The sequence below is a fragment of the Geofilum sp. OHC36d9 genome (assembly GCF_052400685.1).
Taxonomy (GTDB): domain Bacteria; phylum Bacteroidota; class Bacteroidia; order Bacteroidales; family Marinilabiliaceae; genus CAZHHH01.
The window spans coordinates 115,344-173,014 of sequence record NZ_JBQTGJ010000006.1 but is presented as its reverse complement, the minus strand read 5'-3'; the positions used below and the strand labels follow the sequence as shown (position 1 = coordinate 173,014).

Here is a 57,671-nt window from a genome sequence, read left to right as displayed (position 1 = left end):
GCTTCTGCCTTTACTTCGTTCGTAAGTCCCTTGATTTTTATGACTTCGCAAGCCTTGAATTTGAACTTTATATTTCAAACACTTAGTTTATGGACAGACTCTAATTAGTGTATGTGTTTATGAAGTCATAAGTTTGAGCGGTAACGTCATTAAATGATTCAGTAGTTCTAAAAACACGAGATTACTGACGTAAATGTCCATTTTGAGAGCGTGTCGCAGAAGGAGAATTGTGTTACCAGACTCTAGTTAATGATGTAGAATATTGAAACATAAAAAAACGGGGAACTCTAAAAAGTTCCCCGTTTTGCCTATTTTAATTATGCCATTACGATTAATTGTTTATTAGGCAAACTCTTTAACTTGCTTTTTCCCTGATAAAATATCCTGAGCCATTTCCAAAATTGTGGTGTCGTCAAGTTCAACTATACCACCATCGGGGCCTTGTTCCAAATGGATACCTATACTCTTTCCCCGATCGTAGTTGGCCCCTCCAAAATAATTTCGCACAGTTTCTACGTCGAGGTTTAAATTTTCGGCAATGGTACGTGTTGCGCCCTTGGGAAGACTGTCTTTAATCTTCCTCAGCTGATTAAATGTTATAGTAGTACTCATAATCGAAAGGTTTTATAAAAGTTAATGACTGTTTTAAAGATAGGCATTAAACTCCCTTTTTAATAATTATTTAACGCTAAATCGCCTTTGTTTAACAAATATTAATATATGGAATTTGTATATATGGCTAATTAATTTTGGTGTTTAGCCGTGCGTATATAATAGCGAGTCATTCAACCGAGTCTTGAAGTGACTTAATAATTTTACCCGGATGGGGTACTTATTTTTTTGTTGTTAATGCGGTATGCAAAAAATACCAAATTACAGTTGGGTCTGTCCATAAAGTCAGGCGTTAGAGCTATAAAGTTCAAATTCTTGGCTTGCAGAGCTTTCAAAATGTGCGTTTACTGACGTAAATGACCATTTTGAGAGTACGCGTAACGAAAAAGATAACGGTGATTATTTTTTTACAACATCTTAATTAATTGCATACTCGATAATAGTATCATTATGATAGAAAGAATTCCGGTTATTAGAATAATGCCAATCGGGGCATTTTGGGTCATGCTGTTGCTCCCTTTGGCAAAGACGAAGTGATAGGTAAAACGACTGTATATCTTATAAACGAGCCAGGCGAGCAATATTCCGACTAACATCCCTCCAATAATATCTCCCGGATAGTGAACCCCTAGGTAGATGCGGGAATAGGCATTGATAACAGCCCAGCCAAACATGAAAAGACTGAGTGCTTTTCGTTTAAACAATAAGGATATAAACATTGCCAGACCAAAGGAATTTGCGGCATGAGAGGAGATAAATCCATATTTTCCGCCCGTGTAGTTTCCAACCAGTTGAACTAGTCCGCGGAGCGATGGATCGCGGGAGGGACGGAAACGTTCAAAGAATGGCTTGAAAAAGGCACTCGAAATTTGATCGCACAAAACAATGGTTAGAATGAGAGCTAAAATGATCCAAAAACTTCGTATGCCTCCTTGTTTAACTATAATGTATATAATGGCGGCATAAAGGGGAATCCAGACTATTATGCCGGAGTATATCCAAAAAAAATGATCCCACAGTGGAGTGTGGCAGTGGTTCAGGAATAGTAGTAATTCTTTGTCGAGGTTTAATAAAGCATCCACAGGTTATTGTATTTTAGTCGTTAGTTGTTTCGTCCGACGTTATGTTAATTTTAATGTCATCCATTGTCGCATTGAGTATTTCTGCTACCACAGGCAGAAGGTTCGAAACCGATTCTGTTGAGTTTTTAATCAGCAGATTTAATTCCTTACTGAAGGTATTCATCTCTTTTTTTAGAGCTTTGGAATTGGTTGCTTCAACATTTTGTTTTAATTCTGTCTCAGCATCTTTTATTTGTTTTCTGATTTCGTCTGTGTTGATGTCTAATGCAGATATAATATCTTCAACCAGACTGTTTAGGTCATCCTCAATGTCATCAAGGGCCTTTTTGGTGTCCTTATTTTTTAAGGCTGTTTCAATACTTTTATTGGCTTTTTTAAGGGCTGAATTAGCTTTTTTAAAATCATCAATTATTTCTTTCTGCTCTTTATTCGAAAGATCTTGCCACTTTTTAGTAGTGTCACTGCTAAAAGAAAAGGACGACGAATCTAATGGCGCTCTGTTGTAGGCCTTTACCGTTGTTGTTCCTGCAACAAATAGTACCAGAACAAAAATTTTTAGAATATTCATAGTGACAGCTTTGTGGTGTTATAAATACTTGTTAGTAATATGTTTGCATTCCATTCCTGTTTTTGATGACAATAAATATACAATTTAAACTCCGGATGCATAGTAGAATAGCTCTTTTTTTACTGTTTTAAAAGTCTTGCTTTAACTTTCGTTTGTTTGGTTATTGTTTCTGCTTTCTTCGTTTTGAAACGGTTGATTGATTACCTTTGTAGTGATTAAAATATGTAATATATCGGTTTTCGAAAAAAAAGTAATTCAATAATTATGCAGCTAAATCTCAAAAATCCCATTGTTTTTTTTGACCTTGAAACAACGGGAGTAAATGTTGCCACTGACCGTATTGTCGAAATTGCCATTTTGAAGGTTCATATTAATGGCTCAGAAGAAGTGAAAACATATCGGGTTAATCCTGAAATGCCAATTCCCAGGAGTTCTTCGCTTATTCACGGTATTTATGATGAAGATGTGAAAGATGCACCTGTTTTTAAGACTATCGCCAAAGAGTTGGCTCGTTTTATGGAAGGTTGTGATATTGGTGGATATAATTCCAATAAATTTGATATCCCGCTTATTGCCGAAGAGTTTATTCGTGCTGATGTGGATTTTGAAATGCGAAAGCGACATTTTATCGATGTGCAGACTATTTTTCATAAAATGGAAAAGAGAACGCTCGAAGCTGCTTATAAATTTTATTGTGGTAAGGAACTTAAAGATGCACACAGTGCTGAAGCCGATACTCGTGCTACCTTTGAAGTGCTTAAAGCACAACTGGATCATTATGAAGAGTTGAAGAATGATGTGGCTTTCCTTTCCGAGTTTTCTTCTTTTAACCGCAATGTAGATTTGGCAGGCCGAATTGTTTTTAACGATAAAGATGAGGAGGTCTTTAATTTTGGAAAATATAGAGGGGTGAAAGTGACGGACGTTTTGGAAAAAGATCCTGGTTATTACGGATGGATGATGAATGGTGATTTTCCGCTGTATACCAAAAAAGTCCTTACCAATATCAAACTACGCCAGTTTAATCAGAAGTAGTGTTGTTTTGTATTTTGCAGATGATTACGACAGATGATCTTTTTTTTTGATGAATTATTTTTTGCTTAAGTCGATATTTTTGTAGCTATGAAAATATTATGTATTGGTCGGAATTACGGGGAGCATGCCAAAGAATTGAAAAATCCTCTGCCCCCGGAGCCGGTGGTCTTTTTGAAACCCGATTCTGCTTTGCTCAGAAATAATGATCCGTTTTATTTGCCTGATTTTGCCAATTTGTTTCATCATGAAGTGGAACTAGTTATCAAAATAAACCGGTTGGGTAAAAATATTGAACCTCAATTTGCGCCTCGCTATTATAATGAACTGGCATTAGGGGTGGATTTTACGGCTCGCGATTTACAGGATGAGTTACGGGGAAAAGGACTCCCGTGGGAGAAATGTAAAGCTTTTGACGGATCTGCTGTTATTTCCAGCTTTGTTTCGATAGACGATTTGCCGGATTTAAATAACATAAATTTTAAGTTATTGGTGAACGGAGAGCTTCGTCAAAAAGGGAATAGTAAGGATATGCTTTTTGATGTCAATCAAATTATTGCGCATGTCTCTAAATATTTTACACTGAAAATCGGAGATTTAATTTATACCGGAACGCCTGCCGGAGTCGGGGCTGTGTCCATAGGCGACCGTCTTCAGGGGTTTATTGAAGATCAGTGTTTTTTTGATTTTTTGGTGAAATAGAGATTTCTGTTGCTCGGGCGATCAGTTTGATAAAGAGCTTGTGTGTTCCCTTAGCGCTATTATATTGAAAGCTGTGCTTATTTCTGAAAGTAATGTTGATTTATTAATTGGCTTGCCCTGCACCCTCTTTATGGTTAAGACTTTTTTATTTCTTAATTGATTTTAAAGACTGTCTTGTATGTGGATGAGAGAATTGATGAGAGAATTCCTAATGCGAGAGAGGCTAGAACTATCTCCTGAACTATTTTTCAAGGGGTTGTCTCCTTTTGATATATGCTAATGCTGGGGGAGTTGCACTGTGTTTTGATACACGCAATTATACACAATAGCCACCGCTTCTTCCGGACAGCCATTCCTGTTTCTGTGTCATTATTTGATGTGCGACGTTCATCAATTGGCTAGCGTTTTACGTTACCGGCCATATCTGTTCCGTCAAAATAGATTACACGAAAAACAAATGTACTGCTCAGAAGAAGCGAAGCTTCTTGCGTCTTAGAACTTATAGATTATTATATTTTTGTTTAGCTGAGACGCTTCATCGTTTTTTTTGCAATAATTAATTAGTGATTGCCAAAAAAACGCTTGCTGACACTAATTAATATAAATCATCATCGTCGTCTTCTGCATAGAAATCAAAATCGTCGTCGATTTTGTATTTCTCTATTTCGTCGATATCATCCACATCATAGATTGAAAGTTTCTTCGACCTTTTCTCTTTAGATAGCTTTACCCCCGGTTTTTTGATAGCTTCTTCGTCTTGATACATCCCGGAATTTTTCTTGGGAAGCTTTTTTCCTTTCATTTTTATGTTCCTCCTATAATTTAAAAATGGGTATTTATTTCGGGTGAAAAATACGAAATTTTATATTTCAGCAACAAATAGATTGAAAAAATATTCAATTTTTTTTTGAATTTTTCTTTGATGACTATGTGTTTGAATTTTATTCTTTTAGGATTGTTTGAAGCTTCTGTTTCTGAATTTATTTTTTTATTTTCTGCTGGTGCTATAATTTTTGCACGTATTGTCGCACATTTAGCTGGCCCGAACTATAACTTATTACTTTAATCGGTTCGTTTTTTTCTATGAAATGGTCTGTGGCTCTGGCATCGTAATATTCCCCTTCAATTAAGACTTTCCCTGATGGGCGTAAGACCGTGGATGCGATACCCGTTTTCCCGATTAGAGCACTTAGGGTGTTGTCTACGGCAATATAGCCAAGATTTACATCCTGCGATGTTTTGAGCGCAATTTTTGAGAAAACGCCTTTTTCCGCGGTAATTAGTTTGTTACTTAAATAAATGGTTAATATAATTCCGCCTGACATGCCCAGAAAGACGGTAAGTAATGCCTCCACAAAATCAGAATTATCTACATTTTCAAAGTTAAACGCCACGTTTTTAACAAGAGCCAGAGTCAGTCCTGTTATTGTAAGGATGATACCGCTCACCCCCGCGACACCAAAACCTGGTATCACAAATACCTCAAGTGCTATTAGGGCTATCCCAATGACGAAGATTATTATTTCCCAATTGGCCGCCAGTCCGTCAATGTAAAGCGGTGCAAAATACAGAATCGCACCTAAGACGGCTATTGCAAGCGGAAATCCAATGCCTGGTGATTGCATCTCAAAATAGATGCCGCCAATAATGATAAGTATCAGAAGCCCTCTGAGCATCGGGCTGTTAAGAAATCCCTTAAGATTGTCGTATAAAGAGGGTTCGAAACTTTTAATGGTGTAATTTTGGTATCCCAGCTGTTTAATTACGTCATCCATGTTGTCGGCTAACCCATCACAATAGTTGTATTCAATTGCTTCTAATGCTGTAAAGGTTAGAACCTGACTGGAGTCAACCAATCCGGGGATTACAAGCCGTTGGTCTACCATTGCTTCAGCGATGCGAGGATCCCGTATCCATTTTATTATGGTGTCGTTTTTCGTGATTAAGGTGTCTTTACCATGTGCTTCGGCGGTGGCCCTTATGGTTGAGCGCATATAGCTCTGGTATTTATCGGGCATTTGTTCGCCCGTTTGGTTTACAACGGTTGCTGCACCAATATTAGCCCCCGGTCGCATAAATATTTTATCGCAGGCAATGGATATGAGGGCGCCGGCACTGGCGGCATTGTTATCAATAAAAACGTGAACAGGAGTGGAAGTGTTCAATATCTTGGTGCGTATACTATCAGCAAATATAACTTCACCACCGTACGTATTTAAATGTACTATAATAACATCGGCATTTAATTTTGCTGCCTCTTCAAATCCATGCTTTACGTGTACCCATGTGGTGCTGTTGATGTTGTCGAATATTGGCAGTCGGTAGACTTGCGTGGTATCAGAATCGGCCTTGAGGGCATGGGGCATTAACAGTTGAATGAAAAAGAAAAGAAAGAGATATCGGGTTTTCATAGTATCGTGTTTATATTATTCAAAAATAGTTTTTTTAATGATAGGGTTCTGTTTTATTAAGAGACAATTTGTTATTATTGGCTGCTTTTTTGAAATATTTAGTGTGTGTGTGTTTATGCATGGATGTTTACTTTATGATGAAAAATCACGGTATCACCATCTAATCATTGTATTTTACATGTCAAATTTTACTACCTTTGCGGCAAAACTAACCATTTGTTATGCTCGATATTCAGTTACTAACAGCTATTTCTCCTATCGACGGTCGTTATCGTAAAAAAGTTGACGCTTTAGCTTCCTATTTTTCCGAATATGCCTTAATAAGGTATCGTGTGATGGTGGAGGTGGAGTATTTTATCGCTTTGTGCGAAATCCCTTTGAAGCAACTTTCTGCTTTTGATGCTTCGTATTTTGATAAGTTGAGAGCCATTTATAAGGAGTTTAAGATTGAAGATGCCGAAAGGATTAAAAGCATTGAATCGGTGACCAATCATGATGTTAAGGCTGTTGAGTATTTTCTGAAAGAATGTTTTGACACATTAGGGCTACAGGCTTTTAAAGAGTTTATTCATTTTGGACTGACTTCTCAGGATATCAACAATACTTCGGTTCCCGCATCGTTGCGTGACGGTATTAAAGACGTTTATTATCCTTTGCTGGAGGATATGATTGGTCAGCTAACGAAGATGGCGCAGGAGTGGAAAGATGTCCCTATGTTGGCTAAGACACATGGTCAGCCAGCTTCTCCTACTCATTTAGGAAAGGAATTGATGGTTTTTGTGGATCGGTTGAATAAACAACTGAACATGCTGAAAGCGGTTCCTTGTTCTGCAAAGTTCGGCGGGGCAACGGGTAATTTTAACGCCCATCATGTTGCTTATCCTGATATTGATTGGGTGGCTTTTGCTAATCGTTTTCTTAACGATAAATTGGGGCTTGAGCGCGAGCCGTTTACGACCCAAATAAGTAACTATGATAATTTGGCGGCGATTTTTGATAATCTTAAGCGTATTAATACCATTATGCTTGATTTGTCACGTGACATATGGATGTATGTCATGATGGAATATTTTAAGCAGAGTATAAAAAAGGGAGAGGTGGGATCCAGTGCTATGCCTCATAAAGTTAATCCCATCGACTTCGAAAATGCTGAAGGTAATCTGGGACTTGCCAATGCTGTTTTTGAGCATTTGTCTGCTAAATTGCCGGTTTCGCGTTTACAGAGAGATCTTACCGACAGTACTGTTTTACGTAATATTGGCGTTCCTTTGGGGCATTCTATCATTGCAATTCAGTCAATTCAAAAAGGACTGAGTAAATTATTACTTAACGAAGCAGCGGTGAAAGCGGATTTGGAAGATAATTGGGCTGTGGTGGCCGAAGGTATTCAAACAATTTTGCGACGGGAAGGTTATCCTAATCCCTATGAGGCGCTTAAGGCACTGACAAGAACTAATTCTGCTATCACGGCCGGGTCTATTGCTGCTTTTATTGATGAATTGCAGATTTCAGATGAAGTGAAGTCGGAGCTTCGTAAGTTGACACCTTCTGCTTATACTGGCGTTAATATGTTTTAAGCTGAAATAATGTCATTTGAAGAGGCGTTTCTTTAGCTACAGAAGGAGCTCCTCTTTGTTTTTTGGCTTCTTTTCCTACCTTTGCCGGTGTGCCTGTTTGGCGTATATTATTAACTGTTGAATTGGATAGATGAAGGAATTTTTCAAGATTGCCTGGAAGTTTCTGAAGCCTTATAAACATATTTTGGCTTTAAACTTTACTTTTAATTTGTTATCGGCTTTATTTGCGGTTTTTTCCATAGCCATGATGATCCCGATGCTGGAAATTATTTTGCTGCAGGATAGTGAGGTGCATGAGTTAGTCCCTTTTGCTTTTGATCTGGACACGGTTATAAATAATTTGTATTACTACATTACTTATTTTAAAACCCAATATGGACCTGGTTGGTCACTGCTTTTTGTTGGTGTATTTCTCATTGTAGGAACTTTATTAAAGGTTGGGACATCTTTTTTGGCCTCATATACCAGTGTTGGATTGCGCAATGGTGTTGTGCGGGATATTCGCAAGATGTTGTACGATAAAATATTAAGACTTCCTCTAAGTTTTTTTAGCGAGGAGCGAAAAGGAGACATCATTTCCCGTTCGACAGGTGATGTTCAGGAAGTTGAAAATTCAATTATGTCATCGCTGGATATGGCTTTGAAAAATCCGGTGATGATTGTAGTATATCTGGTCACCATGCTGATATTTAGCGTTGAATTAACCGCTTTTGTTTTGGTGATGCTTCCTTTAGCGGGACTAATAATTGGTCGTATTGGTCGTAGTTTGAAGAAAAGTTCGATGAAAGGACAGACCAAAATGGGCGTTATTTTGGGTGTTCTTGAAGAAACATTATCAGGACTGAGAATCATAAAGGCTTTTAATGCTGAGAAAAAGATGGACGCTCGTTATAATAACGAGATTGAAGATTATCGGCACATTATGAATAAGTTGATGCGTCGTCGCGAATTGGCGCATCCTGTCAGTGAATTTTTAGGAACCATTGTGATTGTGCTGGTGGTTTGGTTTGGTGGAACCTTGATTTTAAGTCAGGAAAGTGGATTGGCTCCTGCGGCCTTTTTATCATACATAGGGATTTTTTATTTAATCATCAATCCGTCGAAAGCGTTTTCACAAGCTTTTTTTAGTATACAAAAAGGACTGGCCGCATACGAACGAATAGATATGGTTTTGCAGGCTGATGTTTCAATAATGGAGGCTGCTGATGCTAAAACCATTGTTGATCTTAATTCTGCAATTGAATATAGAAATGTGACCTTTTCGTATGCCGAGAAACCGGTGCTTAAAAATGTCAGTTTATCTATTCCTAAAGGAAAAACAATTGCCCTGGTGGGGCAGTCGGGGAGTGGTAAATCTACTTTTGTTGATCTGCTGCCACGTTTTTACGATGTTAAGTCCGGTGCTATTTTAATTGATGGCATCGATATTCGTGATTTAAAGTTGCAGGATTTGCGTCATATCATGGGGAATGTTAATCAGGATGCCATTCTTTTTAACGATACCATTTTTAACAATATTACCTTTGGCGTTGAATCGGCAACAATGGACGATGTGATAAATGCTGCCAAGGTAGCCAATGCGCATGATTTTATTATGGAAACGAGTCATGGTTATGAAACAATGGTCGGCGATCGGGGCGGTAAACTCTCCGGCGGCCAAAGGCAGCGTTTAAGTATTGCCCGCGCTGTGTTGAAGAATCCCCCTATCATGATTCTTGATGAGGCCACTTCGGCTCTTGATACTGAATCCGAATTGTTGGTGCAGGATGCGCTTGATAACCTTATGGCTAATCGTACCTCTATTGTTATTGCTCACCGTTTATCTACGGTACGTAATGCCGATCTTATATGTGTTTTTCATGAGGGTGAAATTGTGGAAGTAGGAACCCATGAGGATCTTATTACTAAGAATGGTATCTACAAGAAACTTCATGGTTTGCAAATGAGAGATTAGTACCATTTGAAACTTATTTGAATCCCTTTCGTAATCCAGTAATGTTTGGAGTATGAAGGGGTTCTTTGTTTTCTGGATTTTTTTTTTGTCGATATCTTTTGCTTTAGCGGCAGTCAGATAAGTGAGTTTTATTTTGGGGGCTTCTATAGATTGAGAAAATGGGGTTACTGCGGTCAGTAACCATTTTGAGGACAATCATAACGCAAACGTTGAATTTTTATCGAGAGCAATAACGTGGAAAATTGATTGATTATGCAGGGAGTTAATCAGGAATTATTATTTTTATGTCCAAAATGCTGACATTTAAAATTATAGTATTTGGGTATTAAAGAGTTGATGGCTTTTGACCTATTTCCAGAATACCATCATTTATTATAAATGAGTTGATTATGAAAAGAAGATTTATTTGTGTCTTGATGGCTTCGTTTATTTGGCTGTTAATGGGTGTTGCTTTAAATGCGCAGTCTTCTTTTATTTCTGCTGCACCAGTTGATTCTGTGTCTGTTAATTATGATAGTGGCACAGGGAATATTGTTGTTTCTTCGGATCACTTAAAAACAGCTATTATACGGGTTTACGACTTGACAGGTAAAGAGGTTTACAAAAGTAGGGTGGATTCTTTCTATGGTACGGCAATTGTGCCCGCCTATTATTTGAGAAAAGGGGTATTTTTGGTGCATGTAACCTCTGATCAGTGGATTAAACCATTGACTTATAAGATCCTGGTTCGGTAGTTATTCCGGTTTGTCAGGGGTAAATTGGAGTGAAATGCTATTCACGCAGTGACGCGTATCTTTTGGTGTAAATCCTTCTCCAATAAAAACATGTCCAAGATGGGCCCCACAATTGTTGCACACTATTTCAGTTCTTCTTCCGTCTGCATCCGGTACTCTTTTCACAGCATTCTTAATTTCATCATCAAATGAGGGCCATCCGCATTGTGCGTCAAATTTGTCTTTTGAGCGATATAGCGGAGCTCCACACTGTTTGCAAGTGTATGTCCCGGTTTCATTATGCATGTAATAAATACCGCTAAATGGACGTTCTGTCCCCTTGTACTTAATGACCGCCATTTCTTCGGGGGTCAATTGTCTGAATTTTAATGGTTCCATTTTAATTGTATCAACAGGTTCCTGTGCCTCACATAAAAATGTTGAAGCTGCAATTATGATATAGGTTATTATTAGTCTCTTTGTTCGCATTTTTGTTTTTTAATAGCATTATCAAAAGAATTAGGTGCTTGATAAAGGCTGGTGAAGTCCTGGAAAGTGAATTTACTATGGTAAATGACTATTTTCAGGACATGCATAGCGCAGAAGTCCGCCTCTTATGCAAGTATTAAATTCCAGCGTCATGCAGGTATATAACGTTTTATAGACGGAAGTTGTTTTGGCATAGGACTATATTTTTACAAATGAATTATTGGTCCTTCTTTGTTGTTTTTTACGCTTTTGTTTAAATGATCGATCTGAATTTAGTCTAAGTATAAATTGTGGTTTTATAAAGCTTCTTATTTTTTAATTGTGGTCTGAAATATTGGAAAATGTCATTTTATAACTGATTGTTGGGTTGAATTTTAGGATTTGTCATTTTGCTGTTGATGGATTTTTTTTCTTAAATGATTGTCTTCCAGTATGGTTTTTTACTTGTGGGGAAACCCCCTTTTCTTATATTTGTGAGTTTTCATAACGATTTGTAATAAAATTTAAGATAATTATGGGATTAAAGATTATTGTTCTTGCCAAACAGGTACCGGACACTCGTAATGTTGGCAAAGATGCGATGAAAGCCGACGGCACGGTGAATCGGGCCGCGTTGCCAGCCATTTTCAATCCGGAAGATCTCAATGCCCTGGAGCAAGCTCTTAGGCTAAAGGACAAGTACAAAGGAAGTACTGTTACGATATTAACAATGGGGCCCGGACGTGCAGCTGACATTATAAGAGAAGGAATGTTTCGCGGAGCAGATGGCGGTTTTTTGTTAACAGATCGTGCTTTTGCCGGTTCTGATACTTTGGCCACTTCTTATGCTTTGTCATGCGCGATGCGTAAGATTAAATCATATGATGTTATCCTGGCAGGGCGTCAGGCTATTGACGGGGATACCGCACAGGTAGGACCGCAAGTGGCTGAGAAGCTTGGATTGCCTCAAATTACATATGCCGAAGAAGTTTTGGGTGTAGAGAAAGGCAAAATTACTATCCGCCGCAGGCTGGAGAGAGGGGTGGAAGTTGTTGAGTCCCCGCTGCCATGTCTTGTTACTGTTAATGGATCGGCGGCTGCCTGTAGGCCACGTAATGCCAAATTGGTGATGAAATTTAAACATGCACGCACTTTGACTGAGCGCCAAACGCAATCAGACGATTACATTAGTTTGTCAAATGATCGTGCTTATCTGAATATTCAGGAATGGGGAATTAACGATGTCGAAACGGATGCACAATGGCTTGGTTTAAAGGGATCGCCGACGAAAGTCAAAACCATTGAAAATGTGGTGTTTCAGGCCAAAGAATCGAAGACTCTGACTTCTTCTGATAAGGATGTTGAAGATTTGATTAAAGAACTCATTCTGAATCATACAATTGGATAATTTTTAAGTATTTTATTTCAAGCATTAGCACACAGTGCTTCTCAAATTAATTACACGACATCATGAATAATGTTTTCGTTATATGTGAAATGGATGAGGGGAAAATTGCCGACGTTAGCCTTGAACTGCTGACTAAAGGGCGCACCTTAGCCGACACACTTAAATGTAAGCTCGAAGCCCTCGTGTTGGGGCACAAGCTTAAAGGTATTGAAAGTCATATTTTTCCTTATGGAGCCGATGTAGTTCACATTGGTGATGATCCACATCTGGCGCCTTATACAACTTTACCTCATGCTGCCATTATTAATGGTCTTTTTCGTGAGTTGAAACCACAGGTGGCACTCCTTGGCGCCACGACAATGGGGCGTGATTTGGGCCCACGTGTTTCTTCAGCTCTTTTCAGCGGTTTGACAGCCGACTGTACGGCTCTGGAAATTGGGGATCATGAAGATAAAAAAGCTGGTAAAGTTTATAAAAATTTGTTGTATCAGATACGACCTGCTTTTGGGGGTAATATTGTAGCGACTATTATAAATCCTGATTGTAGGCCGCAAATGGCCACTGTGCGCGAAGGCGTGATGAAAAAGGCAATTTTGGATGCTAATTATAAGGGTGAGGTAAAGACCGTTGAAGTTAGCAAATATTTGAAGCCTGAGGATTTAATTGTTAAGGTGATTGAACGCCACATGGAAAACAGTCGTGTTAACATTAAAAATTCATCAATAATTGTGGCCGGTGGCTACGGAATGGGTTCTAAGGAAAACTTCAACCTGTTATATGATTTGGCCGATGTGTTGGGTGCTGAAGTTGGCGCCTCTCGTGCAGCTGTTGATGCAGGCTATGCCGATCATGACCGTCAGATTGGACAAACCGGCGTGACGGTACGACCTAAGCTATATATCGCATGTGGTATATCGGGGCAGATTCAGCATACTGCAGGTATGGGCGAATCAGCCATGGTTATTGCCATCAATACCGATAGCAATGCTCCTATTAACCGAATTGCAGACTATGTAATTACCGGTGAAGTAATGGATATCATCCCTAAGATGATAAAGTACTATAAAAAGAACAGTAAGTAATTGTTCAGTAAGTTTTATTAACGTTGTACTAAAGGCTGTTAAGCCTCTAACCATAAATAAAATGGCTAATTTTTTTACAGATAACCCGGATCTTCTTTTTCATCTTCAACATCCGTTGATGAAAAAGATTGTGGCGCTCAAAGAGCGTAATTTTGCCGATAAGGATAAGTTTGATTATGCGCCTGTGGATTTCGAAGATGCTATGGATAGCTATGAAAAAGTGCTTGAAATAGTTGGTGAAATTAGTGGCGATATTGTAGCCCCAAATGCCGAAGGGGTTGATGCTGAAGGACCAAGCATCGTAAATAACGAAGTGGTTTACGCCAAGGGGACACAGGAAAATTTGGATGCGCTGGTTAAAGCAGGTCTGATGGGCATTACGTTGCCCCGTAAATATGAAGGTCTGAATTTTCCTATTGTACCGTATATTATGGCGGCTGACATTGTTTCGCGTGCCGATGCCGGATTTGTTAATATCTGGGGATTGCAGGATTGCGCCGAAACCATTAATGAATTTGCCGACGAAGACCAGAAATGCCGGTTTTTACCACGCATCTCCAATGGCGAAACAGCCGCTATGGATCTGACTGAACCTGATGCCGGGTCCGACCTGCAAGCGGTTCAACTAAAAGCTTCTTTTAATGAAAAGGATGGCAAATGGTATCTGAATGGCGTGAAACGTTTTATCACCAATGGTGATGGGCATGTCTCTTTGGTTTTGGCAAGAAGTGAAGCGGGAACCAATGATGGTCGTGGTTTGTCGATGTTTATCTATGACCGTAACCAAAAGGCGGTGACCATTCGTCGTATCGAAAATAAAATGGGTATTAAAGGGTCACCAACATGCGAATTGGTGTTTCGAAATGCTCCGGCTGAATTGGTGGGTGAGCGTAAGTTGGGTCTGATTAAATACGTGATGGCTTTGATGAATGGGGCTCGCTTAGGTATTGGCGCACAGTCGGTGGGTATTTCGGAGTCGGCTTATCGCGAAGCATTGGCTTATTCTGCTGAAAGGAAACAGTTCGGCAAGCCTATTGCAGACTTTCCCGCTGTTTATGAAATGCTGGCAACCATGAAAGCGAAACTGGATGCTTCTCGTACGTTGTTGTATGAAACGTCCCGTTTTGTGGACATATACAAAACATATGCTCATATTAGTAACGATCGTCAGTTGGATAAAGAAGAACGCAAGGAGATGAAGTATTACCAGCGTCTGGCTGATTTCTTCACACCCTTGTTAAAGGGGATGACCAGTGAGTATTGTAATCAATTGGCCTACGATGCGCTTCAGATTCATGGCGGAAGTGGATTCATGAAAGATTACCCTATTGAAAGGATTTATAGAGACGCCCGTATTACAACTATTTATGAAGGTACGACCCAACTACAGGTTGTGGCGGCCATTAGAGGGGTAACTACGGGAGGGTATTTGAATCGTATTAGGGAGTATGAGGAAATGCCTCTTAAACCCGAATTACATGCCTTCAGACGTACCTTGATAGGGATGACAGAAGAGTTTGAAAAGGCTGTTCATCAGGTGACCGCAGTGAAGGATAATGAGTATCTTGACTTTCATGCCCGACGTTTGGTGGAAATGGCAGGTAATATAATTATGGGGTATCTGCTGTTACATGATACAGAACGGGATGACAGTTTTAGACGTTCTGCCGATATTTTTATCCGTTCAGGGCGCTCGGAGAATCGGGCGAAAGCAGAATACATTTCTAATTTTTCAATTGATGATTTGGGCTTTTTTAAGCCGGCAGAGGCATAGTTTCATCAACTGAAAGTCGTTTTTATAGCCGTCCCGGAGTCCTTTGTTAGGATTGTGGGACGGTTTTGTTTGGTAATATATTGATTTATTCAATTTTATATCAGGTTCGATTGGAATGATTCTTTATAAAATTTTTTTTCGCTGATAAGTTGCAAATTGAAATGGCTTTACTAATTTTACTAACTCTTAGAGATTAAAAATTCTCTTTCTAACAAACAAATTAACCTAAAAATTTAAAGTGTTATGAAAAAATTATTTGGATTTTTCGTATTCATGGCTTTGGTTTTTGCCGGTTGTGCCGGTGGATCATCAAAACCTGCCGCTGAGGAAACTGTCGTTGAACCAGCTGTTGAAGTTGTTGAAGAAACTGCTGTTGTAGCTGATTCTGCTGTTGCTGTAGCTGATTCTACTGCTGCTGTAGTTGAAGAAGAAATGCCTGCTGAATAACTTCTGGCTGAAAACGGAAAAAAGAAAATGGCGACCTTTGGGCCGCCTTTTTTTTTGCTGTTTTTTTAATTTTATTTTTAGTCGCGTTCACAAGCATTCATAATCGTCTTTTACGTAACATGGTCGAAATGGCGTCTGTTTATATAACCCAATTTTTACGTTGTCCATCTTCCTATAATGAGCATTTTCAACAGTTAACTCATATTTTGCGTCTTGCGCAAGCCTTGGATTAGTAATCTTTAGTGTAAACTTCTGACTTTATGGACAGTTAATAACCAATACTTTAAATGGATTTGAACTAGTTAAATGCAGGATAACTATTGTTAGTGAGTTAAGAGCAAGCATTGTTTTCTTACATTCATTTTAGTCTTTTACATATTTGCCTGTATTCGGTCACGCACTAAGTCGGAAATGTGGTCATAGCTTTTGTTGGCGGGATAGACAGGTTGTAAAAATTCCACATGAATCTTTTTCCATGGCCTTGGGAAAATGCTTCCTTTTGGCAACGCATCAATGGCCCCTTTTATTGAAACAGGAACAATAGGGATATTTAACTCCCGGCTTAATATGGCGAATGTCTTTTTAAATTGACCCAGATTTCCGTTTATAGAGCGGGTTCCTTCGGGGAAAATAATGAGGTTTTTTTGTCGTTTTAAGACTTCTGCCATTTTCTGGATGGATTCCTTAAGGTTGCGATTTAAATCGACAACAATAACGTTGTTTTTATCTGCCAGAAATTTAAGCACAGGTTTTTTTACGTGCTGCGCCTTGGCGTAAAAGTATGTTTTCCTTATTTGTTTGGTACGTAACAAACCGGTAACAAATAATCCGTCAAAAAAGCTTTGGTGGTTTGGTGCTATGATGCATGGTCCCGATGGAATATTTTCCATTCCTTTGGCTCTGAATCTAAAATATAGTTTAAAAATAAGTTTTGAAAGCCGCATCATAATGGTTGTGGGTAGCCACGATACCGGTAAATTGAGGTGTACCTTTTCTTTTAGAATTTCTTTCCAGTCGATGCCACCATCTTCCATTTTGGTTTTTTTCTCGGCAACAAAGTCGCATAACTCGCCTATTGTTTTGAATTGACTAATATTATTTGCTTCAATGTCAACGCCAAACGATTGGTATAAATAGGCTTGAAGTGCTACCCTGTCAAGCGAGTCCAGCCCCAAATCAAGTTCAGGATGGTGCGAAGCTCTCACTTTACGACCTTTTTCCTGTTCCAAATAATTGGCAATAAGTTTGAACTCTTCGGATTGAGGGGCCTCTTCTTGTTCTGTTTCTACCTGCTCTTCAATGGCATAGTCTTGCAGTTTGAATCTTTGCAGTTTGCCCAAACGGGTGCGCGGCAGTTCTTCGTCAGTCGTATGTATTTTTAATATTCTTTTGTAGGATGAGACCGTATTGTTAAATGGTGCGATTACCAGGTTTCTTACCGCTTCCATTATGTTTTCAGATTGTATCTCGCGATGATTGGGTACTATGATGGCGTGCAGTTGATTTTCATGTAAGAAAACGCCACAGTCATCCACTTCTTTGTACATGAGAAGTTTTTCCTCCAGCTCAACGGGGTTTATGTTTTTCCCGTTGGAAGTAACAATAATTTCTTTTTTGCGACCTGTAATAAAGAGATAGCCTTTTTCGTCGATATATCCCAGATCGCCTGTTTGTAACCAACCTCCTTTCAGCACGTGTGCTGTTTCATCGGGACGATTGTAATAACCTTTCATGATGTTGCCACCACGAACTGTAATTTCATTATCTACGATTTTTATTTCTGATCCTGGAAGAACCTCCCCGGGTGATCCTATTTTTACACGTCCCGGACGGGTGAAGGTAACCATTGGCGCGGCTTCGGTCATACCATAGCCTTCAAGCACTTCGAAGCCCAGTGTTTGGTAATCGGTACCAACTTCAGGGTCTAGTGGAGCTCCTCCTGAAACAAGGAATTTAACTGCTCCACCAAATTTGCGATGTACTGCCCCAAACACCAATTTTGAGAAGGCTTGTGAGTGAATTCGGGCTGCTGTATTAAATAACATGCGGGCAATCGCACTGGCGTTAATTTTATCTGTAATACCTTTACGAATGGCTGCATATAAACGTGGAACGCCTATTATAATTGTAATTTTATTGTCTTGTAGGGTTCTCATAATGTCTTCAGAGGCCATTGACGGACAAATGGCTGCCATTCCACCCACATACATTGGTGCGATTAAAGACCCTAAAAGAGGTAGGATGTGATGCAGCGGCAGCAGTATCATTGTGCGTGAATCGGGTGTGTAAATAGGAATTTTTTCTGAGACGCCAATAATATTGGTGATTAGGTTACCATAGCTCAGAACGACTCCTTTTGGATTGCCTGTTGTCCCCGAAGTATATATTATTAATGCCGTAGCATCTAACGAAGGTTTTATGACTTCTCCATCTGAAACGCAAGTGGAGTCGTACTCTTCATCCTCATCTATAATGATAATTCTTGTCAGAATGTCTGCCTGTTCAATGGCTTTTAGCATTTTGTCGTGACCTTCGTTTGAAACGTAAACTACAGACGGTTGACAATCTTTTAAAATATAGCTTATTTCTTGTGTGGTAGAGCCAAAGTCAATGGGTATTACAACGCCTTGAAGGTTCCAAACTGCATAAAGAGCATAAAACCATGCTGGTCTGTTTTCTGAATATATAACAACGTGTTCTTCTTTTCCTATATTAAGCTTTGTTGAGTAACGCTCTGTTTTACCCATTAAATTGCGATATGATATTTTTTCTTGGCCAAATGTGATCGCAATTTTTTCTCCCCGGTTTTTTAACATACAGTTGATTTAATGAACTACAAAAATAGTAATTGTCTACCTATTATTTGCTTTTTTTATATAAAACAACTGCCTGATGGAAATGTTTTATTTTGATTTACAGTTTGTTAAAATATAATTCTTGATGATGATTTGGTGATTAATGAAAAGCGTTTTAATTTTAGAGCTATGATAGATTTCGCGAAGTTTTTAATTTTATTTTTTATTCGAAGTTTAAGTGGGGTTGGCCAGAGGTTTTGATCTGTATCTGACACCAGTATCTTTGTCAACTACGAAGCTGTGGAATTGATGAAGGGTTTTTGATTTGGGAGTTTTAGTTTGTGAAAATTAATTATTTATGGATTTGAAATGAGCCATGATACGGATTTTTGCAAAAATTGAGGAGTATAACGGCGAGTTCCATATGACAACTGAGAAACAAATTATAATCATATGAAAAATATATATGTTTTTTTGGCGGAAGGGTTTGAGGAAGTTGAAGCTTTAACACCTGTTGATGTGTTGCGGCGCGCAGGGTTGTCTGTTTTTTTGGTTTCGACCACCGGCTCTCCTTTTGTTACCGGCTCTCATAATGTTTCGGTTAAATGTGATGTCTTTTTGAATGATGTCAATCCTTCTGAATCAGAAATGCTTATTTTGCCTGGCGGTATTCCTGGAGCGACTAATCTTTTGGCTAATGAGAAAGTTAAAGATTTGGTTTCCTCGTTTAATAAGAATGACAAATGGCTTGGGGCAATCTGTGCCGGACCAATGGTATTGGGCGAGTTACAGTTGCTTCAAGGGAAAAAAGCGACTTGTTATCCTGGATTCGAAAAGTATTTACATGGTGCTAAAATAATGGCCGAACCGGCGGTTACTGATGGTAAAATAATTACAGGAAGAGGTATTGGAGCTGCTATGGCTTTTTCTCTCGAAATAGTGAGAAATTTGCTTGGTCGGGAAGTCGCCATTGATTTGGCAAAAAAAATGGTTGTTGAATAATTCAAGAGTAATGGGCTGGGTGAAACGAGCCATGAAAAATCGGTTCTCATACAGGTGAATGATTATTCCGGCGAGTTCCATATGACAACTGAAAAACAAATTATAAACATATGAAACGAACATGAATTTTAGCATTCTAAAATACACACAGGAGAATGATTAAAATTCATCGAGAGTTCCATATGACCATTGAAAGATAAATTTAAACATATGAATGAAGTGGTGTTTTGTTTATACGGTATTTTAAATTGTCACTTTTTAAAAATAAAGAAGACCGCCAGTATTAGAAATATTAGGCCAATTAAATGATTCCATCGTAACGGCTCTGACTTAAATACCGTGATGGAAATGATGATAAATACAGTTAGTGAGATAACTTCTTGAATCACTTTTAATTCCAATAAACTGAATGGTCCGCCGTGTGCCTTAAAGCCTATGCGGTTAGCGGGAACCTGGCACATATATTCGAATAGCGCAATACTCCAGCTTATAAATATAATAGTCAGTAAACCAAGGTTCTGAGACCATTTCATTTCGCTGAATTTTAAGTGGCCATACCAGGCAAAGGTCATAAATGTATTTGAAAGTAGCAGCAACAGCACTGTCCAAACCCCTTTGGTTATCATATCAAGAATTTTAAGCGGCAAATTTAAGTAAAAAGAAGATAGGTGTGCATGGTCTTTTAATACGTTTCTTTTTGCCGATTAACTGTTTTTTTTGTTTGAAGATTTGGTTTCCTGCTGCTTTTACTTTTCGTTTTTTTCCGAATAAGTGTTTTATTGCTTATTTTGTGACAAACAAATAATAAAATTTAAGCTCATGAAAACAATAGCGTTGGTTGTGATGACCGTTATGGCCATGAATGTTTACGGACAAAATAAGACGGACATTAGTTTGATGCGTAAAGGTTCTGGAACTCAGTCGAGCGAAGTGGCTTCAGAAACAGGTGATTTATATAGCCAAATGGAGCATCACGGTCCGGCCGTTGAGAACGAATGGATAGGATTGCGTCTTTACTTTGACCATAAAGGTTCCATTGATGTTTATAATAAAGAAAAGCCGGGTCTTGAATTGGCCGCAGCAGGATGGTATCCCACCGTTGAACAGCAAAATGAGGGTTGGGGCGCTGATTACTATAAAGTGGGATCCACAGTGGGACTAGGCGGAATTCGGTTGTGGGATGGACAGAAGGTATTATCTCTGACACCTGTGACGATGCGTACGGCGCGGGTGCGTAAAGAGGCCAACCAGTCATACATGGAAATGCTTAGCGAAGGAATTCCTTATTGTGGTGACACTATCGACGTATTGGTTCGGGTTACAGTTTTTTCAGGTATGCGGGAAGCTAAGGTTGAAGCATTTGCTTTTAGTAGTCATCCGGTTCAGTTTTATACAGGGGTGAATTATCATAAGGGGATGCAAACCAAACAGGGCGATGATTATATTTGTACATGGGGTATACACCCTGAAGATGTCGCCGCCTCCCAGCTGAATATTGGCGCTGGTATCATCTTTAATCCAGCTGATTTTGCCAGTATAGCAAAAGGACCTAAGCAATATGAGATGGTCTCAAAACCGACTAAATATCTCGAAACATGGATCACTTCTTCATGTGAGCGCGAAGCGGAGCTTAATTCAATGGAAGCGCTGGTGAAATATTTGGAAGATTATTCTAAATAGTGCTTGTTTATAAAGTTCAAATTTGGGACTTACGCAGCTCTCAAAATGTGAATTTACCGATGTAAATGATCATTTTGAGAGCAAGCGTAACCTTTAACAGAGATTCGATATAGTAGCTGCTACAAAACTCCAGAGGAGGGTAATTAAGCTGAGTTTAGGTTTTCTTTAGTATATAAAAATGGTTTTTTACCAATATTTAATGACACCAGCGTAACTGGTTCGCAAATAGGAACTGTTTTATTGGTAGAAACAGACCATCTACTTCTTCAACATCCGGATTCTCTGCCGGATGAATCGAGTGATTTTTTACGGTTGGTGTAGTTATAATTTCTTGGTAGAGCCAACCCCTGATGAATTTAGTTCCATAACACGTGCATTTCCTGAATAGCTTATGTTGCCAACCCCTGAATGACGAATATATATTTCATCTGAAGCATATACTTTTACGTTACCAACAGCACTGCTTTTTACATGCAGTGTTTTTACTTTCAGATTGCTAAAGTTGGCATTTCCTACGCCTGAGTGATCTATATTGGCAAACGTCGCTTCTCCCGACAGGTTTATATTACCTACAGTACTGCTGGTTACGTCGATTTTGTTTGCATTGATGTCGAAGTTATTATTGCCCACACTTGACAGGCTTAGTTCAAGTTCATCTGCCATTAGCGTGTTTAACGATTTTACATTGCCGACACCACTGTTGTTTATTGATGACAGGCTGGTGACATGTACCCTGATTATAAATTGATTGTAGTGTCTGAATTGAACTTTCGATTTGGTTTTAACCAATAATTTATCGCCTTCGTTCTTGATGTCAACATATTGTAGCAGGTTTTCATCGGCTTCAATAATTACTTTGTTTTCGGTTGATTGAATGATTTCAACATTAGTGGCACATTTTAGCACCAATGAGTTAAATGGTTGTACAGTGATTTCTTTTGTAACAACAGCTCCTTCACCGTTAACTTTATTTTGAGCTTCAATACACGAATGAAGCGTCAAAGCAGCAAGTATAACTGACCATAACATTGTTTTCATAGCTTTTGTCTTTTAAATTAAAAGGTCTGATTTTGTAAATATGGAGTGATATATTACCAATAGACGTGCCATGATGTTTATTTTGTTGATTATTAGTATTGTATGTGTTTAGTGTTGATGCGTAACGGAGTTGTTTCTGTATCAGAATCATACATGCAGTGTCCGTTTTTAGAACAGGTTCATGATTTAAGAAGTTGGTTTGTAGTATGGATTATTATTTGTGGAGATACGCCTCCGAAAGATTCGATTCTTATTTTTGAGAAGAAACTTTATGAATAATAAAAAAGCTTTCATCGCGACTTACCTAGTCAGGATGAAAGCTTTTATATGGATAAGAAGGGTGCTGAAATTAAATAATTTCTACGTCTGAAACAGGCATCCAGCCAACGCTGCCATCCTGTAGCATAATTTCATGCCATTGATCAATGGTTTGTAATATTTTGACTTTGGTGCCTTCGTGCAAAACAAATAAATCGGTGCCTCCGCCTTGTGGGGCACTTTTAATGGTTACTGATGGTGAAAAAACAATGGCATATTCACGGATGATAAGTCGTTGTTTTTGTGTGTGCGAATAGCTAAAGGTAATTGCTGAGCTTATCAACGCCCAAATGGCGAAGAAAAATGCCAATTTTCTTAACCCTATACTTTGTGAAAAGAAGTAAAATAGCAACCCAGCCAGGAAAAGAACAAAAGTTACGATTGAAATGATAGCCCAGGTATCAGAATCGGCTGCATTTCGGATGCCGGAAAACCATTTAGCAATAAAAAATTGGTCAACTGTTTCAATCTTATCCGTTATCTGACTGTACGCCAAATTTAAGTTGTATCGGATGTCATTATTTTGGGGAGCTAATAATAGCGCCCTTTCGTAGTTGAGTATGGCCGATGGTAATGAGCCATTACGATAGTATGCGTTGCCCAGGTTATAGTATATTTCAGGTGATTCAACTCCCGAACCCAAAATCGTTTCGTAGGCTGTAATGGCTTCATTATAAGCCCCGGTTTTGTATAATTCATTAGCCGCCTGGTAACGCTCATCGGCTATTACTTGAAATGTGGCCGCCAGAACTAATGCTATTGTCAGGATGATATTTCGTTTCATTATTTTCTTATTTTTCAACCATATAAAGGTCCTGTAAACTTTAATTATTTAAATCTGTGCACAGGTTTTGCTTGTTATACCCGCTTTTTTTTAATGCTGTTTTCCAGTTCACTAATGGTTTTTAATGTGGTTTGGTAAAGCTGACTGCGTTCACTATGCTCATTTTTAGGAGAGTAACGGGCATATTCGCAGGTGTCGAGTATTTCCAGGAATTGGTTTGATACCGACTCTTTAGCCCCACGATCCAGTAGGATAGTGCGGACATTATCCTTAGTCAGGTTGGCGGGTGGAATGCTTAGTTTGTCGCTTACATACCCCCATAAAGCACGCGACAGTTCATCGTAGAAGCCTTCCTGATCGCCTTTTTTAAGCAACGCGGCCGATTTATTTAATCGTTTTCGGGCTACTTTGTTGGCTCGTTTATTTTTTACCCTTCTAATATCGGCATTTTCCTTTATCCTTTTTTGATTTAGAAAATAGATGAGGATGAACAGTAACAGTGGAATGACATATCCCAATACAAATGTGGTACTGCCAAAAAGGAAGGTGTTTACAGGGCGTAGATCAATGTCGTTGGTTTTAATATACCGGATGTCTTTCCCTAAAAATTTAACATCTTCACGATTTACACTTCGCCCTGGTGAGGCGGCTGTGATACCTGCATTTTCCTCGCCTTCGCCTCTTTCAATATTTAATGAAATAGGTTTGCTTTTTAGCGTTTTGTAATGTCCGGTTTTTGGGTTAAAAATGGTGTAATTAATGCCCGGTATTTCAAAAGTGCCCGAATGACGTGGAATAATAAGTGTTTCAACTATACGACTTCCTTTGCCGCCCTGTGCGGTTTCAGTGATGTTATTCGTGATCTTGGGATCGAACACATCAAAGTCAGACGGGATTTTAAATGTTGGATTAGAGGCCAGTTTGTGGTTTCCTAAACCAGAAATCACGGCTTTAAGGGTAATCCCATCGTTTACAGCTACTTCAGTTTTGGAGGCGGATACCTGCAAGGTGACATCGCCTACAATGCCTGAGAAATCAGCCGGCCGAGGTGTTGGTAGTGGCTTTACATTAATGGTTAAGGCTTTTGATTTTACTTTGTTTTTAACAGTTCGGTAGCTGTCGAAAAAATCCCCGAATATGCCTGGTGATTGACGTGCTGTCCGTTGACGAATTAAAAATTCTATAGAGGATGGCTCGATCCTTAGTGTACCCGTCTTTTGCGGGTAAAGCACTTTTTGATTGAATGTGCCTACCTGATAGGTGCGACCATCAATGTTTTGCATGCTCCATTGTATACTTCCATCGTTTTGTTTGGGTAACTCCTGAACGATAAAATCACGCAAGTCGGCTTCTGAAACATCGGATATGCCTTCAAGCTGCACCCGCGTGTAAATTTTTGTGGTCAGCAATAGAGGTTCATCACGATAAACATTTTTTTTGTTGGCTGTTATGGTAATAAATAAATCCTCTCCCGATAACGATCCTACATCTTCGTTTGATTCTTGTGCTGCCGATGAAGTAGGGGATGGGGCTTCATTTTTAATTACTTCGATGGTTAAGCTATTGCTTTCGTAGGTTTTTCCATCAACCGTTATTGTGGCTGGTGGAATGGTATAGCTACCCGTTTTGTCGGCCCTGAGGATGTATGTAAATGAAAAGTTGACACTTCGGCTGACTTGCCCGTTAATGATTTGCATGGAAGAACTCTGCGATGTTGATGGGCCCATCAATGTTTGAAAATCAGGCAGATCGGGAACTCTCAGATCAGAGCCTTTGTCGTTGATTGAATATACCAGCTGGAATCGACTGCCCTGAACCACCGATTTGGGTGCCGCAGCTTTGAATTCCGTTTGGCCCAATGCGGGAGCCAGGCAAATTAGTATAAAGGGAAAAAATATTAATAATCGTCTCATTGTTTAAAGTCTTAAAAGCAAGTAAAATTACCAATTTTTATCAATTTTAGCCGGATTTTGAGCTTTGTGCTTTTGCAATTTTTCCATCAATTCTTTTTCGTCTTGTTCTAATGCTTGCAACAAACGCTCTGCATTTTGTTTGTCAACCTCTTGTTGTTGTTGTTGTTGTTGTTGTTGTTGTTCTTGCTTTTGCTTTTGCTGTTGATCCTGTTTCTGTTGTTGATTCTGATCTTGCTGTTGTTGTTGATCCTGTTTCTGTTGTTGATCCTGATCCTGCTTCTGTTGCTTATCCTGCTTCTGTTGTTGATCCTGTTTTTGTTGTTGATCCTGATCTTGTTTGTCCTTGTCCTTGTCCTGTTGCTGTTTCATTTTCATGGCAGCAATAAGGTTATAGCGTGTTTCGTTATCTGTAGGATTTAGTCGCAGGGCTTGTTTGTAAGCATCAATTGCCTGATCTGTTTTTTTTTGGTACATCAAACTATTACCAATATTATGGTACAGTGCAGCCAGTTTTTGCTTATCGTTCGTGAATGGTTCTGCACCCTTCAATTGGGCCATTGCTTCCGGGTATTTTTCTTGCTTAAAAAGTGACGATGCCAGGTTATAGTTGGCTTCGAACGAGGTTGGATCCTCCTTTAACGCCTGTCGGAAGTCCTGCTCAGCACCGGCGTAATCTTCGTCGGCCATTTTTTCGACTCCACGTCTGACAAAGCGTCTTTCTTCCTGAGCCTGCACTGACGACAAACTAAGCGTTAATATTGTAATGGTAAGAAATAGGCTATATAATGATTTCATGGCTTTTTGATTTTATTGAATGTCTGATACGTCTTGCTTTTTTTTACGTTCTGCGGTAAACAAGTCAATATTTTTAAGTAGTTTATTTTTGCGGTTTAGTATCATAAATTCAAGCAACAGAACGACTAGAGCTATGAGGGCTACGATTTGAAATTGATCTTCGAAATCGGTATATATTTTTGATTCGAATTCTGATTTTTTTAGGCCCGAAAGTTCATCCATCAGGTTGTTGATTCCGGATCTAATGTTGTTGGCAGGGATGTATTCGCCCTGACCAGCCTGTGCTATCTGTGCCAACATTGATTCATCCAGTTTGGTGATGACGACGTTGCCGTCGCGATCACGCAGGAAGTTGCCAGTCCCGCCCATTGGGATGGGACTTCCTTTTGGCGATCCCATTCCTACAGTGTAAATTTTAATTCCTTTTTCTGCGGCTGCCTGTGCGGCTCCCATGGCGTCATCTTCATGGTTTTCGCCGTCGGTAATAACAATCACAGCTCTGTTTACATCCTGCATTTCGCTGAACGATTGTGTTGCCAGATTAATGGCAGCTCCTATGGCTGTACCTTGTGTTGGAACAATATCGGTGTTGATATTTGAAAGGAACATTTTGGCCGATGCGTAATCGGATGTGATAGGTAGTTGTGTGTATGCCTGGCCTGCAAAAACAATGAGTCCGATGCGGTCATTTACCAGTCGGTTGGTGAGGCTGACAATGGCTTGCTTGGCACGTTCCAGCCGGCTGGGTTCAATGTCGTTGGCATTCATGCTGTTAGATACATCCAGTGCCACGATGATTTCAATACCTTTGCGGGTTACATTTTGAATACGGGTTCCGAATTGTGGTGCTGCCATTGTAAATATAAGTGCCATCAATGCCAGTAATAAAAGATAGAATTTTACCATTGGACGAGCTACTGATACATCCGGCATTAGATGATTAAGCAGTTCCGGATTTCCAAAACGTTTAAGGGCCTTCTTTTTTTTGATGGTAAACCATAGCTGCGCAAAGGCCAGAAGAGGCAGTATAATTAACAAATAGAGATATTGTGGGTTTCCAAATTGAAACATGGTATCGTTGTTTTAAACGTTCATTTTTTTTATAAGGTATTATGGCAGTATTCTTAAAACCAGATTTTTGAGGAATATTTCAGCCAATAGAAAAAATGCAGCAATCAGGATGAAGGGTAAAAATTCTTCTTTATGTTTGGTGTATTCCTGCACTTTTATTTTATTTTTTTCCAATTGATCAATTTCCTGATAAATTGAGGTCAGTTTATTTTTATCAGTGGCTCTGAAATATTGACCTCCAGTGGTGTTGGCAATCCCTTTAAGCATTGACTCGTCAATGCGAACTTCTACCTGCTGTGTTTGTTGACCAAATACCGTTTGAACGGGCATTGGTGCTGTCCCTACGGTACCAACACCGATTGTATAAACCCGGATGCCAAAGGTCTTGGCGATATCGGCAGCCTGCAAAGGTGCTATAGCGCCCCGGTTGTTCTCACCGTCTGACAATAGGATGATAACTTTACTTTTGGCTTCACTGTCTTTAATACGGTTAACGGCTGTGGCCAGTCCCATGCCGATGGCGGTCCCGTCTTCAAGCATGCCCAACCGAACATCACGGAATAGGTTGGTTAGGACGTTATGATCGAGGGTGAGCGGACATTGAGTAAAACTTTCGGCGGCAAAAATAACCAGTCCCATGCGATCGTTGGGACGTCCTTTAATGAAATTGATGGCTACATCCTTGGCGGCTTCCAGTCTGTTGGGTTTAAAATCCATGGCCTGCATACTGCCGGAGATGTCAAGTGATATCATGATGTCGATACCTTCTGTTGTTATGTTTTGCAAGCTATCAGAACGCTGAGGACGCGCCAATGCGATAATTAGAAAGGTTAAAGTGAGTAACCGGCATATAAACGGCAAGTGACGAAGCCAGTCTTTGCCTGATTTGGACAGGGCGGCAAAGCCCCGCAGTGTGCTTAACTGCAATGACGCATAGGCTTTTTTTTGCTTACGCAGATACCACCATATCATGGGGATAAGTACTGCCAGCAAAAAGAAATATTGCGGATGTAAAAATGTATATCTCATTTTATCAATTTTAGAAGTTGGGCGTTTGATTTGTCGCAACAGATGTGCAGGTCGCCAACAGTAACTATTTCTGTTGACTTGTGTCTGTTCCTTGATTTATTGCGGCTGGCCCTCTTTTGTCTCATTTTCTATGGATGCTTTTGCTGCTTCTTCAACTTCTGGTTTTGGTTCTTCTTTTGTTTGATTTACAAAGAAAAACGCATTGATAAGACTTATGTCATTTTCGTCGGGTAATGGCTCGTATTTGGCAAACTTGGCTAAATCGGCTGTTAAGAATGTTTTTTCTATTTTACCAAACAACTTATCGTCTGGTAAATCTATCCTTTTTAACATGAGAAGAATTTCTTCTGATGTCTTTTCCATTGTTTGAATGGCATAGCGTTCTTCCATATAACGTCGAAGTATATCAGTTAATTCCGAGTAGAATTCTTTGATATGTCCGTGTTGCCATAGTTTTTTCCCTTTGATTTCATCCAGTGCCCTTAAAGCTACCACATGCGGTGGTTCTTTGGGTTTTTCCTTTATGAAGAGGCTTTTGATAGGTTTATCACGTCGCTGCCATAATACATAGCCTACGCCAATTAAAGCTTGTGCAAGAAGAAATAAAAGCACCCAGAATAAAAAGCGTTTCAATTCTTCAATTGTAAATGGCATATTGTAAGGCTGTTTGATGTCGAAGATGCCTTTTTGGGGATCCACTTCGGCAAAAGGGTTGATGACGTTGATTGCCAACGATCGGGTTTTGGCCTTTCGTTGCATTTGTCCATCCATATATTGAAATTCAATGGGCGGAATGTAATGCAAGCCACTGTCGAACGACGTGATAGTGTATGCCTTTCGAATGGTCATCATCTGGTTATTGAAGGTAGTGTCGGCTGCTGTAATGTCAACCACCTCTATGTTTTCAGTTATGGTGTCAGAAAATTGAGGGAAAGCCACTGCTATGTTTTGGGGCTGTGTCACTTCAAGTGTCAGATTCATTTGCCCGCCAATAAACATCAGCGAAGAGTCTGTTTGTGCTGTGGCTGTTACCTGTTGGGCATTAACTGATGTAAATGTCAGTATTAAACCTGTTACCAACAGTCCCCTGCAAATAATTTGTGTGATAGATGTAATAAACCGGTTCTTCATTTTAGTTCCGTTTTTTGAATAGGGACATCAAAGCTTTCACATAGTCGTCATCGGTACGTACGGCTACATTGTCAACCCCGCATTTGGTAAAGATGTTATTGATAAGCATTTCGTTATTACGCCACCATTTGTTATAGCTGTCGCGATTTTTTTTGCGGGAAGTGTTAACCCATTTTGTCTCCCCGGTTTCGGCATCTTTAAACTGTATAAATCCCACGTCGGGAAGTTCCTGTTCACGAGGGTCGTAAACACGAAGAGCTACCATATCATGTTTCTGATTAGCAATTTTAAGTGCTTGTTCAAAATTGTCATCCAAAAAGTCAGAAATGAGAAAGGTTGTACATTTCTTTTTGATGGCACCGGTGAGGTAGCGCAAAACTTCTGAAATATTAGTTTCGCGGTTGTCGGGCACAAAACTGATGAGTTCCCTGATGATATGCAGAATGTGCTTACGGCCTTTTTTGGGAGGGATGAATTTCTCAATCCGATCAGAAAAAAAGATGACGCCGGCTTTGTCGTTGTTTTGAATTGCCGAAAATGCCAAAACTGCCGCCATCTCTGTAATGATGTTCTTTTTAAAATTCCACGTCGTCCCAAACTCACGCGACCCCGAAACATCAATGAGCAGCATGACTGTCATCTCCCGTTCTTCTTCAAAAACTTTAATGTATGGGTGATGGAAGCGGGCTGTTACATTCCAGTCTATATTTCGGATGTCATCACCATAATTATATTCACGCACCTCGCTGAACATCATACCGCGGCCTTTAAACGCTGAATGGTACTCTCCTGCAAAAATATTGTTGGAGAGTCCCCGCGTTTTGATCTCTATCTGCCTGACGCGCTTTAGTATATCTGTTGTATCCATGTTGTTTCAGTTATCTGTTCACAATTGTCAGAATCCGGCAGCTATTTTGTTGCTGGTTGCTGTTGACTGTTTGTGTATACTGCTATGGTACTTCAACAGAATTTAAAATTTCACTGATGATTTCCTCGGATGTCAGATTGTTGGCTTCAGCTTCGTACGATAACCCGATACGGTGACGTAATACATCATGGCATACCGCGCGTATGTCTTCGGGAATAACATAGCCTCTGCGTTTGATGAAGGCGTAGGCTTTTGCTGCCATGGCAAGGCTAATACTGGCACGTGGTGAGGCGCCGAAAGAAATCATATCTTTGAATTTTTCCAATTTATAGTTTTCCGGAAAACGCGTTGCAAAGACGATGTCAACAATATATTTCTCTATTTTTTCGTCCATATATACATCCTTGACCACTTGGCGGGCACGGATAATATCATCGGGTTTAAGTATTTTGGAGGCTTTAGGGAAGCTTTGTGCCAGATTGTGACGGATAATTTGTTGTTCTTCTGCTTTTTCGGGGTACGAGATCACAACTTTTAGCATAAAACGGTCAACCTGGGCTTCGGGAAGAGGATAGGTTCCTTCCTGTTCAATGGGGTTTTGTGTGGCCATTACCAGAAATGGATTGGGCAGTTTGTAGGTGTTTTCGCCAATGGTAACCTGTCGTTCCTGCATGGCTTCCAAAAGGGCACTCTGTACCTTTGCCGGGGCGCGGTTAATTTCATCAGCTAACACAAAGTTGGTGAAGACCGGTCCTTTTTTTACAACAAATTCTTCGTTTTTCTGACTGTATATCATGGTTCCCAATAAGTCGGCAGGCAGCAAATCGGGTGTGAACTGTATTCGGCTGAATTTGGCATCCACGATGGTGGCCAGTGTATTGATGGCCAGTGTTTTTGCCAAACCGGGAACACCCTCCAAAAGAATGTGACCGTCGGACAGAAGGCCAACCAGCAAACTTTCTACCAAATGTTTTTGCCCTACAATGACTTTGTTCATTTCCAGGGTCAGTAAATCTACGAATGAGCTCTCTTGTTTAATTCGCTCATTGAGTTCTTTAATGTCAACAGTTTGATCCATAACCAGAGGTTTTATCAATTGTTAAAGTTATAATTTATTGTATATTTTGATTTCGGAGTGAAACACTTTGACTTGTGTTTTTTCTGAAAGCATTAAGCTTTATACTTAATAGCTCTCGATCTTTTTTACAAGAATTGTTCCAAAGTTGAATAAATTTTCTTGTTTTTCGGGCGTTTTGAGTAGTAAGAATTATTTATTTCTTATAGGAAAAGTCTGGTAGCAGATAAGTAAGTTTCATTTTATCGGCTTGTAAAGTTTGATACATGTGAGTTTGCTAGTGCAAATAATCATTTTGAAAGCGGGCGATGCGAAAAGAATGGGGTTTTTTGGCTGATACTATTTGTTGAATTATAAGGATAACTGTAACATTGAGTTGAATAGATTGGTGTAGTGGGACGCTGTAATTTATTTGTCAATGTTTGCTGTTGGAATAGTTTCTAATGATTTGTTTGTGATGTTGAGTGTCATTTAAAATGACTATAATTTAAATTTAGATTTGGCAAATTTGTAAATAAAGGCGGCTGTTTGATCTATGCCTAATACAGAACTGTTAATGCAAAGGTGATAGGACGTAGCTTTACCCCATTTTTTGTTGCTAAAATAGTAGTAATAGCCGGCTCTTTTTTTGTCCATTTTTTCTATCCATTCGCTGGCTTTATCTTTATCGATGCTTTCGTATTTAGATATACGTTCGATGCGGTCTTCCCGGTTGGCGGAGATGAATATGTTTAGTGTGTTTGGCTGATTTTTTAACACATAATCGGCACAGCGTCCAACAAATATAACGGATTGTGATGCCGCTATTTTTCGAATGACATCACTTTGAATCTGAAACAAGGCTTCATGACTTAAATAATGCCCTGAAAATACTTCATCCATTAATGAATTTCGTAAACCGAATAACCCGCCAAAAGTGCTGTGACCTACTTTTTCATCCATTTCCTCAAAAAATTCTTTTCCCAAGCCACTATCTTTTGAGGCCATATTGATGAGTTCTTTGTCGTAAACGGGCAGGTTCATTAGTTTTCCTAATTGTTGTGCGATTATTTTTCCGCCGCTTCCCGGCTCACGACCTATCGTTATTGCAAAAGTTGTCATATATATCAGGTTTTGGAGTTCGTTAATTTATGCTTTTTGATTGGATTTTTGGTATTGTCTTATTAAAAAGGCCGAGGCAACAATACTTGATAAAACGTCGGCGGTACGCAGACTGTACCATACGCCCAAAACGCCATATATTGAGGGCAGGAAAAGCAGCAGCGGCAGTAAAAACAGAACCTGTCGGGTCAATGAAAGGAAGATGGCTTTGTCTGCTTTCCCGATGCTTTGAAAGTAGTTGGCTGTTACCATCTGAATTCCCAGCAAAGGAAAGAAGGTTAGAACAATTTTTAAACCAGAGGATGCAGCTTTTATCAGTTCTGCGTCTTTGGTAAATAATGAGGCTACGGCTTCAGGGAAGAAAACGCCCATTAAAAAGCCTAATGTCATAATGCCGGTGGCCAGCATTAGGGTGTATTTTAGTACTTCTTTAACACGATCATGATTTCGGGCACCGTAGTTATAGCCGACGATAGGCTGCATGCCCTGATTCAGCCCCAGAACTATCATCGGAAAAAGAATGGCCATGCGGTTGATTATGCCATAAGCCCCAATGGCCAAATCGCCTCCATGTCGCGATAAACTTTGATTGATAACGATTACTATTACGCTGGCAGTCGCATTCATCAAAAAGGGAGATAGGCCTATGGACAGTGAGTCTTTCACGATTTTCCATTTCAACCGGAATGTTTCTTTGTGCAGATGTATAAATTCGCTTTTATTGCTGAAAATTTTGATTTGCCAGACCAGCATGCTTGTCTGAGCTATTACTGTGGCCAATGCTGCGCCTTTAATACCCCATTCAAAGACATAAATAAACAGCGGGGTGAGAATGATATTGATGATTACTGATGAAATGGTGGTATACATTGAAACAAGAGGCTTGCCAGTGGCTCGCAGCAGGGCGTTTAAACCCAGATACATGTGGGTGACAATATTTCCTAACGATACCACTACCATATAATCGTGGGCGTAGGGTAAAGAATCGTTGCTGGCACCGAAGAAATAGAGGATTGGATCCATAAATGAAAGAATCACCACTGTATAAACAATGCCAAGTATTAAGTTTAATACAAATACGTTTCCCAAAATACTGTTGGCCGATTCGTAGTCTTTTTGTCCCAGTCGCAACGACATTAGTGTGGAAGCACCTACACCTATCATGGCTCCAAATGCTGCGCCCAGATTCATCAAAGGAAAAGTGATGGCCAATCCGGAGATGGCAATGGCGCCCACACCCTGACCGATAAAAATACTGTCGGTGATGTTGTATAGAGATGAGGCCGTCATGGCAATGACTGAAGGAATGGCATATTGAAGCAGTAGCTTCCAAACATTTTTTGTGCCTAAATCAGTGGGTGTTGCTTTTTCAATCATATAATAAACATAACTGTTTTTGAATGGTTTAAATTTGGGTTTATCTGTAATGTTCAACTATTGCATTGTGTTCGCTTTCAAAATGGTTATTTATATTAGTAAATTTGCATTTTTCAAGCTTCACAAGTCTTGAATTTGAAGGTTATAGCTTAAGTTTTGATTTTATGGGCATGCCCTAAATAGTCCTTGCAATAAAGTTCTAGTTTTAAATTTTAGAACGTATTATTTTGAGGACGTGCTTGACGGTAAAAAAATGGCGTCTTTTTGTGACTTTATAAATTGTAAAAATAGGGCTTATTTTAAAGCGGGGTTCGCTATTTAAGGTCTTTTAGCATTTTACGGAGTTCGATTGCCATTACGGGGTTGGCTGACGCCACTTCCCGACAACCAATTGTTGTAAAAAAAATGGGGTGGTGTGCTTCCGAATATTTGACAAAATAGTTATCTTTCATTTTTTAACAGTTAAAAAGTTGCTTAGTCTATGTTTGAAAATAATGAATTTGTGTGTCATCACATGCAATTAACCAAGGCTGATATTTTAAAAGCCATTCGTGAAAAGAAATTGACCACTTTTGAACAAATACAGGACGAAACCGATGCAGCCACCATTTGTGGTAATTGCACGGCCGATATTGAAGAAATTCTTGAAGAAGAGTTAAAACGTCAGCGTAGCGAAAAATCCTGATGTTTCATCAGTAATGAGCTATCACCATAGCTTAAGAACCGAAAGTTGTGGCTTAGAGCATGGTCATAGACTTTTTTCCAGTTTTCACCGATTAGTGCCGCTATAAGTAACAATAGCGTGCTTTTGGGTTGATGAAAATTGGTGATGAGTCCGTCAATGACTTTAAATTTATAACCAGGCGCAATCATAATGGTTGTGGCAGCCTTGAAGTTATCTAAGTGTTTTTTTATCAGGTAATCAAGGATCGTTTGTAGTGATTCTTTTAAGGGAAGAGCAGATGTTTCATTGAATCCATCCCACTGCGACACAAGATCAAACGGTTTTCCTTTGGCGCATTTTACTCCTGCAATGTAAAGGCTTTCCAGGGTTCTGACGGAGGTGGTGCCAACGGCTATAATGGGGCCATCATGGTTAATGAGTTGTTCCAGTGTGTTTCGTGTGACAACAAAGTGTTCGGTGTGCATTTCATGTTGGGTAATGTTTTCACTTTTTACCGGCTTAAAAGTTCCGGCACCAACGTGAAGTGTTAACTCCGCTTTTTGTATGCCTTTTCGTGTTAATTGGTCCAGAACCGTTTCCGAAAAGTGTAAACCTGCAGTAGGGGCTGCCACCGAACCATCGTATTTTGAATAAACGGTTTGGTACCGTACGCTGTCAATGGCTTCGGCTTCTCGCTCCAGATAGGGCGGGATGGGTGTTTGTCCCATCGCTTCTAACAGGTCGGCGAAGGTCGTTGTCGGGTTGTCCCAGTTAAAACGTATTATGGCACCATCTGACTCACGTTGCACCAATGTAGCCTCGATTTTGATAATGCCATTGGCGGTGATAGCTTCTGTGCTGATAACTCCTTCTTTCCATTTTTTTAAGTTACCCACCATGCAATGCCATTCCACCTGTTGCGTTTGCTGAAATGCCAGGGCTGCATCAGCTGGGTTATGCGGCTCCAGACAAAAGATCTCGATAGAAGCACCTGTTGGTTTTTTGAATTGTAAGCGGGCTTTTATCACTTTTGTGTTGTTAAAGACAAGAAGTGTGTTGGCCGTTAATAATTCAGGCAAGTGTTTAAAGCTATAATCAGTGATGGTTCCATTGGTAATGGTTAGTAGTTTTGATTCATCCCGGTTGGATAAGGGGTATTTGGCAATTCTGTCGGATGGTAGGGGGTAATCGTATTCTGATATTTGGATGGATGGTATCTTCATTGGTTTATGTTTAATTCCTTTTTTACGTGCAGTCTTTGGGCGCCAGTTTATTTTTGGGGCTCCAAATTATGCTTTTTCTGCTTTAATATAAAACCCCGCAAAAATAGTTAACTTTGTTTCAAAATTGAATGTTATGAGTGGAAAAGTAGAACGCGGTGATCGTGTCAGGTTTCTGAATGAAGTGGGAGGTGGTATAGTGACCCGTCTTGAAGGTAATTTGGTATTTGTTGAAGATGAAGATGATTTTGAAGTGCCGGTGCCGGCATCCGAAGTTGTGGTGGTTGAAAAAGCTTCCGATGCAGATACAACGCGGGTAAATAATGCCGAAGTCAAAAAAGAACCTGAAAGCGTGAATGTGCCGGTGTCAGAGAAAGAAGCCTATCATGAAGAGCTGGAAGAAGAACACGATGACTTCAATCCACGCTTTTATTTGGCATTCACTAAAGGAGGGGTTTCAAACGATCAGGACGACCAACTGTTTGTGCACATTATAAATGATTCTAATTATTACTGTGTTTATCTTATCACCCAACTGGGAGATGATGGGATGATGTATGCACTTCATCAGGGAACAATTCAACCTAATACCAAGTTACAGCTTGGCGAGATGAAACTTAAGGATCTGGAAGCCACGTGGAATTTTCAGTTGCTCTTATTTAAAAAAGGAAAGCCTTTCCCTGCTTTAGCACCCGTTTCGTCTAATGTTCATATTAAGGCTAAGAAATTTTTTAAACAGAACAGTTTCGCCGGTAATGATTTTTTCTATCAACCGGCCGTTTTAATGTCAATAATAAAGAACGAACTGGAGTCGCAATTGGAGAAGCTGACCGATAAGGAAACGCTTGCTATTATCCGTGAGAAAGAAACCAAAGAGATACCACGTCAGTCGGTAAAGCGACAGTCAACACCTGAATTACTAGAGGTTGATCTTCATATTAATGAGCTGATTGATAGTGTGGCCGGGTTAAGTAACGGAGAAATTCTTCAAATTCAATTGGATAAATTTAACGCTGTTATGGAGGCCAACCTGCACAATAGGGGACGCAGGGTCGTTTTTATTCACGGTGTCGGAAATGGCGTTTTGAAAAATGAGTTGAGAAAACAGTTGGAACGTAAATACAAAAAAGTAGATTTTCAGGATGCTTCTTTTAAGGAATATGGCTATGGTGCTACCATGGTCATCATTAAATGATGTAGTTTGTCTTTAACTTAAGAACTTTTTTATTATTTTTCGGCCTGTTTCCTGCGAATGGAAGCAGGTTTTTTCTTGTCGATATAGGGTTAAACTACTGTTTTTGTGAATCTTGTTGATCTGATTGAGGATTTAATGTTATCGTCGTCTTCAGATGACACATATGCCTCAATAGATTAATTAATGCGGCTTTGTAACAATTTCAGACATCTGCGCGTAAAAATGTTTGAAATTTATAATCAGTCTAAAATAGATTACTATTAATTCTGTTTTAGAAACAAAATATTCAATGCAAAATAGTTGTGTTGTGTTTTTATTCTGATAGTCAATTAATAGGAAGGGTTCGTGAAGTTGTTCTTTGGTGGTTGGGTCAACCCGTGAATTGTTTTATCAGATTTATTTGTAAGTTTTTGAACCTTAAATGAATTCCTTTTCATTGTCATTTTCATTGAAAATGATCGTAAATAGGGGAATTAATTTATTTTTGTGTGTGATATTATAAGGTTTTGAATGCTCTTTAATAATCAGGATGAAAAAATGATGTGGTATTTCATATACTAATATTAGCAAGTTTTAAAGCAAATGAATAGTATTAATGATAAGACATGTCTTACCCTAATTCATAGGATATGATTTATAAATATTTACGACAATTATTCTTTTTTCTGTTAGTTTCATTTCTGACTACGTCAGGCATGTGGGCACAGGAGAGAGAAGTGATTACAAAACCACAAAAGCAACTACCTCCAGAGCTTAAAGGATTGCATCTCGAAGGTGGGGTCGCTGTAATATCCAGTGTGCCCGATGAGGTTTGTACCAATGGCGCTGCTGTTGATATTTATTTGGATCCTTCTATTATTCCATCCTCAGCAGTGCGTATTGATTGGGAAGTGTATGTGTTGGATGGAGTTGGTAATCAGGAGATGCATTCTGAGTGGATCGAAGATATAGGTACAGAACCGGAAAATGGTATTCGTTTTCATCCTGAATGGGTTTCTGAGGCTTACTATAATAGTTATGTTATTTTTTCATACCGTTTTTGGACTGGTATGGGGCATACAGGGGATACCAATTTTGACTATACGCTACTCTCAGAAAGTCCTTCTGTTTATAATTTTGCTGCCAGTGATGGCACAGATTATATCGAAGCCTGCGATGAGTCGGTGGTGCTGGTTCTTGATGGCTCTGAAGTGGGCGTTTCTTACGATTTGTTTAAAGATGGGGTTTCTGTCCTGCCCATCAAAAGATCGGGTTCAGGTAGTTCTGTCTCGTTTATTGTTGATCAGTCCGGTATATATACGGTTGTGGCTTACAGAAACAGTTCTGTATGTACTGAACTGATGAGTGGCGAAGTTGAAGTCGCTGTTTTTGATTTGCCGACACCATCTATAGATCCTGTTTCTCCGCTTTGTGAAGGGGAGACTTTGTCGTTGAGAGGAAATCCTGACGGCTTGGTATCGTATACCTGGACCGGACCTGGCATAACAGGATCGCTGTCGGGGCAGGATCAGGATTTGATCAATGTGCTGAAAACCACCCATGAGGGAACTTATTCGTTATTGGTTCAGGATAGCAATGGTTGTGAGAATACAGCCACTGTTGACGTCGTTGTGAATGTAGCACCCGAAGTGAGTATTACCAATCCGGGTCCGTTTTGTGAAGGCGACGCAGCGATTTTGACCGCCAATGTTACAGGTGGTCAGACGCCCTATTCTTACCAATGGTACGAAGAGGGAAGTGCCCTGCCCGCAGAAACTAACTCAACCATACTGATTGATCCGGTTTCGCTCTCAGACAATGGTGTGGAATACAGTATTGTTGTTAGCGATGATAATAGTTGTTCGAGTGCGGAGGTGGCAACTAATTTGACGGTTAATGAGGTGCCTGTGATTACGCCTGTTGCTTTATCGGGGATTTTGTGTGAAGGTAATACGTTAACTTTTTCCACCACCGCTTCGGGAGGAAGTGGAACATATACCTATAACTGGACTTTGGATGGGGTGACCCTTCCTGAAACTTCTGATGAACTTTCGCTTATACTATCTGCCGGTAGTTATACTGTTGCCGTTTCTGCCACCAGTGGAGGATGTGTCAGTCCCGTTGAAACCTATGCTGTTACTGTTCTGGCCAATCCTGTAGCAGATTTGACAGGCGATGCTGATGTTTGTCTTGGCTCAACAGCCTCGTACGATGCTACCGGAACAACAGGTGCTACTTCTTATCAGTTTTTTCTGGATGGGACCAGTGTTCAGGGACCATCTGCTATCGCAACTTATTCATATACGCCTGTAGCAGCTGATGCCGGGGCGCATACTTTACGAGTGGTTACCAGCAATGCCAATGGATGTACCGATGAAGCTTCTTTGAATTTTGATGTTTATCCGAATCCTGTCGTTTCCATGACTTTGGACGATACAGAGATTTGTACAGGAGAAAGTACTTCTTTGAATTTTTCCCTGACCACCGGGCAGGCACCCTGGTCGTTGATCTATAATGATGGTTCAGGCGATATTACGGTTTCCAGTATTTCTTCTTCCACGCATTCAATTTCGGTTAATCCATCTGCAACAACTACTTACACACTGGTTTCGGTTACTGATGCAGGAGGTTGTAACATTACGCCTGCAACAACTGTAAATTTAGTTGTTAACCCGATTCCGGTACTGGCCGATTTAACCGGTGACAGTGAGGTTTGTTTGGGAGAACCTTTTTCTATTTCTGCTTCAGCTTCGGGAGCTACTGCACCATATAGTTATAACTGGGAGCAGGATGGAGCAGCACTGACTTTTTCAGGTAGTGTTTATTCGCAAACCAATGCGGCACTTTCGCATGCCGGGACATATACTGTTGTTGCTGTAGACGATAAGGGCTGTATGAGCACCTCCAAAAGTCATACTTTAACCGTTAATGAAGCCACTGCTACTCTGTCAGCAAATCCCGGCGATCAAATTTGCGCAGGCACATCGGTAACTTTTACTGCTGGTGGTGCCGGCACAGGGACCTATGAATTTTTTGTGGATGGTACTTCTGTTCAGGGGCCGTCAGCAACCGCTACATATACATCAGCCGCGTTGACCGATGGTCAGGTGGTGTCTGTTAATATTGTGGATGGCAGTGGTTGTGCTGATGCGGAATCTATTACCATGACGGTCTATCCATTACCTGTTGCTGCTATCTCTTTTAGCGATACAGAGATTTGTTCCGGCGAGTCAACGACACTTTCCATCTCTTTAACCACGGGTGTTGCACCCTGGTCGGTAACCTATAACGATGGGGTTAATGACGTAACCGAAACCAATATTGCCACATCCGTTTTTACCACGAGTATTATTCCCACGGCCGATGTGACTTATACGTTATTATCTGTTACCGATGCCAATGGTTGTTCGGCGGTTCCTACGGGTACCGCTTCTGTAACGGTTAATAGCAATCCAACAGTTTCGTTACCTGCCAACGATGCCATTTGCCTTGGCGAAGATTATACTATTACGGCTACACCGGGTGGAGGAAGTGGTAATTATGTTAATTACACATGGACCAAGGACGGTACTGTTTTATCATCCGTTACAGGTGCATCGGTTTCAATTATCGGAGCTAAAGCCTCTGACGCTGGTACGTATGAAGTAACTGTAACCGATGACAACGGTTGTATTAGTGGTGTTGATAATTTTGTTTTAGTTGTTAATGAGGCTACAGCAACATTATCTGCCACGTCTACAGAAATTTGTGAGGGTGAATCGATTACTTTCACTGCCGGAGGGGCAGGAACGGGAACTTATGAGTTTTTTGTTGAAGGTACCTCCGTTCAGGCACCTTCGACTACTAACACTTATAGCTCTTCAGTTCTGACTGATGGCCAGTCTGTATCAGTTAAAATTGTTGATGTAAATGGCTGCGAAGACAGTGAATCACTTACCATCACTGTCAACGAAAAACCTGATTTTTCTATTACAGCCGATGTTAATGATGTATGTGCCGGAACATCCATTAAAGTTTCAGCGCCAACCGGATATGATAGTTATATTTTTTATGTAAATGGCGTGGAAATTCACTCCGGAGCCGCCAACACATACAGCAGTAGTTCCTTTAATAATAATGATGTTGTTAGTGCAGAAGCCACTTTAGGAGGCTGTTCATCCACAGCTAATAATAGTGTCACCTTACAGATTAAGGATTTGCCTGTTATTACGTTAAGTAGTGATAAAAGTGATGATACTGCTTGTCTCGGAGATGCAATTACTTTTACGGCGTCAGGTGGCGATGTTTATCAGTTTTTTGTGGACGGTACAGGTGTAACTGCAACAACGCCTAATACCTATATTTCCAGTTCTTTAACCGATGGTCAGGAGATTGTTGTAGTCGGGACCGGGACGAATGGGTGCTCCAATAGTGATACTGTGGTCGTTACTATCAATGAACCAGTTGCTAAATTAGAGGTTGATGATACCAATGTTTGTTTGGGCTCAACAGCTATCTTAAAAGCATCAGGTGGCGATTCGTATGAATTCTTTGACGCATCTGATGCGTCGTTGCAAGGACCGGATGCCAATAATGAATTGAGTATCGATGTTAATAGTCTTACGGCTACCTATTCTTATTATGTTACTGTCACTGACGCCTATGGCTGTACCGATACGTCAGATCCGGTCAAACTTACGGCGGTGCCACTTCCGGTAGCCTCACTCACAGCTTCTGAAACTGAGATTTGTGAGGATAACCCTGTTACTTTTACCGCCAGTGGAGGTACCAACTATGCATTTTATTTAAATGGAGTGTCGGTTCAATCAGGAACCTCAAATACTTTTACCTATTCATCACTCTCATCAACCGACGAAATTTATGCGACAGTGACTGATGCCAGTACTTGTGAATCACTGCCTTCAGATACATTGATAGTTTCTGTGCATCCTAAACCAATTGTGGAGTTAACCGCGAGTTCTCTTAATGTTACCGAAGGTGAGCCTATTAATTTTACGGCTACAGGAGGCGACGAATATCAGTTCTACCTGAATAGCGTTTTGGCCGTAGATTGGTCGGGGACTAATACATGGACACTTAATGCCCCTCAGGACGGTGACATTATCACTGTGCTGGGCCGTTCAGGATATGGTTGTATTGGAAGTGATGCCGATACTTTATCGGTGGATGCTTATCCGGTTGTATTTGATTTATTACCAGATAGTGTGACTTATTGTGGATTCGATGGTGCTCAATTATATCTGTCGGGTTATGAAACTGATGTGACTTATGCTTTATATGAAGTGTCGGGTGCAACGCCTGTCTTTTACGAGAATGGAACAGAAGGCAATAATGGCGTGATGACCACCATTCTTTGGAACAATGTGCCGGAAGGGCAATACACTGTTTTGGCAACCCGCAATGGGGGTACTTCTCCCTTTGTACAGTATGAGGATACTACAGTTGTTATAGCTTTACCGTCTCCAGCTCAGTTTGATATGAGTCCGGGTGGGACTTTTACGTCTTGTGAAACCGATAGGGATATCACTTTGTCGGGTTCGGAAGTCGATATTGAATATTATTTGTTGCATAACGGTAGCAGGATGAGTATTTATCCAATAATCGGAGACGGCAATGCATTGGATTTTGGTTCCATAAATGTTGATGGTACCTATCAAATTGAAGCGTATGACACAGAGTCAGGCTGTTCAAGTATTATGAATGGTTCATTGGTTTTGGATTATGTTGATGGTACGCGGTTTAATCTGATTTCGGTTCCTTCTGTTCCTGTATACTGTGGCTCTGATGACGATGCAGGTGTCAATTTATTGTTGGATGGTTCTGAAACCGGGGTGATATACCGACTTTGGAAAAATGGGACTGAACTTAATAATGCTAATGCGGGAACTGGTGATACATTGGATTTTAACATTCAAAAGGCTGGTGTTTACCGCATAGAAGCTGAAGTTACCGGTGAATGTTCGTTTTTTATGAATAACAGCATTACGATTACTGAAGACCCTGGTGTAAATATTGTCAATCTTGTGGCCGAAAATGATGGATTATACTGTGAAGGTGATGCTGGCGTCGAAATCAGTCTTGCAAGCCGGGAGGATGGTGTCACCTATGAGTTGTATTACTCATCGGTTGAATCGGCTAATCTATTGAAAATTATGGTGCCTACAGATCTAAATTCGTTTGGGACCTTTGATCTGCCTGGTAATTATATACTACAGGGCTATTTTGAGGGTGGTTGTGATGCAGTACCGCTGGATACTGTGACTGTGGGCCATGCAACTAAGCCGCAAGTGTATGGGCTTTCAGTGGATGGCAATTTGTGCGATGGCACAGGTAGCGCGGTTCTTTCACTCGAAAATTCGGAAACCAACGTTGATTATCAGTTATATTATGATGATGGAACCGGGTTTACCTACACCGGAAAGCAAGTAAACGGGGCAGGAGGACCCCTTTATATATCGGTTTCCGATGCCGGTTTGTACTATATTATGGGTGCTTTTAACGATGGCACATCAGCATGTACTTCTATTATGCCCGATACGGTAGAAGTGAAATCTGTCGCTTATCCTGAGCGAAGAGAGTTAACGATTAAGGATGGTGAAGATTGCTCCACCGGTGCCGAAATAAGCATTGTTTCGCCGGAAGCCGATGTTACGTATGAATTATTCCGGTATGATCCAACACTTAATGACATCATTGCTACCGGTAATGTTGCTGATGCTTCAGGTAGTTTCGAACCTGTTGTAGACGGGGATGGTTATTATCATATTTATGCCTCTCATTTTGGGTGCGGTAAGTTCCTGGAATATGGCGGCGATTCTATTCATGTTCAAATATCAGGCGTACCTGTTGCCTATTCTGCGTATGGTGAAGATGCTGTTTGCGAAGGCGACGGCAGTACTTCGGTAATGTTGAGTGGCTCCGAAACAGGTGTTACCTATTATTTGTACCGTTATGATACTGACAGCACCGCTTCTGTGATTGATTCGATTGAGGGTTCAGATATGGTTGATTTTGAGGTGTATAGCGAAGGTGTTTATTATATAGAAGCTGATATGTCTGGTTGTGTCGTTCCTATGACAGGAGAGGTTGAGGTGACATTTAATCCGTTACCGGTTGCCTTTAAGATGACAGGCTCAGGTATTTATTGCGGCGCTGATGCCGGCGCTGTACTTGGCCTTGAGGGTTCGGAAACGGATGTGCTTTATACCTTGGTGGGTTTCGACGGCGTTGTTTATGACAGTGACGTTCCGGGAACCGGTTCTGAAATTACGTTTGCCGCTCAGAATATTGAAGGTCAATATCGTGTTTTTGCCAAGAATCAAGTGACCGGATGTACCTCTAGCATGAACGACAGCGTAAAAGTACAATACATGACGGTACCTGATACACTTTCGGCAACGGTAACTCTTAGCTCAAGCGATGGTTTGTATTGCAATAATGAGCCAGGGATTACTGTTACTGTTTCTAATGTGCAGAATGGGGTGACTTATTCGTTGCTGGATTTAACTTCCGGAGAAACGACAAATTCGGTTATTGCAACTATTGATGGAGGAACAGTCGAATTGTTAGCGTCTGATTTATCAACGGATGGTAGTGGTACTGATTTACGAATTCTTGCTTCCTATGAAGACGGTAGTTGTGGCGGTGCTCTTGATACGATTAATGTTACTTCGGAGGATGCGCCGGATGCGCCAGTTATAGTATTGCCCACAGGGAATTCATTAAGTGTGTGTAGCTATGATGCCTACATCAAAGTTTACCCGTTCGATACGGATGTTGATTATACCATCTTTTCTGACGTTGCGCTAGATGTCTTCGACGATCCTACGGTGGTTAATGACACTTTGGTTTGGGATCTAACAGATGGTATTACAGGTTCTTTTATATATGTTGAAGCCTCTATTGATGGACATTGTCCCGTTTCCTCCCGATTTATCAGTGTTAATATTTTGGAAGGCATTGATCCATTCGTACTAAAGGCTGATAATGGTCTTTATTGTGAGGGTACCGACGGACTAATAATAGAAGTTGATACCACCACTGCCGGTTTCTATTATGAATTATATCAGGACGGTGTGGATGATGTTCCGGTTGATATCATTAAGGGTAATGGCATGGCCAAATCGTTTATGCCTGTTACAGGAAGTTCTACTGGCGTTGATTATTATGTGAAGGTGGATGCTACTACTGTTTGCTCTTCCATTGATCCTGTTACAATTACAGTTACGGAAGTGCCGGTGCCGGTGTATCAGACTTTAAATGATTCAATATTAACCGGTTCCAGAACCATGTTGTGGCTCTCCGATTCAGAGGAACCTAATACTTTCTTACCTTCTATTTGGAAGGATACAGTTTTTTATCAGTCTTATGTTGATGATATACCAGATATAGAGTATGAGTATGGTTATTATATCGAGGGAGATGGCAATTCAATATCGTTAGATACTCTTGTTGTTAGTGGAAATGCTATTTATTTTGCCAAAAGAAATGTTTATGATGCCTTGGGTGATTCTATTTTGGGTTGTTGGGCCGATTTTGATGATGTTCCACCCTTGGTAATAGGATCTAATAAAATTAATGCAGAGGATTTCTATTTGTTTGTTCCTGTTGATAAAAATACGGTAGGTGTTAATTTGTCTGATTATGTTACCCCGGATTATATACCTAAGGATGAACTTGACTTTAAACTCCTGGTTGGAGATGTTGAAGGTGATGATGGTTTATTCTGGATGTGGAAGAATGAAGAAACTGCAAGTGGAACCGAAGTTGACTCTCTCAATTTAATGGATTTTGAATCTAATATCTTGGCTTCGCTTAAGTTATTGGATACTAATCAAGATTCCTGTGTTTTTGCGCGTAATTCATCGGTATTGTATGGTGTTATCAATGTTAATTACACTGTATCTCACGATGATTATGGTTCGGATGGCGGTACCATTACAATTGTTATAGGTAATGCCGTAGGAGTTGATGGAACCACCTTTATACTTCCCAATGCCTTTTCTCCCAATGGAGACGGGGTAAATGATGTTTTTAAGATTGAGGGGCTGGATAAAGAATTTAGCGATGCCTCTCAGGATCCTGAGACACAATTAACTGTATTTAACCGTTGGGGAACCATTGTTTATCAAAGTGAAGGTTTGCGTTATGGTAACGGAGGTAGCTGGTGGAATGGAACCTCTAATTATAGTAACATGGTTTCCATAGGAGATGACTTACCCAACGGAACTTATTTTTATGTGCTAAAAGTTAAGCTTTTTATTGGTGAGAAAATCGTTAATAAAGATTTTGCCGGTTTTGTAGAACTAAGAAGATAATATTTTGAGACAATTGATAATTGCAGATAGTAACCCTTCTGCTGTTTGTGAAAACGAAAGTGGCAGACAGCAGCTAAGCCCATTTACTATGGTTAAAAGATATCTGATTTTACTGGGTGTTATTATGGTTAGTAGCCTGGGATTGATAAATGCACAAAATCAATACTCCTACAACCATTATATTGCCAACCAGGGGTTGTTGAACCCAGCCTACAATGGTACGCGCGACGTGATTAGCGGTCTGTTTTTGCACCGTAATCAGTGGATCGGTGTTGAAGGCGCACCTATGCTTGACGCTCTTAATGTGCACGGCCCTATTGAAGGAACCAATATAGGTGTGGGCGCCAGTTTTGTTAACGATCATATCGGATTTTCCAATACCTTTGATTTTATGGGGTCTGGTTCTTATCGGATTATGATGGATCGAAATAAAAAGTTCTTATCCTTTGGCCTTCAGCTGGGTTTTAACTCCATTGCTTACGATGGGACACAGGCTGTTACAGGTGATTATGGAGATCCGGTGTTTAATGGAAAAATGTCAAAGCTTTACTTTAATGCCGGGTTTGGAAGCTATTTTTATAGTGAAGATTACTTTGTCGGCTTCTCTGTTCCTAAATTTTTTAGTAATTCGTATAATAAGGCTAGTGAGGATTTTAAGAATACGCTTGATTTTAAAAATCTTCACATGTATCTCTATGGAGGTTATGTTTTTGACTGGGGTGCTGTAAAAGTGAAACCAACGCTACTCATGAAGGAAGTCTACGGCGCCCCCCTTCAATTTGACATCTCAGCCAATGTTTTACTGGCCGAGAAAATATGGGTGGGGGCGTCATACAGAACTACTACTGATGTCGTATTTTTACTCGAATATATCATTAACAGACAGTTTACGGTACGTTATTCAGGCGACTATTCTTTTGATTCAATAAATAAGTATGCGCAGGCTGGATCCCATGAAATTGGGATTCAGTTTGATTTTACATTTAATAAAAGACCTGGTATGCGTTCTATTCGTTATTTTTAATGTTTAAATTCGCTTTAGTTTCTGTTATCTTGCATTGACATGAGATATAAACTAGTTTATACCAGAGTTAACCTAAACCTATGATGTTCATTTTAGGCGGTATTTTGAAAATTAAAGAAGTATATATGAGACCTACCTATCATTCAATATTGATTCTTGTCATGGTTTTTTTACCGGTTTTGGCTACCGGACAAAGTTCCATGTATCGTCGTGCAAACACTCAGTTCGATAGAGGTGAATATTATGAAGCGCTTCAGATTTTTAATGAAATTGTAGAGGATGGGTATGAGCTGGATCCAGAGAGTAAACTTAAGGTAGGACATTGTTATTATCAATTAAACAATGTTGACGAAGCCTTTAATTATTTCATGGAGCAGGAGGATAAATTGAGTGGCTACGACCTTTATGTGTATGCGCTTATAAATCATAAAATTGGTTTTTATGAAGGAGCCATTGATTTGTATCGTAAAGCACGTCCTCAAAATCCGGAAAGACAAGGCCAGATTGACGAATTGATTCGTTCCTGTGAATGGGCCATGAATAATCAGGAATTTTTGCCGGTTCGTGTAAACCCGTCGTCCATAATGACATTTGGGCAATCGTTTGGTGTTCAGTATTATAAAGATGGTATCGTTTATTCATCAGCTTCTCCTGAAAAGGAAGGTGGAAAAAAAGACCGTCAGGGACGTAATTTTTTGAGCCTTTACTATTCTGATTTGGATGGCGATAACTTGAAAAATACCCGTGTATTTTCACGTAATTTGGTATTTGATTATCATGTCGGTGCCATTTCTTTTTCGCCGGATGAGAAGGCTATGTATTACACCCGAACGGTTAGAGTTAAGGGTGGTGATAATAAATTGAAAATATTTTCTGTGGTTTTTGATGGATCCGATTGGGTGGACGATATTGATCTTAATATTAATAGTAATGATTATGACAATGCCCATCCTGCTGTAACGCCTGATGGTAAGAGTTTGATTTTTGTCTCCAACCGACCAGGTGGTTATGGAGGAAAAGATTTATGGATGGCCGATATTAAACCCAATCGAACCTTGACAAATGTTAGAAATCTGGGACCAAAAATTAATTCTTTTGGCGATGAGTTGTTTCCTTTTGTCAGTACTGATAATATTCTTTATTTTTCCAGCGATGGGCATGTTGGATTTGGAGGTCTTGATTTGTACAGGAGTAAAAATGAAAATGGTGTTTGGTCGGCTGCTGAAAATATGATGCAACCTTTTAATTCATATAAAGACGATTTTGGGTATGTGATAAATCCAAAAGATAAAAATCGGGGATTTCTTTCAACCAACCGTACCGGCGAAGGAAATGATGGTATTTTTTATGTACAGTATCGGGAAGAGGAGTCAGAGCCGGAAGCGAAATCTACTGCCCCTGTCATAGGCCTGCTACCAGAGACCGTCGTTGATACTGTTACTATACCAGAGGTGGTACCTGTTGAAGAAGTGAAGGTTGATTTAAGTATTTTCCCGGATTCTTTTGCAAGCGTGGTGACCAGTTCTTTCAATGGCAATGCTATTCAGGGCGCCAATATTAACTTAACAGATCCTGTCACCGGCAAACAGATCGGCGTCATTACATCGGGATCCAATGGCCGTTTTGAAGTGCCCATTCCGGATGCTTATCGTAAAGAGGGGCAGGATATTCATATTGCTGTTAGCAAAGACGAGTTTAAAACATATACGCTTGATGCTAATATTATGGAGCTTAAAGAAGTCGGTAAAGCTGGAATTCTTTTAGCTCCGATATTTAAGGAGCCTGATTTGAATGAGATTAGTGGCTTAGTGATACCTTATGAAGGTAATACGATTACAGCAGATGGGTATCGTAAACTTGATCAAGTTGCTGCCTATCTTTTGAATAACCCACAGGTAGTTATTAAATTAAATGGACACACAGATGCTCGTGGAAATATGATAACCAATTTAAATACCTCTCAATCGATCGCAGAGGCTGCCGGTAAATATTTGGAATCAAAAGGGGTTTCTGAGTCGAATTATATTCCCCGCGGTTACGGCGAACGCTATATTCTTAATAAATGTCGAAGAGGAAAGCTTTGTGATAAAGCGGAGCATCTACAAAATAGAAGAATTGAGGTTGTGGTATGGCGTTTCAAAAATTAATGGAATATCTTTGTATTTAATTTAACGTACTTTAGAATCCTGATATAATATTCAAAATATGAATAAGCTGATAAGAAATCTTTTAATCATTATTGTTGTTTTTAGTAATGTTTCTTTGGCTTTTGGGGATAGGCTTGCTCATTTAAGAACCAATAAAAAAATTATTACCGTTGCAGATATTAGCGTACCTTATTTTACCATTCAAATGGTCGCTCTTAAATTGCCGCCTGGTGAGCCTTCTTTTTTTCGGGATGTTGAAAAAGTATACGAATTTGTTTGCGCTGATGGGTTTGTTAGATATACTGTAGGTCGTTTCAATACAATGGCTGAAGCGACTAGTCAAATATCAAAATATGAGGCGTTAGGTTATAAGGATCTCTTTGTGGTAGACACGCGCAACCTTAAGTTAACCCGAACCGATTATCAGCCTTCGTCTAATGCCATAGGTCCTTTAGCTGGCGTTAGTTACACGGTTCAATTGGCGGCCTATCGGTTCCCAGTTTATGTCAGCGATTTTGAGGGCTTTGATGATGTGTTCGAATATTATATGAAAGATCGTATCTATCGTTACTGTGTTGGCTCTTATGACGGTAGTGTGGCCAATGTTGAGTTGGAGAAGATAAAAAAAATGGGGTTTCCTGATGCTTTTTTAGTTCCACTGGAAAAGTACCAGCCTTTTAGAATTGAATAAAATCAGCAAGTCGGTCTGTCGCCGCGGTTTATACCGGGGAGGAAAGTCCGGACAACGTAGGGTAGCGTGCTTCTTAACGGGAAGATGGCCGTGAGGTTATTGTAGCGTAACAGAAAATAACCGGCCCGGTTTACCGGGTCAAGGGTGAAAAGGTGGGGTAAGAGCCCACCGGTATGCCTGGCAACAAGCATAGCCGTACGCCACACGTGTTGCAAGACCATGTATATCCGGGTTCCCGAAAGGGTACAGGGTCGCTCGCTCTGATGCTTGCAGCCCGGAAGGGTAGGTCGCTCAAGGTGCCGGGAAACCGGTATCTTAGATTAATGACAGACACCGTTTTTACGGTACAGAATCCGGCTTACAGACTTGCTGCTTTTTTTTAAAAACTCGATGCGTGAATGTAAATATCTTTTTTAACCGGCTTAAGACGTTTATTACAGTCGAAATTTGGCACGTTCGAAACGATCAGACCTCTAAACGTCAATTTTTCCTTATTCGTATTTTTCGAATTTTTGTGTTGGCTATCCGTCGTTTTTTGGCGGACGACTGTCAGGTAAAAGCCTCTGCTCTGACTTATTATTCTTTATTGTCTGTTGTTCCGGTTGTTGCTTTGGCTTTTGCCATTGCCAAAGGGTTTGGTTTTCGCGAAACACTTGAGCTGGAATTGCAACGGCAGCTGGTGGGGCAGGAAGATGTGGTTAACTGGATCAAAGAATTTGCTTTGAGTTATCTGGACAATACCCGGGGTGGTGCCATTGCAGGCGTTGGGGTGGCTGTATTGCTCTGGAGTGTCATGAAAATATTGGGTAATATTGAAAAATCGTTTAATGACGTATGGGATGTCTCTCAGTCTCGTTCAATGGTACGCAAATTCAGCGATTACATTTCTTTTATGATGGTAGCCACTATTTTGTTGGTTGGTTCGTCGGGTTTTTTAGTGTTCATTACCAATAGTATTGAGGTGTTTCATTTGGGAAAGGTGGCGACCCCGATCATAACATGGGCCTTCCCAAATATAATGATATGGTTGGTGTTTACTATGATGTTTATGATCATGCCTAATACCCGGGTTAAGCCTGGAGCCGCTATTTTTGGAGGTATTATTGCCGGCTCTTTGTTCCTTTTTCTTCAGTTTGCTTATATTAATTTTCAGGTTGGCGTTTCAAAATACAATGCCATTTATGGCAGTTTTGCGGCTTTACCGTTGTTTCTTATTTGGTTAAATTCTTCATGGTTAATTGTTCTTTTAGGAGCTGAACTATCTTACTCTGCTCAGAATGAAAAAAGTTTTGAGTTTGAAACTGAAACCGAGAATATGAGTTATCATTATCGTCGGTTGGTGAGCATGATGTTGGTAAAGTTTGCTGTTGACAAGTTTCGTAACTCTGATCAGGCGCCTTCAAAAGAGGATTTTTCTGTAACTCTTAAATTGCCTACCCGGATGGTGTCTACTCTGCTCAATACGTTGGTCGAAGCCCAGGTTTTGGTTAAGGTAATTCCTGATTCTGGTGATGATCGGGACATCGGGTATCTGCCCGCTTTCGATATTGATTTAATGACGATTGAGGCGATTGTTGAAAAAATGGAAAATTGCGGTATCTCTGATTTTCATTTTGATGAGACGCCTGAATACCAGATATTTTCTAAGATCTTTTCCAACTTTAATCAGCTCTTGCATAAGTCGGCTGAAAATAAGTTAATTAGAGATTTGTAGAGGTCTGTAGTATCCTTGAATTTGACCATTTCAAAATTGAAACTATAAAGATCTGAATAGAAGACGGGCAACGGGTGATTAATTCTCGTTGAGGGGCATCAATTAGTATCAGCAAGAGAAAATTACTTTTATTTATGTCGCTCGTTTTAAGAATGGTCTTCTTATCTCTGTAATTTCATATTCTTCAAGTTGCGTAAGGAACATGCTATCAAAAAGCGATACTAGTACTAGCTATTGAGTATGTGAATTGTCAATAATAAGATATTTAAGTATTAAAGCCTTAGAAATGAAGTGCTTTTATTTGCCACAAGCGCTGTGATGCCAGGAGTGGTAAAAATAAGGATTATAAGGCTGTTATGCAGTTCTATGCCGTCCGCTTGAGGCATTTGTTCAGTATGCGTCAATGGGGGCTTAGAACGATTTATTTTTATGCTTATCGTGGTGTTGAAACAAATGCTTCAGGTTTTAAAGGTTTCGTTTGTTTGCTTGCTGGAGCCAAGTCCGTGTGGGATGGATTCTTTTTTATCATCTGTCAATGTTACTTCTGGGGTGTCTGATAAATACAAATAGTGTTGTAATACACAGGAGATCAGAGGGACAGCCCCGATATTAAGGGCTGATTTATCTTTTAGAATGTGTTGTAGTCCATTTCTATTGTTAACATGAGAAAATAATACGTTGCCATTCTTTTCTGAGGGCGAAGTATTGGGTGTTATTACAACAAAAGAATTGAAGATCCGTTTGTTTAACATCAATCAACAGTTGATTCTGATTGAAAAAAGATTGGAAGGTTTAGAGGTGGCAAAAAATAATCAACTGTGTTTTAACAACAAAGAACTGCTTCATGCTTTAAACGCATTGAAACAGTCCTTTGTCTATGTGGGGCCGCACCGGCAAGGACTAATTAAACTCCTAATTACAGGAATTTGGGCGCACTCATTTCGCGAAGATCCTCCGTATCCGAAGATATCCCTAAGGATGAGGCCTGTCCTTGAAACCAATAGCTAACCCGGTATGTTGTTAGTGTTGAGTTTAACAATCATTAGTGCCGGTACGGTTTTCTTTGTGTCAATGATCGTATTGCAAAAATAGGCTTTTTGTCTTCGTTTTGCAACTTTGAAAGGCTTCTTAACAACGTTATATCCTTTTATTTTCCTAATCTCCACGGGAAGTTAGTGTTACCTCTTAGTAATGATTTCATTGGGAAAACGCCTGAATTGGCAAATCGGATATCTTCGATCGTGTAAAACGCTTTGGGATTGTATTCCCGAATAATAGCAGACACATATTTGTAGTCGCTTCGTTTGAGCACGCAATATATGATGCTTACTTTTCCACGTACCCCATCGGCCGAATGTGAGGTAATACCAAACCCTTCGTTGGACAGGCGCTTAATGAGTGCATCCCCTGGCAGGTGGGTGATGATGCGAATGTTGAGATAACCAAGTGCCAGTTTTTCTTCAATTATCAACCCAACGTAATTCCCCACAGCAAAACCAGCTGAGTAGGCTACATAATAAAGCCAGTTATCGAGATTTTGAAATATCCGGCTCATGGCCAACAGCCAGATAAAAACCTCAAAAAATCCAAGGAATGGTGCTATTATCTTTAGTCCTTTGGATACGAAAACAATGCGAATAGTGCCAATGGTAACATCTGACACACGGGCTAAAAAAATAAATAGCGGCAGGAGTACCCATGTCCCCCAAAATCCATCCATCCATTCCATCAAATTATTTTTAAGGTTATTTCTTTTGTTTTATAATTCGTCTGCTATGGGCACCTATTGCAATTTCATTGTGCGCCACATCAAATACTGCCACATCAAAAAAAAGTTTGTTGTTTTCAACATATTTCAAATGAACCGTACATCGTATTGTTTCATTTTCTTTCGCGGCTCTAAAATGCTTGATGTTAATTTCAGAACTAACCGATGTTTCGTCTTCCAATAAATAGGGCTCTATAAGTGAAGATATAGTTTTTTCAATAAATAAAATCAGAGCCGAAGTCGATAATGTACGACTTCGGGATGTGCCTATGGTAGAGGCCAACTCTGTGTTATTTATGGTCTTTACGACTGTTAGTCTCAGCCCTTCTTGAATATTGTTGTTTTCCATGTTTCCTGGTTAAGGTTCGGGTTATTATGTAATATTCAAACTTAATGTTATCGTCTGATTTTTACAAAGACCAAAGCCTTTTTTCTTAAAATTCGGAGGTGAAATGGAATTCAATATTTTTAAAGCTTTCCTGAGCCATTTGAAGCATATATGATGAATCAGCAAGAAATACATCGCGTCCGTATTTGTCTTTGGCCATGTATTGAACTTTCCTCTTTTTAAAATCGTCTAATTGGGCTTTATCCGATGATTTTATCCAACAGGCTTTGTACAGCTTGATGGGCTCGTAGCGGCAGGCAGCACTGTATTCATGTAGCAATCGATATTGAATTACTTCAAACTGAAGGGCGCCAACTGTCCCGATAATTTTTCGTCCGTTAAACTGGTTGATAAATAATTGGGCGACTCCTTCATCCATTAATTGATCGATACCTTTGTTCAACTGTTTGGATTTCATGGGATCAGCATTTTCAATGTATTGAAATAGCTCTGGCGAGAAACTGGGCAGTCCCTTAAATTTAAGTTTTTCACCTTCTGAGAGTGAATCACCTATTTTAAAATTACCTGAGTCCGGGATGCCAATAATATCACCGGGGAAAGCTTCGTCAATAATCGATTTCTTTTCTGCCATAAAGGCGGTGGGGCTGCTAAATTTCATCTGTTTGCCTAAGCCAACGTGATAATAGTTGGTGTTACGCTGAAATTTGCCCGAACAAATTTTCACAAAGGCCAATCGATTACGATGGTTGGGATCCATGTTGGCATGAATCTTAAACACAAATCCGGAGAATTTTTCTTCGTCGGGTTGCACCAATCTGCTCTCGGTTATTGAAGGCCGTGGTGAGGGAGCTAGTTTCAAAAAAGCGTGCAGTAATTCGCGTACCCCAAAATTGTTGAGTGCACTGCCAAAAAAAACCGGGGCGAGCTGGCCATTTAAATAAGCTTCATGATCGAAATCAGGATAAACACCCAGTACCAATTCCAATTCTTCGCGTAGCTTGTCGGCAGCACTGTCACCAATGTGGTCAGATAGTTGTTGGTCTGCAATGTCTTTTATTTCGATGCCTTTTTCCAGGGTTTGTTTGGCCGGCGTAAACAGGTACAAGTTTTCTTCAAAAATATTGTATACACCTTGAAATTGATCGCCATTTCCAACAGGCCAGGCCAGTGGACGAACCGCTATATTTAACTCTTCTTCAATTTCATCAAGTAACTCAAAGGGATCTTTGCCTGGCCGATCTAATTTGTTGATAAAGACCATTACCGGCGTGTTTCGCATGCGGCATACCTCCATTAATTTCCGGGTTTGCATCTCAACACCTTTGGCGCCATCTATAACAATAATGGCACTGTCCACAGCTGTCAGCGTGCGATAGGTATCCTCTGCAAAATCCTGGTGACCTGGTGTGTCCAGTATATTAATTTTATAGCCGTCATAATTGAAGCCCATGACAGAGGTTGCCACAGAGATACCTCGTTGTTTTTCAATTTCCATGAAATCGGAGGTCGCAGTTTTTTTTATCTTGTTTGATTTAACGGCTCCGGCTACGTGAATGGCACCACCAAATAATAATAACTTTTCAGTTAATGTCGTTTTCCCGGCATCAGGGTGGCTGATAATGCCGAACGTACGGCGTCTTTTTATCTCTTCTTTAAATGTCATTATTAGGTTTTTGAGGCTGCAAAAGTAATCATTGTTTGCGAAACCTCAATACTTATTCAGCCTCTTTGATGCTTATCATTAATTGGCCGTCTTTTACCAAATCGTCTTCTTTTACAGCTATTTTGGATACGATGCCGCTGGTGGTGCTTCTAATTTCATTTTCCATTTTCATGGCCGACAGGATAACAAGTGGTGTTCCTTCGTCAACCCGATCACCTTCTCTGATTTTAACCTTAACAATTTTACCCGACATAGGGGATTTGACTTGCTCGCCACCTTTGTCTGATGATCGTTTAGATACGTTTTGATTTAAGGCCGGCGCTATTTCCAATTCAAAATAGTCGTAAAGAGTGTTCACTTTATAGGATCCGGCAGTGTCGCCTTCAATCATTTCCATGTTGATGCTTTGCCCGTTGTAAAGAATTGAATATACGCCATTTTCAACTCTAACAACATCCAATTGATATTCTTTTTCATTAATTGCTACAGTAAAAAGATTCCCTTCCTTATTTAATATTCGCACTGTTTTTTCTTTTTTTCCGTTTTTTACGATCATCTTCATAACAGCTGACGTTTTAATTTAATGTTTTATTAAGGTCAATTTCAAGCCGAGTCGCAAGAAATAAGTTAATTTTTTGTGGTCTATTTTTAATAAGGATTGTGTCGGAACAGGCGTCCTACGTTTTTCCAGTTCGACTGCCCCGTCTGCCTTTGACGGGCAAAATCGTGTCGTTTATTTTGTTTGTTTTGATAGTCGAGAAAGGCCATAATCATGGCAATATCTTCGCAGTCTCCGCAATTACTGTCAGGCTGCATTAGAAAATCGAAGTTGTTAGCGATAAAATGGGTGTTATAGTTACCTTCCACAAAGTCATTGGCTTCCATTATTTTTTGTACAAATGCAATATTTGTTTTAACGCCGGTTATTTTGTATTCGTAAAGCGCGCGTTTCATTCGTTGAATGGCCGCTTTTCGTGTTGGTGCCCAGACAATTAGTTTTGAGATAAGAGGGTCGTAATACATTGGTATTTCATATCCTTCGTAAACATATCCGTCGGTGCGAACTCCTAAACCCAGCGGTTCGGAGATATGCTTTACCAGTCCCGGACTTGGGACAAAATTATGGGTTGGGTCTTCGGCGTAAATACGGCATTCTATGGCATGGCCAATTTGTTTAACGTCTTTTTGTCCGAAGGATAGCGGCTCGTTACGTGCCACCTGTATTTGCGCTTTTACGAGGTCGAAGCCGGTTACTCTTTCTGTTATTGGATGCTCAACCTGCAAGCGGGTATTCATTTCTAAGAAATAAAAATTGCGATCTCTGTCAACGAGAAATTCGATGGTGCCGGCGCCGCTGTAATTAACCGATTTGGCTGCGGCTATGGCTTGTTGTGCCATTTGTTCACGTAGCTGTGGGGTAAGAAATGGACTCGGCGTTTCTTCTACCACTTTTTGATGGCGGCGTTGAACAGAACATTCCCGTTCGTATAAGTGAACCACGTTGCCGAAATTATCAGCCATAATCTGGTATTCGATGTGATGTGGTTCCAGAAGATATTTTTCGAGGTAAACAGCATCGTTTCCGAAAGCGGTTTGGGCTTCTGATTTGGCTCGTCGTACACCGTTTATCAGTTCTTTTTCGTTATTTATCAGTCGCATGCCTTTGCCACCGCCGCCTGCTGATGCTTTTATCATTACCGGGTACCCAATTTGGGTCGCCATCTTTTTTATTTCATCCTCATCTTCGGCTAATGCCGAGGTGCCGGGAACGATAGGAACACCTGCTTTTTGCATTAGTGCGCGTGCCCGCATTTTATCGCCCATGGCATCAATCGCTTCGGCAGAGGGACCAATAAATATCAGGCCGGCTTCTCTGATACGGTTGGCAAAATCGGCATTTTCGGACAGGAAACCGTACCCGGGATGAATGGCGTGGGCACCGCTTTTTTTAGCAATGGACAGAATTGCGTCTATATTTAAGTAGCTTTGGGTGGATGGCGCCGGGCCCAGACGATAGGCTTCGTCGGCATAACGAACGTGCATTGCCGAACGGTCGGCATCGGAATAAACGGCGACACTTTCAATACCCATTTCACGGCATGAGCGAATAATGCGGACGGCTATTTCGCCACG

Annotated in this window: 44 protein-coding genes and 1 other RNA gene (1 of these 45 only partly in view); 20 read left to right on the top strand and 25 right to left on the bottom strand. The window is 40.1% G+C overall.

Annotated elements, in window-relative coordinates:
- Nucleotides 1–342: 342 nt before the first annotated feature.
- From ACT3CD_RS08810 to ACT3CD_RS08800, 3 genes are all read right to left on the bottom strand, one after another.
- Nucleotides 343–612 carry a DNA-binding protein gene (locus tag ACT3CD_RS08810; protein WP_444644885.1) on the bottom strand — a complete coding sequence of 90 codons (270 nt, stop codon included), beginning with the start codon at nucleotides 610–612 and terminating at the stop codon, nucleotides 343–345.
- A gap of 407 nt (nucleotides 613–1,019) precedes the next feature.
- A complete protein-coding gene (locus tag ACT3CD_RS08805; RefSeq protein ID WP_444644883.1) occupies nucleotides 1,020–1,694 on the bottom strand; it encodes a phosphatase PAP2 family protein in 675 nt (224 codons plus the stop codon).
- 13 nt (nucleotides 1,695–1,707) lie between these two features.
- Nucleotides 1,708–2,262: a hypothetical protein gene (locus tag ACT3CD_RS08800; RefSeq protein ID WP_444644882.1), complete on the bottom strand. Its 555-nt coding sequence runs from the start codon at nucleotides 2,260–2,262 to the stop codon at nucleotides 1,708–1,710.
- Nucleotides 2,263–2,526: 264 nt separating this feature from the next.
- Between ACT3CD_RS08800 and ACT3CD_RS08795 the strand changes: the two genes are divergently transcribed.
- A complete protein-coding gene (locus ACT3CD_RS08795) occupies nucleotides 2,527–3,297 on the top strand; it encodes an exonuclease domain-containing protein (protein ID WP_444644880.1) in 771 nt (256 codons plus the stop codon).
- Between the two features lie 87 nt (nucleotides 3,298–3,384).
- Complete coding sequence (locus ACT3CD_RS08790; protein WP_444644879.1) at nucleotides 3,385–3,996, top strand: fumarylacetoacetate hydrolase family protein; 612 nt, start codon at nucleotides 3,385–3,387, stop codon at nucleotides 3,994–3,996.
- A gap of 595 nt (nucleotides 3,997–4,591) precedes the next feature.
- On the opposite strand, the gene ACT3CD_RS08785 is transcribed toward ACT3CD_RS08790, so the two are convergent.
- Together ACT3CD_RS08785 and ACT3CD_RS08780 are read right to left on the bottom strand one after the other, a co-directional pair.
- Nucleotides 4,592–4,762 carry a hypothetical protein gene (locus ACT3CD_RS08785; RefSeq protein ID WP_444644877.1) on the bottom strand — a complete coding sequence of 57 codons (171 nt, stop codon included), beginning with the start codon at nucleotides 4,760–4,762 and terminating at the stop codon, nucleotides 4,592–4,594.
- Nucleotides 4,763–5,000: 238 nt separating this feature from the next.
- Nucleotides 5,001–6,407, bottom strand: a complete 1,407-nt coding sequence (locus tag ACT3CD_RS08780; RefSeq protein WP_444644876.1) for an NfeD family protein — start codon at nucleotides 6,405–6,407, stop codon at nucleotides 5,001–5,003.
- A gap of 221 nt (nucleotides 6,408–6,628) precedes the next feature.
- Here ACT3CD_RS08780 and purB point away from each other — a divergent pair, with 221 nt between their 5' ends.
- The 3 genes from purB to ACT3CD_RS08765 all read left to right on the top strand — a co-directional run bounded on the left by purB (nucleotide 6,629) and on the right by ACT3CD_RS08765 (nucleotide 10,672).
- Nucleotides 6,629–7,984, top strand: a complete 1,356-nt coding sequence (gene purB, locus ACT3CD_RS08775; protein ID WP_444644874.1) for an adenylosuccinate lyase — start codon at nucleotides 6,629–6,631, stop codon at nucleotides 7,982–7,984.
- A 130-nt stretch (nucleotides 7,985–8,114) separates the two neighbouring features.
- Nucleotides 8,115–9,938 carry an ABC transporter ATP-binding protein gene (locus ACT3CD_RS08770; RefSeq protein WP_444644872.1) on the top strand — a complete coding sequence of 608 codons (1,824 nt, stop codon included), beginning with the start codon at nucleotides 8,115–8,117 and terminating at the stop codon, nucleotides 9,936–9,938.
- A 389-nt stretch (nucleotides 9,939–10,327) separates the two neighbouring features.
- Nucleotides 10,328–10,672, top strand: a complete 345-nt coding sequence (locus ACT3CD_RS08765; protein WP_444644870.1) for a T9SS type A sorting domain-containing protein — start codon at nucleotides 10,328–10,330, stop codon at nucleotides 10,670–10,672.
- Here the strand turns inward: ACT3CD_RS08765 and ACT3CD_RS08760 are convergent, their stop codons facing one another.
- The gene (locus ACT3CD_RS08760) at nucleotides 10,673–11,140 is read right to left on the bottom strand and encodes a methionine-R-sulfoxide reductase (protein ID WP_444644868.1); all 468 of its coding nucleotides are present in this window, start codon (nucleotides 11,138–11,140) and stop codon (nucleotides 10,673–10,675) included.
- A gap of 514 nt (nucleotides 11,141–11,654) precedes the next feature.
- On the opposite strand from ACT3CD_RS08760, the gene ACT3CD_RS08755 reads away from it, so the two are divergent.
- From ACT3CD_RS08755 to ACT3CD_RS08740, 4 genes are all read left to right on the top strand, one after another.
- Nucleotides 11,655–12,527, top strand: a complete 873-nt coding sequence (locus ACT3CD_RS08755; protein ID WP_444644867.1) for an electron transfer flavoprotein subunit beta/FixA family protein — start codon at nucleotides 11,655–11,657, stop codon at nucleotides 12,525–12,527.
- Between the two features lie 62 nt (nucleotides 12,528–12,589).
- Complete coding sequence (locus ACT3CD_RS08750; RefSeq protein WP_444644866.1) at nucleotides 12,590–13,609, top strand: electron transfer flavoprotein subunit alpha/FixB family protein; 1,020 nt, start codon at nucleotides 12,590–12,592, stop codon at nucleotides 13,607–13,609.
- 61 nt (nucleotides 13,610–13,670) lie between these two features.
- A complete protein-coding gene (locus ACT3CD_RS08745; protein WP_444644865.1) occupies nucleotides 13,671–15,383 on the top strand; it encodes an acyl-CoA dehydrogenase family protein in 1,713 nt (570 codons plus the stop codon).
- Between the two features lie 243 nt (nucleotides 15,384–15,626).
- Nucleotides 15,627–15,830, top strand: a complete 204-nt coding sequence (locus ACT3CD_RS08740; RefSeq protein ID WP_444644864.1) for a hypothetical protein — start codon at nucleotides 15,627–15,629, stop codon at nucleotides 15,828–15,830.
- 371 nt (nucleotides 15,831–16,201) lie between these two features.
- Here the strand turns inward: ACT3CD_RS08740 and ACT3CD_RS08735 are convergent, their stop codons facing one another.
- Nucleotides 16,202–18,646, bottom strand: coding sequence for an AMP-binding protein (locus ACT3CD_RS08735; protein ID WP_444644863.1), 2,445 nt, complete (start codon nucleotides 18,644–18,646; stop codon nucleotides 16,202–16,204).
- Nucleotides 18,647–19,078: 432 nt separating this feature from the next.
- On the opposite strand from ACT3CD_RS08735, the gene ACT3CD_RS08730 reads away from it, so the two are divergent.
- On the top strand, nucleotides 19,079–19,627 hold the full coding sequence (locus ACT3CD_RS08730; protein WP_444644862.1) for a DJ-1 family glyoxalase III: 549 nt from the start codon (nucleotides 19,079–19,081) through the stop codon (nucleotides 19,625–19,627).
- 251 nt (nucleotides 19,628–19,878) lie between these two features.
- Here ACT3CD_RS08730 and ACT3CD_RS08725 read toward each other — a convergent pair whose 3' ends face one another.
- A complete protein-coding gene (locus tag ACT3CD_RS08725; protein WP_444644861.1) occupies nucleotides 19,879–20,253 on the bottom strand; it encodes a DMT family protein in 375 nt (124 codons plus the stop codon).
- A gap of 193 nt (nucleotides 20,254–20,446) precedes the next feature.
- On the opposite strand from ACT3CD_RS08725, the gene ACT3CD_RS08720 reads away from it, so the two are divergent.
- The gene (locus ACT3CD_RS08720) at nucleotides 20,447–21,307 is read left to right on the top strand and encodes a DUF4861 family protein (RefSeq protein ID WP_444644860.1); all 861 of its coding nucleotides are present in this window, start codon (nucleotides 20,447–20,449) and stop codon (nucleotides 21,305–21,307) included.
- Nucleotides 21,308–21,628: 321 nt separating this feature from the next.
- Here the strand turns inward: ACT3CD_RS08720 and ACT3CD_RS08715 are convergent, their stop codons facing one another.
- From ACT3CD_RS08715 to ACT3CD_RS08665, 11 genes are all read right to left on the bottom strand, one after another.
- Nucleotides 21,629–22,345, bottom strand: a complete 717-nt coding sequence (locus ACT3CD_RS08715) for a head GIN domain-containing protein (protein WP_444644859.1) — start codon at nucleotides 22,343–22,345, stop codon at nucleotides 21,629–21,631.
- Nucleotides 22,346–22,694: 349 nt separating this feature from the next.
- A complete protein-coding gene (locus ACT3CD_RS08710; protein ID WP_444644858.1) occupies nucleotides 22,695–23,447 on the bottom strand; it encodes a tetratricopeptide repeat protein in 753 nt (250 codons plus the stop codon).
- Between the two features lie 74 nt (nucleotides 23,448–23,521).
- Nucleotides 23,522–25,360, bottom strand: a complete 1,839-nt coding sequence (locus tag ACT3CD_RS08705; RefSeq protein WP_444644857.1) for a BatD family protein — start codon at nucleotides 25,358–25,360, stop codon at nucleotides 23,522–23,524.
- A 27-nt stretch (nucleotides 25,361–25,387) separates the two neighbouring features.
- Nucleotides 25,388–26,155 carry a tetratricopeptide repeat protein gene (locus ACT3CD_RS08700; protein ID WP_444644856.1) on the bottom strand — a complete coding sequence of 256 codons (768 nt, stop codon included), beginning with the start codon at nucleotides 26,153–26,155 and terminating at the stop codon, nucleotides 25,388–25,390.
- A 12-nt stretch (nucleotides 26,156–26,167) separates the two neighbouring features.
- Nucleotides 26,168–27,226 carry a VWA domain-containing protein gene (locus ACT3CD_RS08695; protein WP_444644855.1) on the bottom strand — a complete coding sequence of 353 codons (1,059 nt, stop codon included), beginning with the start codon at nucleotides 27,224–27,226 and terminating at the stop codon, nucleotides 26,168–26,170.
- Nucleotides 27,227–27,265: 39 nt separating this feature from the next.
- Complete coding sequence (locus ACT3CD_RS08690) at nucleotides 27,266–28,255, bottom strand: vWA domain-containing protein (RefSeq protein ID WP_444644854.1); 990 nt, start codon at nucleotides 28,253–28,255, stop codon at nucleotides 27,266–27,268.
- A gap of 96 nt (nucleotides 28,256–28,351) precedes the next feature.
- On the bottom strand, nucleotides 28,352–29,386 hold the full coding sequence (locus tag ACT3CD_RS08685; protein WP_444644853.1) for a hypothetical protein: 1,035 nt from the start codon (nucleotides 29,384–29,386) through the stop codon (nucleotides 28,352–28,354).
- 1 nt (nucleotide 29,387) lies between these two features.
- On the bottom strand, nucleotides 29,388–30,254 hold the full coding sequence (locus ACT3CD_RS08680; RefSeq protein WP_444644852.1) for a DUF58 domain-containing protein: 867 nt from the start codon (nucleotides 30,252–30,254) through the stop codon (nucleotides 29,388–29,390).
- 82 nt (nucleotides 30,255–30,336) lie between these two features.
- Nucleotides 30,337–31,332 (bottom strand): AAA family ATPase, encoded by a 996-nt coding sequence (locus ACT3CD_RS08675; RefSeq protein ID WP_444644851.1) that lies wholly within the window; start codon nucleotides 31,330–31,332, stop codon nucleotides 30,337–30,339.
- Nucleotides 31,333–31,809: 477 nt separating this feature from the next.
- A complete protein-coding gene (locus ACT3CD_RS08670; protein ID WP_444644849.1) occupies nucleotides 31,810–32,430 on the bottom strand; it encodes a cytidylate kinase-like family protein in 621 nt (206 codons plus the stop codon).
- Between the two features lie 27 nt (nucleotides 32,431–32,457).
- A complete protein-coding gene (locus ACT3CD_RS08665; protein ID WP_444644847.1) occupies nucleotides 32,458–33,807 on the bottom strand; it encodes an MATE family efflux transporter in 1,350 nt (449 codons plus the stop codon).
- Between the two features lie 481 nt (nucleotides 33,808–34,288).
- Between ACT3CD_RS08665 and ACT3CD_RS08660 the strand changes: the two genes are divergently transcribed.
- Nucleotides 34,289–34,492 (top strand): (2Fe-2S)-binding protein, encoded by a 204-nt coding sequence (locus ACT3CD_RS08660; protein ID WP_444644846.1) that lies wholly within the window; start codon nucleotides 34,289–34,291, stop codon nucleotides 34,490–34,492.
- Here ACT3CD_RS08660 and ACT3CD_RS08655 read toward each other — a convergent pair.
- Entirely contained in the window at nucleotides 34,471–35,694 is a 1,224-nt protein-coding gene (locus tag ACT3CD_RS08655) for an S-adenosylmethionine:tRNA ribosyltransferase-isomerase (protein WP_444644844.1), read from the bottom strand. The genes ACT3CD_RS08660 and ACT3CD_RS08655 overlap by 22 nt on opposite strands.
- Nucleotides 35,695–35,827: 133 nt before the next feature.
- Between ACT3CD_RS08655 and ACT3CD_RS08650 the strand changes: the two genes are divergently transcribed.
- The 8 genes from ACT3CD_RS08650 (at nucleotide 35,828) to ACT3CD_RS08615 (ending at nucleotide 52,766) form a co-directional block, all read left to right on the top strand.
- Nucleotides 35,828–36,886, top strand: coding sequence for a DUF2027 domain-containing protein (locus ACT3CD_RS08650; protein ID WP_444644842.1), 1,059 nt, complete (start codon nucleotides 35,828–35,830; stop codon nucleotides 36,884–36,886).
- A 629-nt stretch (nucleotides 36,887–37,515) separates the two neighbouring features.
- The gene (locus tag ACT3CD_RS08645; RefSeq protein ID WP_444644840.1) at nucleotides 37,516–46,182 is read left to right on the top strand and encodes a T9SS type B sorting domain-containing protein; all 8,667 of its coding nucleotides are present in this window, start codon (nucleotides 37,516–37,518) and stop codon (nucleotides 46,180–46,182) included.
- 4 nt (nucleotides 46,183–46,186) lie between these two features.
- On the top strand, nucleotides 46,187–47,206 hold the full coding sequence (locus ACT3CD_RS08640) for a PorP/SprF family type IX secretion system membrane protein (protein WP_444644838.1): 1,020 nt from the start codon (nucleotides 46,187–46,189) through the stop codon (nucleotides 47,204–47,206).
- A 125-nt stretch (nucleotides 47,207–47,331) separates the two neighbouring features.
- Nucleotides 47,332–49,353, top strand: coding sequence for an OmpA family protein (locus ACT3CD_RS08635; RefSeq protein ID WP_444644836.1), 2,022 nt, complete (start codon nucleotides 47,332–47,334; stop codon nucleotides 49,351–49,353).
- Nucleotides 49,354–49,411: 58 nt separating this feature from the next.
- Nucleotides 49,412–50,044, top strand: coding sequence for an SPOR domain-containing protein (locus ACT3CD_RS08630; RefSeq protein ID WP_444644834.1), 633 nt, complete (start codon nucleotides 49,412–49,414; stop codon nucleotides 50,042–50,044).
- A 2-nt stretch (nucleotides 50,045–50,046) separates the two neighbouring features.
- An RNA gene (gene rnpB, locus ACT3CD_RS08625) (RNase P RNA component class A) lies at nucleotides 50,047–50,421 on the top strand.
- 17 nt (nucleotides 50,422–50,438) lie between these two features.
- On the top strand, nucleotides 50,439–51,758 hold the full coding sequence (locus ACT3CD_RS08620; RefSeq protein WP_444644832.1) for a YihY/virulence factor BrkB family protein: 1,320 nt from the start codon (nucleotides 50,439–50,441) through the stop codon (nucleotides 51,756–51,758).
- A 678-nt stretch (nucleotides 51,759–52,436) separates the two neighbouring features.
- Nucleotides 52,437–52,766, top strand: coding sequence for a hypothetical protein (locus tag ACT3CD_RS08615; RefSeq protein ID WP_444644830.1), 330 nt, complete (start codon nucleotides 52,437–52,439; stop codon nucleotides 52,764–52,766).
- A 139-nt stretch (nucleotides 52,767–52,905) separates the two neighbouring features.
- On the opposite strand, the gene ACT3CD_RS08610 is transcribed toward ACT3CD_RS08615, so the two are convergent.
- The 5 genes from ACT3CD_RS08610 to accC all read right to left on the bottom strand — a co-directional run.
- Nucleotides 52,906–53,487: a DUF2179 domain-containing protein gene (locus ACT3CD_RS08610; RefSeq protein WP_444644829.1), complete on the bottom strand. Its 582-nt coding sequence runs from the start codon at nucleotides 53,485–53,487 to the stop codon at nucleotides 52,906–52,908.
- 16 nt (nucleotides 53,488–53,503) lie between these two features.
- A complete protein-coding gene (locus ACT3CD_RS08605) occupies nucleotides 53,504–53,875 on the bottom strand; it encodes a thioesterase family protein (protein ID WP_444644827.1) in 372 nt (123 codons plus the stop codon).
- 85 nt (nucleotides 53,876–53,960) lie between these two features.
- Nucleotides 53,961–55,538 (bottom strand): peptide chain release factor 3, encoded by a 1,578-nt coding sequence (locus ACT3CD_RS08600; protein WP_444644825.1) that lies wholly within the window; start codon nucleotides 55,536–55,538, stop codon nucleotides 53,961–53,963.
- Nucleotides 55,539–55,590: 52 nt separating this feature from the next.
- Nucleotides 55,591–56,100 carry a biotin/lipoyl-containing protein gene (locus ACT3CD_RS08595; protein ID WP_444644823.1) on the bottom strand — a complete coding sequence of 170 codons (510 nt, stop codon included), beginning with the start codon at nucleotides 56,098–56,100 and terminating at the stop codon, nucleotides 55,591–55,593.
- A gap of 86 nt (nucleotides 56,101–56,186) precedes the next feature.
- Nucleotides 56,187–57,671: the 3' portion of an acetyl-CoA carboxylase biotin carboxylase subunit gene (gene accC, locus ACT3CD_RS08590; RefSeq protein WP_444644821.1), read on the bottom strand. It continues 27 nt past the right edge of the window; 1,485 of the gene's 1,512 nt are visible here — the last part of the coding sequence; the start codon falls outside the window, past its right edge — the gene reads right to left on this strand; it ends in the stop codon at nucleotides 56,187–56,189.

Coding starts and splice junctions, on each gene's coding strand:
- ACT3CD_RS08810 (WP_444644885.1), bottom strand. CDS start 612: ATGAGTACTACTATAACATTTAATCAGCTGAGGAAGATTAAAGACAGT.
- ACT3CD_RS08800 (WP_444644882.1), bottom strand. CDS start 2,262: ATGAATATTCTAAAAATTTTTGTTCTGGTACTATTTGTTGCAGGAACA.
- ACT3CD_RS08795 (WP_444644880.1), top strand. CDS start 2,527: ATGCAGCTAAATCTCAAAAATCCCATTGTTTTTTTTGACCTTGAAACA.
- ACT3CD_RS08790 (WP_444644879.1), top strand. CDS start 3,385: ATGAAAATATTATGTATTGGTCGGAATTACGGGGAGCATGCCAAAGAA.
- ACT3CD_RS08785 (WP_444644877.1), bottom strand. CDS start 4,762: ATGTATCAAGACGAAGAAGCTATCAAAAAACCGGGGGTAAAGCTATCT.
- ACT3CD_RS08780 (WP_444644876.1), bottom strand. CDS start 6,407: ATGAAAACCCGATATCTCTTTCTTTTCTTTTTCATTCAACTGTTAATG.
- purB (WP_444644874.1), top strand. CDS start 6,629: ATGCTCGATATTCAGTTACTAACAGCTATTTCTCCTATCGACGGTCGT.
- ACT3CD_RS08770 (WP_444644872.1), top strand. CDS start 8,115: ATGAAGGAATTTTTCAAGATTGCCTGGAAGTTTCTGAAGCCTTATAAA.
- ACT3CD_RS08765 (WP_444644870.1), top strand. CDS start 10,328: ATGAAAAGAAGATTTATTTGTGTCTTGATGGCTTCGTTTATTTGGCTG.
- ACT3CD_RS08760 (WP_444644868.1), bottom strand. CDS start 11,140: ATGCGAACAAAGAGACTAATAATAACCTATATCATAATTGCAGCTTCA.
- ACT3CD_RS08755 (WP_444644867.1), top strand. CDS start 11,655: ATGGGATTAAAGATTATTGTTCTTGCCAAACAGGTACCGGACACTCGT.
- ACT3CD_RS08750 (WP_444644866.1), top strand. CDS start 12,590: ATGAATAATGTTTTCGTTATATGTGAAATGGATGAGGGGAAAATTGCC.
- ACT3CD_RS08745 (WP_444644865.1), top strand. CDS start 13,671: ATGGCTAATTTTTTTACAGATAACCCGGATCTTCTTTTTCATCTTCAA.
- ACT3CD_RS08740 (WP_444644864.1), top strand. CDS start 15,627: ATGAAAAAATTATTTGGATTTTTCGTATTCATGGCTTTGGTTTTTGCC.
- ACT3CD_RS08735 (WP_444644863.1), bottom strand. CDS start 18,646: ATGTTAAAAAACCGGGGAGAAAAAATTGCGATCACATTTGGCCAAGAA.
- ACT3CD_RS08730 (WP_444644862.1), top strand. CDS start 19,079: ATGAAAAATATATATGTTTTTTTGGCGGAAGGGTTTGAGGAAGTTGAA.
- ACT3CD_RS08725 (WP_444644861.1), bottom strand. CDS start 20,253: ATGATAACCAAAGGGGTTTGGACAGTGCTGTTGCTGCTACTTTCAAAT.
- ACT3CD_RS08720 (WP_444644860.1), top strand. CDS start 20,447: ATGAAAACAATAGCGTTGGTTGTGATGACCGTTATGGCCATGAATGTT.
- ACT3CD_RS08715 (WP_444644859.1), bottom strand. CDS start 22,345: ATGAAAACAATGTTATGGTCAGTTATACTTGCTGCTTTGACGCTTCAT.
- ACT3CD_RS08710 (WP_444644858.1), bottom strand. CDS start 23,447: ATGAAACGAAATATCATCCTGACAATAGCATTAGTTCTGGCGGCCACA.
- ACT3CD_RS08705 (WP_444644857.1), bottom strand. CDS start 25,360: ATGAGACGATTATTAATATTTTTTCCCTTTATACTAATTTGCCTGGCT.
- ACT3CD_RS08700 (WP_444644856.1), bottom strand. CDS start 26,155: ATGAAATCATTATATAGCCTATTTCTTACCATTACAATATTAACGCTT.
- ACT3CD_RS08695 (WP_444644855.1), bottom strand. CDS start 27,226: ATGTTTCAATTTGGAAACCCACAATATCTCTATTTGTTAATTATACTG.
- ACT3CD_RS08690 (WP_444644854.1), bottom strand. CDS start 28,255: ATGAGATATACATTTTTACATCCGCAATATTTCTTTTTGCTGGCAGTA.
- ACT3CD_RS08685 (WP_444644853.1), bottom strand. CDS start 29,386: ATGAAGAACCGGTTTATTACATCTATCACACAAATTATTTGCAGGGGA.
- ACT3CD_RS08680 (WP_444644852.1), bottom strand. CDS start 30,254: ATGGATACAACAGATATACTAAAGCGCGTCAGGCAGATAGAGATCAAA.
- ACT3CD_RS08675 (WP_444644851.1), bottom strand. CDS start 31,332: ATGGATCAAACTGTTGACATTAAAGAACTCAATGAGCGAATTAAACAA.
- ACT3CD_RS08670 (WP_444644849.1), bottom strand. CDS start 32,430: ATGACAACTTTTGCAATAACGATAGGTCGTGAGCCGGGAAGCGGCGGA.
- ACT3CD_RS08665 (WP_444644847.1), bottom strand. CDS start 33,807: ATGATTGAAAAAGCAACACCCACTGATTTAGGCACAAAAAATGTTTGG.
- ACT3CD_RS08660 (WP_444644846.1), top strand. CDS start 34,289: ATGTTTGAAAATAATGAATTTGTGTGTCATCACATGCAATTAACCAAG.
- ACT3CD_RS08655 (WP_444644844.1), bottom strand. CDS start 35,694: ATGAAGATACCATCCATCCAAATATCAGAATACGATTACCCCCTACCA.
- ACT3CD_RS08650 (WP_444644842.1), top strand. CDS start 35,828: ATGAGTGGAAAAGTAGAACGCGGTGATCGTGTCAGGTTTCTGAATGAA.
- ACT3CD_RS08645 (WP_444644840.1), top strand. CDS start 37,516: ATGATTTATAAATATTTACGACAATTATTCTTTTTTCTGTTAGTTTCA.
- ACT3CD_RS08635 (WP_444644836.1), top strand. CDS start 47,332: ATGAGACCTACCTATCATTCAATATTGATTCTTGTCATGGTTTTTTTA.
- ACT3CD_RS08630 (WP_444644834.1), top strand. CDS start 49,412: ATGAATAAGCTGATAAGAAATCTTTTAATCATTATTGTTGTTTTTAGT.
- ACT3CD_RS08610 (WP_444644829.1), bottom strand. CDS start 53,487: ATGGAATGGATGGATGGATTTTGGGGGACATGGGTACTCCTGCCGCTA.
- ACT3CD_RS08605 (WP_444644827.1), bottom strand. CDS start 53,875: ATGGAAAACAACAATATTCAAGAAGGGCTGAGACTAACAGTCGTAAAG.
- ACT3CD_RS08600 (WP_444644825.1), bottom strand. CDS start 55,538: ATGACATTTAAAGAAGAGATAAAAAGACGCCGTACGTTCGGCATTATC.
- ACT3CD_RS08595 (WP_444644823.1), bottom strand. CDS start 56,100: ATGAAGATGATCGTAAAAAACGGAAAAAAAGAAAAAACAGTGCGAATA.